This window comes from uncultured Lactobacillus sp., from assembly GCF_902491705.1.
Classification (GTDB): domain Bacteria; phylum Bacillota; class Bacilli; order Lactobacillales; family Lactobacillaceae; genus Lactobacillus.
In genome coordinates this window covers 1-42,048 of the sequence record NZ_CABUIW010000014.1, presented here as the reverse complement: position 1 = coordinate 42,048, position 42,048 = coordinate 1, and the positions used below count along the sequence as shown (strand labels likewise).

Below are 42,048 nucleotides of genomic sequence, written 5' to 3'. Positions count from 1 at the left end.
AAAATGCAGTTTTAAATCTTTTAGCTTTAGCAAAATAGAAAAGAAAAACGGGGTTAGCTAAACCCTTAAGCTGTAAGAGCTAGTCAATGCGATTACTCCTATATTGGAATATCGGAATACTAGTGTTGACAACAGTAAGTAAGACAAAGAAAGGAAAAATGTATCTTTCTGGTATGTAGAAAATACATAGATTCTACATATTTCCATGTTTTATATAGCAGAATTAGTATATGCAATTAGCTGCTTTAAAGCACCGAACTGAAAGTGAAGATAGTTTTGTAGTTGATCCTAAGCACGTTCGTGTTCGTTTTCACACTGCAAAAAATGACGTTGAAAAAGTAATCGTGCACTATTGTGACAACTATTTACCACTTGATCACGCTAAGACAATCGAAATGGAAAAAATTGGTGAAGGACAAGTTGAAGACCATTGGGGCATCACCCTTGAAGCACCATTTCATCGTTTAAAGTACACTTTTGAAGTTATTGGCAAGGATGGCACTAGCGTTGTCTACGGAGACCGTGCCATCAGTAGCGATGTTGAAAGTGCAATCAATGAAGATGGGGCATACTTCAAGATCCCATATTGTCACGAAATCGATATGGTTAAAACACCAGAATGGGTTAAGCATACCGTTTGGTACCAAATCTTCCCTGAACGTTTTGCTAACGGTGATAAGTCTAACGATCCCAAGAACGTTAAGCCATGGAATCCATCCGATCATCCCGGCCGAGAAGACTATTACGGCGGCGACTTGCAAGGCGTTTTAGATCACTTAGATTACCTTAAAAAGCTTGGTGTAAACGGCTTATACTTCTGCCCAATTTTTAAGGCAAGTTCTAACCACAAATATGACACTATCGACTACTTACAAGTTGACCCAGAATTTGGCGATAAAGATTTGTTTGCCAAGGTAGTTAATGAAGCTCATGCTCGCGGCATGAAGGTAATGCTTGACGCTGTTTTTAATCACTTAGGTGATCAATCAATGCAATGGCAAGACGTAGTTAAGAATGGTCCAAGCTCACGTTTTGCTAACTGGTTCCACATTAATGAATACCCAGTTGAACCATACCGTGATCCATTAAAGGGCGAAGGCAATCCTCAATTTGATACCTTTGCCTTTGAAAAGCACATGCCAAAATTGAACACCGCTAATCCAGAAGTACAAGATTTCTTACTTGAAATTGCTACTTATTGGGTAAAGTACTTTGACATTGATGCATGGCGTCTTGATGTAGCTAATGAAGTAGACCACCACTTCTGGAAGAAATTCCACAAGGCAGTTACTGACATTAAGCCTGACTTCTACATCGTGGGTGAAGTATGGCACTCAGCTCGTCCATGGCTTAATGGTGATGAATTCACTGGCGTAATGAATTATCCTTATACTTTGCAAATTGAAGATCACTTCTTCAAGAATAAATTGACTGCTTCACAAATGACTAAGAGATTAACTGATCAGTTAATGAAGTATAGGGATGAAACTAATGCAGCGATGATGAATATGCTTGATTCACACGATACTGCTAGAATTTTAACTGTGGCTAAAGGTGATCAAGACTTAGCATTGCAAGCTCTTACCTTTGAATTTATGCAAAAAGGTAGCCCATGTATTTATTATGGTACGGAAATGGGCATGTCTGGTGATAATGATCCAGATTGCCGTAAGCCAATGGATTGGTCAAAAGAAGACGGTCCTGTATGGCAAAGAGTTCATAGTTTAATTAAGTTCCGCTTGGAGCACGATAATACCTTTGGTCAAGGCAGAATTAAGTTACACGTAACAGAAGATGGTCTAATTGAAGTCGATCGAGAAGGTAAAGAAAGTATCCATGCATACTTTAATACCACAAAGAAGAATATAAAGATTGATTGCAAGGATTCATTTAGTCAAGGCTATGAAAATGGTGAACTTGCTCCAAAAGGCTTTGTAATCGATGTTCGTTAAAAGTTACTTTTTGTAAGTATTTAAAAGAAGACAGATTAAGTTCTGTCTTCTTTTTTTATAAATTAATTCTGATACCGGTAACAGCAGTTTTGATATTGTAAACCGCTTTCAATTCAAGGATAATGAAAGCGTAAACAAGAGAGCACCTCAATATTTGCGGGAGATATGTAATTTATGAAACGAATTTTTGAAATTGATCCTTGGAAAGTAATTACACATAACTTCGATCCAAAAGATAAAAGATTGCAAGAAAGTATGACTGCAATCGGTAACGACTACATGGGTATGAGAGGTAACTTCGAAGAAGGCTATTCTGGTGATAGCTTGCAAGGTACTTATTTAGCTGGTGTCTGGTTCCCAGACAAGACTGTAGTTGGTTGGTGGAAGAACGGTTATCCAAAATACTTTGGTAAGACTCCTAACGCACCAAGCTTTATCGGAATCGGAATTACAGTAAACGGTGAAAAGATCGACTTAGCTAAAGTAAAATTTGATGATTTTGAATTAGCACTCGACATGCACCAAGGTCTTCTTACAAGAAGCTTTGTTTATGAAGGCAAGGACGTCAAAGCTAAGTTTGAATTTGAACGTTTCCTTCATATTGTTCAAAAGGAAGCTGCTTTAATCAAAGTTAAGGCAACTGTGCTTGAAGGTCACGCTAAGATCGACTTTGATTCAACTTTAGACGGAACAGTTGTTAACGAAGATAGTAACTATGGTGATCGTTTCTGGATTCCACTTGGCGAAGACAAGAATGAAAGAACCATTCAAGTTAAGACTAAGGAAAATCCTTACGACGTTCCTCAATTTACTGTTTTACTTAAAGAAAACTTACGTCATAACGGCGAAGCTGTTCAAGGTGAAGTTTCAACTGAAGATGCTAAGTTAAGCGAAAAGTTATCAGTTGAATTAAATGAAAACGAAAGCTACGAGCTTGAAAAAGATGTCATCGTTGTAACTAGCCGTGACGTTGAAGATAAAGATCAAGCTGCTGTAGCTGACAACTTAATGAAGAAGCTTCAAGAAAAGAGCTTTGAAGAAAACTTAGCAGATCATACAGAAGCTTGGAAGAAACGTTGGGAAATGAGTGATGTTGTCATTGCTGGTGACGATGCTGCTCAACAAGGTATCCGCTTCAACATTTGTCAATTATTCATGACATACTACGGCGAAGACAAACGTTTGAATGTTGGTCCTAAAGGCTTTACCGGTGAAAAATACGGTGGTGCTACTTACTGGGACACTGAAGCATTTATCGTTCCAATGTACTTAGGAATTACTTCACCAAGCGTTACAAGAGCACTTCTTCAATATCGTCACGATCAATTGCCAGGTGCTTACCACAACGCTAAGGAACAAGGCTTGCCAGGTGCATTATTCCCAATGGTTACCTTCAACGGTATTGAATGCCACAACGAATGGGAAATCACCTTTGAAGAAATCCACAGAAATGCAGATATTCCTCACGCAATTGCTATGTACACTGACTACACTGGTGATGACAGCTACGTTAAGGATGAAGGTATGGACGTCTTAGTTGGTACCGCAAGATTCTGGGCAGCTAGAGTTCACTGGTCCAAGATGCGTAACAAGTACGTAATGCACGGTGTAACGGGTCCTAACGAATACGAAAACAACGTAAACAACAACTGGTTCACCAACACCATGGCAAGATGGCTTCTTAAATACACTTTGGAACGTTTGCCACTTGCTACTAAGGAAGCACAAGAGAGAGTTCACGTAACTGATGAAGAAAAGGCTAAATGGCAAGACATCGTAGACAAGATGTACTTACCAGAAGATAAAGATCTTGGCATTTTCGTTCAACAAGATGACTTCTTAGATAAGGATATTCGTCCAGTTAGTGAAATCGAAGATCAACGTCCAATTAACCAACACTGGTCATGGGACAAGATCTTAAGATCACCATTCATCAAGCAAGCTGATGTTCTACAAGGTATCTACTTCTTCGACGACCAATACACTATGGAACAAAAGGAAAAGAACTTCGACTTCTACGAACCTTTGACTGTTCACGAAAGTTCACTTTCACCAAGTATTCACTCAGTTTTGGCTGCTGAACTTGGCAAGCAAAAGAAGGCTGTTGAACTTTACCAAAGAACTGCTCGTCTTGACCTTGATAACTACAACAACGACACCGTTGATGGTTTGCACATTACTTCAATGAGTGGTTCATGGCTTGCAATCGTTCAAGGTTTCGCAGGCATGCGTTACGACCATGATCAATTGAAGTTCAACCCATTTGTTCCTGAAGGCTGGGATCACTACGGCTTCAAGATTAACTACCGTGGTCGTTTAATTGAAGTTTACGTTGATCATGATGCAACTAAGCTTACTTTGCTCAAGGGTGAAGACTTAGATGTATTAGTTCACGATAAGAAACTCACTCTTAAGGAAGGTGAAACTACAAATGCTTAAAGGATTACTTTTCGATTTAGATGGTGTTTTAACTAACTCAGCTAAGTTTCACCTTACAGCTTGGAACAACTTGGCTAAGGAATTAGGCATCACCTTAACAGATGCTCAACTTGATAGTTTACGTGGTATTTCAAGAATGGATTCACTTAACTTGATCTTGAAATACGGCGGTCAAGAAGACAAATACACTGAAGCAGAAAAAGAAAAGTTTGCTGCAGAAAAGAATGCTAAGTTTGTTGAACAAGTTGAAACAATGACACCAAAGGATATCTTGCCAGGTATTCCTGAATTGTTAGCAGATGCTAAGAAGCAAAACTTGAAGATGGTAATTGCTTCTGCTTCAAAGAACGCACCTAAGATTTTAACTAGATTAGGAATCATGGATGAATTTGATGGGATCGTTGATCCTGCTACTCTTCACCATGGTAAGCCAGATCCAGAAATCTATATCAAGGCGCAAGAAATTGCTGGCTTAAAGGCAAACGAAGTAATTAGTTTCGAAGATGCCAAAGCTGGTGTTGAAGCAATTAAGGCAGCTCATCAATTCGCAGTTGGTATTGGTGATAAAGAGCTTTTAAAGGAAGCTGATTACATTGTTCCAACAACCGCTGACCTTAAGCTTAGTGAAATTGAAAAAGTTTTTGAAGAAAAAGAATAAAAGTTAAAAGAGAGTAGGGGAAACAATGGTTGAGGTTGATTTAAACCATATTTACAAGAAATACGAAGGCAACGATCGATATTCTGTAAATGACTTTGACTTACATATTAAGGACAAGGAGTTCATCGTTTTCGTTGGACCTTCTGGTTGTGGTAAGTCAACAACGTTAAGAATGGTTGCCGGCTTGGAAGATATCAGTGAAGGTACCTTGGAAATTGATCACAAGGTAATGAACGATGTCGCTCCAAAGGATAGACACATTGCGATGGTTTTCCAGAACTACGCTTTGTATCCACACATGACTATTTATGACAATATTGCTTTCAGCCTTAAGTTACGTCACGTAGATAAAGCTGAAATTGATAAACGTGTTCACAAGGCCGCTAAAATGCTGGGCTTGGAAGAATACTTGGATAAAAAGCCAGGAGCTTTGTCCGGTGGTCAACGTCAGCGTGTTGCTCTAGGACGTGCAATTGTACGTAGCGCCCCTATTCTATTAATGGACGAACCTCTTTCCAACTTGGACGCTAAACTTCGTGTATCAATGCGTGCTAACATTGCCAAGCTGCACCAACAACTTGGCACAACCACTATTTACGTAACTCACGACCAGACTGAAGCCATGACTTTGGCTGACAGAATCGTAGTTATGTCAGTAGGTAAGGTTGAACAAATTGGTACACCACTTGAGGTTTACAACCACCCAGTTAACCAATTCGTTGCTGGATTTATCGGTTCACCTCAAATGAACTTCTTTAACGTCCATTACAAAGACCAAAGAATCTCTGATGGTAAGGGTCTTGATATCGAAATCCCTGAAGGTAAGGCAAAGATGCTTAACGAAAAGGGATACAACGATAAGGATGTTGTCTTCGGTATTCGTCCAGAAGACATCCACTCAGAAGAAGCCTTTATGGAAACTTGGCCAAACTCAGTTATTGAATCTAAGGTTGTTGTTTCAGAACTTTTAGGTTCAACTATCCAACTTTACCAAGAAGTTGATGGTACTGAATTTGTTGCCTTGGTAAACGCTCGTGATTATCACAAGCCAGGCGATAAGGTAAAGATGGGCTTCGATGTTAACAAAGCTCACTTCTTTGACAAAGATACCACAAAGGCTATCGTTAACTAATTTAATTAAAGCTTACAACCGTATGTAGCAAAGGCTACTGTTGTTAAGAATTGTTTATTGTTTTGATTTTTAGGAGGAAAAAGTCATGAAGTTTTGGAAGAAAATGGCTTTAGGTAGTACTGCTGTTTTAGCTGCTATGTCACTTGCAGCTTGTTCAAACGGCTCATCAAATTCATCAAGTAGTAGTAATGGAGGCTCAAGCAAGAGTGCAAATTTGACTCTTTGGGTAGATACTGAACAAGTTCCTTACTACAAGCAAATTGCTAAGGACTTCACTAAGAAGAACAAGAACATCAAGGTTCGTGTTGTTCAAAGTCCTAACGGTTCAGCTAACGCTAAGACTGACGTTGGTAAGGACCCATCAAAGGCTGCCGATGTATTTGAAGTTCCTAACGACCAATTAGGTCAAATGGCTGAAGCAGGTTACATTAACCCACTTTCACCAGCTGCAACTAAGGATATTAAGGCTAACTACATTGACGTTGCATCTAAGGGTGTAACTTGGAAGAACAAGATTTACGCATATCCATACGCACAACAAGCTCAAACTATTTACTACAACAAGTCTAAGCTTTCCGCAAACGATGTTAAGGACTGGAAGACTTTAACCTCTAAGGGTGTTGTAGCTACTGACTTCACCAACGCATACGTAATGTGGCCAGTAATGTTCTCAGCAGGTACAAAGCTTTACGGTGACAATGGTGAAGACCTTAAGGGCTCAACATTCAACTCAACTAACGGTGTAAACGCATTGAAGTGGTACGCAGCTCAAAAGAACAACAAGGGCGTAATGCAAACTTCAAACGCTTTGAACCAATTGAAGAAGGGTAACGCACAAGCTATCCTTGATGGTCCATGGAACGCAGCTAACATTAAGAAGATCTTAGGCAAGAACTTCGCAGTTGCTAAGTATCCTAAGATTGAAGTTGGTGGCAAGAGCGTACAAATGGAAGCATTCCTTGGTATCGAAGGCTTCGCAGTTAACTCACACACTAAGAACGCAAAGGCTGCTTCAGACTTAGCTGCATACATCACTAACAAGAAGGCTCAATTAATTGCCCACAAAGAAGCTGGTCAAATTCCTGTACTTAAGGCTGCTGTAAACTCAAGCGCTGTTAAGAGCGATCCAGTTGCTGAATCAGTAATTGAAATGGCTAAGCCAGGTAACTCAGTATTGCAACCAATGCTTCCACAAATGGCAACATTCTGGAACGAATCAGCTCCACTTATCAGTGGTACTTACGACGGCAAGATTAAGCCAAGTCAATACAAAGCAAAGCTTGCTAAATTGCAAAAAGACATTTCAAAGAAATAATTTAAAACAAATATTTCTTAAAGCATAAGCAAAGGTTGGCAACAGATCCAACCTTTTTGCCTAAGAAGGGGAGAAGTTATGTTTCTAAAGAAAAAGCATGTAGCTCCTAAAGCAACATATCGCGAAGTATGGTCTAAAGGCGATATTGCTACCAAATTATCATTCTTCATAATGGGTAGTAACGCCTTAGCCAACAAGCAATGGGTAAAGGGTCTTGCATTCTTAATCTCAGAGATCGTATTCATTGTTTGGTTCATCTTCAGTGGTATTCCTACTTTAAACTCATTAGCTACATTAGGTACTGATAAAACAAAAAAAGTTGTCTATGATGCCGCGCAAGGTGTTTATATTACCAAGCAACCTTCAAACTCAGTTTTGATTTTGCTGTTCGGTGTTTTGGCAGTTATCTTGTGTATTGCAATAATTGCTCTTTACATCGTTAACTTGAAATCAACTAAACACAACTATGTTTTGAAGCGTGATGGTGAACATATTCCAACTAATGTTGAAGAACTTAAGAGTTTGCTCGACACTCGTTTGCATGCAACCTTAATGTGTATTCCATTACTTGGTATCTTGTTCTTCACGATTTTGCCAACGGTCTTCATGATTTCGATGGCTTTTACCAACTATGATCGTCAACACCCAATTGCCTTCTCTTGGACCGGTTTCCAAGCTTTCGGCAACGTGCTTAGTGGTGACCTTGCTGGTACTTTCTTCCCAGTATTAGGCTGGACTTTGATTTGGGCTGTAGCAGCTACTGCTACTACCTTCTTCTTCGGAGTATTACTTGCTTTATTGATCGAATCAAAAGGTATTAAGTACAAGGCATTCTGGAGAACTGTATTCGTAATTATTTGGGCTGTCCCACAGTTCGTTTCACTTTTGATGATGGCTCAATTCTTAGACTACCAAGGTGCTTTGAACAACATCTTGATGAACTTGCACTGGATTAGTTCGCCAATTCACTTTATTGATAACCAAGCTTCTCCATTAGTTGCAAGATTAACCGTTATTATTGTTAACATGTGGATTGGTATCCCAGTTTCAATGTTAGTTTCAACTGCGATTATCCAAAACTTACCACAAGATCAAATTGAAGCTGCCAAAATCGATGGTGCTAACTCAGCACAAATTTTCAAGTCAATCACTTTCCCACAAATCTTATTCGTTATGGCACCTTCACTTATTCAACAATTCATTGGTAACATCAACAACTTCAACGTCATCTTCTTGCTGACGGGTGGTGCACCAATGAACAGTAAATATAACGGCGCCGGATCGACTGACTTGCTGGTAACGTGGCTATATAACTTGACGTTCGGTCAAGAGCAGCGTTACAACGCATCAGCGGTACTGGGTATCTTAATCTTCGTTATTAGTGCGGTCGTTTCGCTGATAGCCTACAGACACACTAATGCTTACAAGGAGGGCTAGACATGAAGTCATATACAAATCAAAGACGGCTCTCATTAATCTTTCGGTATGTCCTTTTAACAATTTTAGCTATTCTTTGGATTTTACCAATTGTGTGGATCGTCTTAGCAAGTTTTTCATACAACGATACAGGATTTGTTTCGACCTTCTGGCCAGAACAATTCACACTGCAGAACTATATTGGGATTTTTACAAACCCACAATATCCATTCGGTAACTGGATCATCAACACATTGATTGTTTCAATTGCATCAATGATCGTTTCCACATTCTTGACTATCTCAGTTGCTTACGTTCTGTCACGACTTCGTTTCAGATTTAGAAAACCATTCTTGCAAATTGCTTTGGTTCTTGGGATGTTCCCAGGCTTCATGTCAATGATCGCTTTGTACTACATCTTAAAGGGTCTTAACATGTTAAACCTCTTTGGTTTATTCTTGGTTTACGTTGGTGGTGCCGGCCTTGGCTTCTACGTTGCTAAGGGATTCTTCGATACTATTCCTAGATCAATCGACGAAGCTGCCGAAATTGACGGTGCTACTAAATGGCAAGTATTCTTACACATTGGTTTACCACTTTCAAAGCCAATGATCGTTTATACTGCTTTGACTGCCTTCATTGCTCCATGGACAGACTTCATTTTCTCAGGTATTATTCTTTCAACCTCAGGAAATGCTAAGACCTACACGGTTGCTTATGGTTTGTACAACATGGTGCACACAGCCAAAGGTAATGCGACTGCATACTTCGCACAATTCGTTGCAGGATGTGTAATCATCGCTATCCCTATCACTATCTTGTTTGTATTCATGCAGAAGTTCTACGTTAACGGAATTACTGCTGGTGCAGATAAGGGCTAATCAAAAATTTGCTTATGCTTAAAAAACGTCTTGCTTCGGCAAGACGTTTTTTGATTATTATGCTTCATAAAACTATTTGGTGTTAGAATGAGGGCGGATATAAATAGATTAGTTTCATAAGGGTATAAAAAATGAATAACATTAAAATAATTCAAGGCGATATTACTAAGATGAAAGCCGATGCGATTGTTAATGCTGCCAATAATTCACTTCTTGGTGGAGGCGGCGTTGATGGTGCGATTCACGCAGCAGCTGGTCCGCATTTGCTTGAAGAATGCATGACGCTGCATGGTTGTCATACGGGGGATGCTAAGATGACATTAGGCTATGACTTGCCCGCTAAACATGTCATCCATACAGTTGGCCCTGTATATTCTGGTGACCATAGCGACGACGAGATGTTGGAATCATGTTATCGTAGTTCTTTGAATGTAGCTAAGAATGCGGGATTGCATAGTATCATTTTCCCAGCAATCTCAACTGGTGCATTTGGCTTTCCAGCAAAAATGGCAGCTCAAATTGCCTATAAGACGATTACAGAATGGCAAAAGAAAAATAAAGCATACAATATTCAAATCACTCTTTGTGCGTACGATGATCAAACTTATCAATTGTATGAACAAATTGCGGCATAAGAAAAACTGTTTAGCTTGAAACTAAACAGCTTTTTTCTATGTCTAATTTTAATTATCACGATAGGAAATTCCCCAGGCAAAGATTAAGACCAAGATAAAGTTAATCAAAAGCGTAAATCCAGTTACCCAAAATACTGTTGCATAGTTTGATAAACCAGAGATCATTGAACCCATTAATGAACCAATTACGGCACCGATTGCTTGGAAGGACTGGTTGTAAGAAAAGATTCGTCCAAAACTTTCACTTGGTGTATTCAAAGTCAAAACGGTTTGAGCGGCTGGCAACATTCCTGCACTGGCAATTCCTAGTAAGAATCTAAGTCCAGCAAGAACCCAAGGATTATTGGTTAAAGCCATTGGAATGAATAGAACAAAGCCAACAACTAATCCAATTCGTAAAACTCTTAAAGGTCCAACTTCATCCATTTTGTGTCCAATCTTGGAAGCCGCAATCAAAGTACCAAGCCCTGGTGTTGCAGCAACGACGCCGGCAACCAAAGCTACATTTTTACCATTGGGCATCATTGATTTTACATAAAGCGAAACGATAGGATCGATTGACATAGTTGAAGATTGAACCAGCATCGTGGTAATGAACATAACGATGATCAATTTTACGCTAGGCAAGCTCTTCATAATCTCGCCCATTGGCTTCATCTTTTCACGAGAAATAGGAGTGAAGTCTTCGTGGACGAAGAATGTAGTACCTAAGAAAACTAAGAACATTAAAAATCCGGTGATAAAGAATGGGATTCGATATCCCCAAGCACCGCCAAGCCAATTGCCGAAAAAACTAGATAAGGCACCACCTAAAAGTGGACCGACCAAGTTACCAGCAGTTCCGGCGGTCATCATTTGACTCATTACCCAGCCACTTTTTTGGTGAGGAGTCTCACCAGCAATTAAGGCTGTGGCGTTGTTAATATAGCCAGAAAAAGATCCCTGGATAAAACGCATGATAACGATATAGATTGCGTTTGGTGCTAATCCGGTTAACGTAATGGTCAATGCCATAACGCCAGATGCACGCATACACATTAATTTTCTACCTTTACGGTCAGCTAAGTTTCCCCAATATGGTGAAACAATTGCCTGGGCAATAAATGTCATGGCAAATGCTAAACCTGAGTAAAGGTTAACTTGGAATTTTGAATAATTACCTAAATCAGAAATAAATAAGGAAACAAAGGGCATGGTCATTGAGTAGCCCATTCCTGTAATAAAGCAGCCTAACCATAAGGTGTAAAAGGCTTTATGCCATCCAGCAGGGAAGGCGCTTGTTTTCTCAGCAGTCAAAAAGTCATCTCTTTCCAAAAAAATAGAACGATAATTCCATTTTAGCACATGCAAAAAGCTAAATTTTCTTCAAAATCATTAATGAAAGCGGACTATTTTTGTAATATTGTGCTACGATAGTGATTCGAGAAGGGAGTTGTCATTATGGCACATATGTCACGGCGAGAATATCGCATGAAAAAAGAGCATGGCCAAGCCGGTGCTAATCAATCTCGGATTAATTATTCAAAAAGCAAAGTAAATAGCCGAGAAGAATTTAGAAGCAGAAAAATTAGCAATCCTCAACCTATTGACCATACTAAGGTTGCTCAAGCATCTAGAGAAAATTACACTCACGTTAAGCTAAACTTCTGGACGATTTTCTCAGACCGTCCTTATGTTTCTGTAGCGATAATCGTGCTAGCACTATTCTTCATTATGATTAAAATGTGGTGGGGATTAGTTGCATTACTTGTGTTAGTAATCATTGGGATTTTCATTATCGGACACAGTCACCATCCAAATCGTGTGTTGAGTCTAGAATTTCATATGAAGGCCTCAAGAAAATTGAGCATGTTACGTGCTTTTGAACTTGGTGGCTCAATGGTCATGTTTTTGGCAACTTATATGAAACAAGTAGTTACAGTTGATTTCTCATCAGCAGGTTCAACTGATAGTTTTCAAATTGTTCAAGGTGTACTTTCCAATAATGGTGGTTACTATGGCCAACAAGGATCATATTTCTTGAGTTTGCTCAATACTGTAACAGGTGGACAGCTTTGGAGTTCATATCGTTACGCAACTAACAGTGCTCAAATGATGAATAGTAGTTCAGGTCGCTGGATTATTATTTGGATCATGCTATTAATGATTGCGCCAGCTATTTGTGTTTTAGCTCAGTTTTTCAAAGAGCCATATTCAAGAAACGTTGCATTAGTTACGTCTTTGATTACAACAGTCAGCTTTGTTTTAACACCAATTGTGATGCGTAGATGGGTTGTTGGCTATGCCATGGAAAACCAAATGTCTAGAGCAGCAGCTGAAAATGCCGTGCACATCGGAACAATGGCTTATGTCGGTATGGCGTGTTCAATCATGGTTCTTATAATTGCAATCTATCGTTTTATTAAACAAGATAAATTTGAATAAGAACGACAAAAAAACAGCTTAGTCAAATGGACTAAACTGTTTTTTCTTTTCTGGGAATTAAGGAGTGAATAATAAAACTCTCTTTTTAATACCAGTTATGTGCTAACCAAAATCTCTTAGCATTTACCCATGAACCGTAACGGCCGTAAACGTAGTTATCAGCAGTACGTTCTTGGTTCTTTGGTGATAAGTCACCGCGTAAGTAGTTAATGTTTAATTGGTACTTACCGTAACATACGCCGTTTCTAGCGGTGTAGCTGCCGCCTGATTCGCGCATTGCGATCCAGTTCTTAGCAGCCTTTTCCTTCTTTGAAAGCTTTCTGGTAGCAGCTTGAACTGTTTGATTTGATGAAGTGGTAGAAAATGCTTGTGCAACTGCAACACATGCGAAAGCAAGTGCTAATGCTGCAAAAATTTTAACTAAAGTAGATTTAACGTGTTTATTCAATTTATTCATTCCTTATGTAATTTAAAAATTTATTTTAAAAAATTTATTTATTTCTTAATGACTATGATTATATAGTACATGGTCAATGTGACAGCAATGTTACAAAACGAAAACGTCACTCTTACAATCAAGAATAATGGACCTTTTTTAAACGTTTTCTTCTTTATTTTGGTAAAATTTAAGAGAAATATGTATTATTCAGGAGGGATATAATGGCTGTAAAACGTTTTTATGAAACTTTTCACCCAGAACATTATGATTTGCGTATTAATGTAAATCGTAAGAATAAAGAAATTAATGGTACTTCTACTATTACTGGTGATGTAATTGAAAACCCAGTATTCATTAATCAAAAGTTCATGACCATCGACAGCGTTAAGGTTGATGGTAAAGATGTTGATTTTGAAGTAGTTGAAAAAGACGAAGCAATCAAAATCAAGACTGGCGTAACTGGCAGAGCCGTAATCGAGATTGCTTATAGTGCTCCTTTGACAGACACAATGATGGGTATTTACCCTTCATACTACGAATTAAAGGGTAAGAAGAAGCAAATTATCGGTACGCAATTTGAAACTACTTTTGCTCGTCAAGCATTCCCATGTGTTGACGAACCAGAAGCTAAGGCTACTTTCACCCTTGCTCTTAAATGGGATGAAGAAGATGGCGAAGTTGCTATTGCTAACATGCCAGAAGTTGAAGTCGACAAAGATGGCTACCACCACTTTGAAGAAACTGTTCGTATGTCAAGTTACCTTGTTGCATTTGCCTTCGGTGAGTTGCAATCAAAGACTACCCATACTAAAGATGGCGTTTTAATCGGTGTTTACGCAACTAAGGCTCACAAGCCTAAAGAATTAGACTTCGCATTAGACATTGCTAAGCGTGCAATTGAATTCTACGAAGACTTCTACCAAACTAAGTACCCACTTCCACAATCATTGCAATTGGCTTTGCCAGACTTCAGTGCTGGTGCCATGGAAAACTGGGGCTTAGTAACTTACCGTGAAGCTTACCTCTTGCTTGATCCAGACAACACTAGTCTAGAAATGAAGAAGGTAGTAGCTACTGTTATTACCCACGAATTAGCTCACCAATGGTTCGGTGACTTAGTAACTATGAAGTGGTGGGATAACTTATGGCTTAACGAAAGTTTCGCTAACATGATGGAATACTTGTCAGTTGATGGCTTGGAACCTGACTGGCACATTTGGGAAATGTTCCAAACTAGCGAAGCTCCAGCTGCTTTGACTCGTGATGCTACAGACGGTGTTCAACCAATTCAAATGGAAATCAACGACCCAGCAGATATCGACTCTGTATTTGACAGTGCTATCGTTTACGCTAAGGGTTCAAGAATGCTTGTAATGGTTCGCTCACTCTTAGGTGACGATGCTTTGAGAAAGGGTCTTAAGTACTACTTCGACCACCACAAGTTTGGCAATGCTACTGGTGATGACCTTTGGGATGCACTTTCAACTGCAACTGACCTTAACATCGGTGAAATCATGCACTCATGGCTTAAACAACCTGGTTATCCTGTAGTTAATGCTTTTGTTGATGAAGATGGTCACTTGAAGCTTACTCAAAAACAATTCTTCATCGGTGAAGGTGAAGACAAGGGTAGAACTTGGCAAATTCCTTTGAACGCTAACTTCGATGCACCTAAGATTATGTCTGAAAAGGAATTAGACTTAGGTAACTACAAGGTTCTTCGTGAAGAAGCTGGTCACCCACTTAGAATTAACGTTGGCAACAACTCACACTTTATCGTTAAGTATGACAAGACTTTGCTTGATGATATTTTGTCAGATGTTAATGAACTTGACCCAATTGCTAAGTTGCAATTATTGCAAGACCTTAGACTTTTGTCAGAAGGTAAACAAATTTCATACGCTTCAATCGTGCCACTTCTTACTAAGTTTGCAGATTCTAAGTCAAGCTTGGTAATTAACGCTTTGTACACTACTGCTGCAAAACTCCGTCAATTCGTTGAACCAGAATCTTCAGAAGAAAAAGACTTGAAGAAGCTTTACGATCTCTTATCTAAGGACCAAGTTGCTCGCTTAGGCTGGAGCGTTAAGGCCGGCGAAAGCGATGAAGATGCTCAAATTCGTCCTTACGAATTAAGCGCAAGTCTTTACGCAGATAATGCTGATTCAATTAAGGCAGCTCACCAAGTCTTTACTGAAAATGAAGACAACTTAGAAGCAATGAACGCTGACGTTCGTCCATATGTTTTGATCAATGAAGTAAAGAACTTTGGTAGCCATAACTTGATTGCTAACTTAATCAAGGAATACCAAAGAACTGCTGATGCTTCTTACAAGGCTGACTTACGTGCTGCTGTAACCAGCACCATTGACCCAGCTGAAGTAAGCTCAATCGTTGACAAGTTCGAAGATGCTGACGTAATTAAGCCACAAGACTTACGTGGCTGGTACCGTGGCCTTCTTGCTAACCATCATGGTCAACAAGCTGCTTGGGACTGGATCAGAGAAGATTGGGACTGGCTTGATAAGACTGTTGGTGGCGACATGGAATTTGCTACATTTATTACAGTTACTACTGGCGTCTTCCATACTCCAGCTAGATTGAAGGAATTCAAGGAATTCTTTGAACCTAAAGAAAATGTGCCACTTCTTAGTCGTGAAATTAAGATGGACATTAAGGTCATCGAAAGCAAGGTTAACTTGATTAACGATGAAAAGGATGCTGTAAACAGTGCAATTGCTAAGGCAATTAACTAAAGAAATAAATAGCTAAAAGAAATAAGGATTCATTTCTCAAGAAGTGAATCCTTATTTTTCATGGTATAATTGTTTGGATTGCTTACCTTAGATAAGAAGGGAGTTTTTCTTTGGGTAAACGAGATTCAGATACAGCATTTTTTGGACAACCAAAGGGTTTGTCCACTTTATTCTTTACTGAAATGTGGGAGCGTTTCAGTTACTACGGCATGCGTGCCATTTTACTTTTCTACATGTATTATGCAGTTACCAAGGGTGGTCTTGGCATGGACCAAACTACTGCTGCATCAATCATGTCGATTTATGGTTCGCTAGTTTATTTATCTACTTTAGTTGGTGGATGGCTATCAGACAGAGTATGGGGTTCAAGAAAGACCGTCTTTTACGGCGGTGTCTTGATCATGCTTGGTCACATTGTATTAGCTTTGCCAGCTGGAGTAGGGGCATTATACAGCTCAATCGCTTTAATCGTTGTAGGTACTGGTTTACTTAAGCCTAACGTATCTTCAATGGTTGGTGGTCTTTACTCTGTAGAAGATCGCCGTCGGGATGCAGGTTTTAGTATTTTTGTTTTCGGTATTAATATCGGATCATTCCTTGCACCACTTCTTGTACCATGGGCTGCACAAGGCTTCGGTCTTAATTTATTTGGTAATGAAATGAACTTCCACGCCGGCTTCTCACTTGCCGCTGTTGGTATGTTCTTAGGATTAGTACAATATGTTCTTGGCGGTAAAAAGTATCTTTCAACTGAAAGCTTGACGCCAAACGATCCAATTGATAAGGGTGATTTGCTCAATGTAATTAAATGGGTAGTTATTGGTATTGTTGCAATTGCAATCGTCTTAGCTGCAATGGCTGGCTTTGGTCAATTAAACGTTGATAACGTAATTACTTTACTTACTGTTTTGGCTATTGCATTGCCAATCTACTACTTCGTTATGATGCTTCGCAGCTCAAAGGTTACTAAGATTGAACGCTCACGTGTTAAAGCATATATTCCTTTGTTCTTCGCTGCAGCTATTTTCTGGGGAATAGAAGAATCTGGTTCAGTTGTTTTGGCACTTTTTGCAGAACAAAGAACTATACTTCATATCGGGAATTGGCATTATTCTGCTGCTAACTTCCAGTCACTTAATCCATTGTTTATCATGATTTTGACGCCAGTATTTGTATGGCTTTGGGAACACTGGAAGAAGCAACCAACTGCACCAGGCAAATTTGCTGCAGGTCTTGTTTTTGCAGGACTTTCATATATGTGGATGGCATTGCCAGGGATGATCTTTGGTACAAGCGGCAGAGTTAGTCCATTATGGCTTGTTGGCTCATGGTTCTTAGTTGAAATCGCTGAAATGTTGATTTCACCAATTGGTTTGTCAATTACTACCAAGCTTGCTCCAAATGCTTTCCGTTCACAAATGATGAGTATGTGGTTTATGGCTGATGCAACAGGTCAGGCAATTAACGCGCAAATCGTTAAGTTCTATTCATCTGGTACTGAAGTACAATACTTCATTGCTGTTGGACTAGTTAGTGTTGTCTTCGGCTTAATTATGTTTGCTTTGGTTAAAAAGATTAATACCTTAATGGAAGGTGTCCATTAAGCCTAAAAAGGATTCTACTTAAATGGTAGAATCTTTTTTCATTTGTCAAAGTAGTTTTATTAATATAAAATGAAAAACCAAAGGGGATGGCTTAATGAAAAAGAAAATAAATTGGGCGAATATTGCCTATAAAACACTAGTATCGTTTATTGGTGTTGCCATTTTATCAATGGGGACCACATTCCTTCGTGGCGGTAATGTGGGTCTAGATCCGTTTACCGCGGTGAACACGGGTATTTCAAACAAATTAGGTATTGGACTAGGTGTCTATCAATTAGCGGTAAACGTAGTAATTTTCATCTTTATTTTGTGGCTTGATCGTAAGCAAATCGGGATTGGGACTATTTTGAACATGGTCTTAGTTGGATTTGAAATTCAATGGTTTACTACGATCTATCACCAATTATTTGGTTATCGCACGACTTTCTTAATCGTTGCAGCTGATACGCTGATTGGATTACTTTTGTTCACACTCGGCGCCTCACTTTACATGGCGCCAGACCTTGGTGCGGCACCTTATGATGCCATCGCGCCAATTATCACGCAGAGAACAAAGTTGTCTTACAGAACTGCTAGAATTACACAAGACGTTTTGTTCATGATCGCCGCAGTTATTGCTGGTGGTCCTGTAGGCTTTGGTACGATCATCGTAGCCTTCTTCACTGGTCCACTTATTTCATGGTGGAACGATCATGTATCTAATCCAATGGTTAAGACGATTGATGAAGCTACTAATAAGAAAGAGAATAAACAAAATTCAGCCGTTATGCTCTTGTCACATATTGGTAAGAGAACTTATCACACTATTTATAACGCGTTGCAAACGACTGAAACGATGCGTAATAATTTAGATGAGTATTCTACTGCTGACCTAAGAAGCCAGTTAAAGATTGTTCACCGCAACATGGCTAACTCAAAGGAGATGTATGATTCATTTGTTGAACAAGAGAAGCTCTTGCAAGATGAATTAAAGAAGAGAATAGCCAAAGCTAAAAATAAATAAGACTAAAAAAGCTCTACAAACGTAGAGCTTTTTTTTAAAACTTGTGTAAAGCAATAGCATAGATTACTAGGATAAGTCCCAAGACTAAGAAGATGATTGCAAGGCTACGTTGCCACTTTGCTTCGCCTTTACTGTCTTCTTTACTCTTATTAGTATTACCATTTTTTTCGCTTAAGTATCTAAAGTATGAAATTGCCGCTACAAGCAGACAAAGAATTCCGATTACTAACATAAAAATCCTCTCAAAAATATATATCTTTTTATATTAATTCTACGCAAAAAAATAAAGCTCTTCAAATCTGAAAAGCTTTATTTTTATTTTCTAGTAAACAATTACAGCTTCGTTAGTACGAACGTTATCCCAAACGCTCTTAACTTCTGCAGGGCGAATGTTTACACAGCCGTGTGAACCACCTTGCAAGTATGCTGTCTTACTCCAGTCAGTTCTCCAACTGGCATCGTGCAAACCACAACCACTCAAAGTAAATGGCATCCAGTATTGAACCTTAGATGCATACTTTGAACCATCGTCGTTAAGTCCACGTAAAACACTTGGTGATTGCTTGTACATGATGTACCAAACACCCTTAGGAGTTTGGTTGCCTTTGCCGCCTTCTAAAGTACCAGTAACAACATCGTTTAAATGAACTACAACACGGTTATTGCGAACAACCCATAATTCTTGGTTCTTAATAGATACAACAACGTAATTGTTGCCGATACCATTATTGCTCTTACCGTAGCCGTGAGCATAAGTACTGTAGCCATCACCATAGATGTATTTACTACCATCAACAGTTGTATCGCCATTCATAAAGGCCTTTTCTACAGCTGCTTTAGCTTTCTTTACATAAACGCCCCAGCCGTAACTTTCATTGGTAGTGGTAATTGGCTTACCGTTAACTTTATTACCAACTGGAACCGTGAACTTGTAAGTCTTCTTAAGCGTTTTAACTTCGTTATCGATGTCTTTTAACTTCTTAGTCAAAGCCTTAACATCATTGAATTGATACTTACCGTTTTTGTAAGTAACTTCACGAATGAGTTCGTCAGCTCTTAACTTATAGCTCTTGCCAGCAATATTGTAAGTGACAGAAGCTTTTTGCATCTTTTGCAAATTCTTCTTTGCTTCACTTAAGTCTTTGGAGTTGTAAGTGTACTTTTGATTATTAGGCAAATCTGTATGTTGCTTATCAAAGTAACTTTGAACAGTTTGACTATCAATTGTTTGCGTGTTGGCATCTCTTTCAGAAACTAATTTCTTGTTTCTTAAGAAAAATACGTTGTCGGCTTTTTCATTAATCTTATCTGTAGCTTTTTTAACGGTTAATTTGCCAACCTTAACCCCGTAAATAGTAACGTTGGGGTTAAAGTGAGTTGTCGCAAAAGCACGTTGCTTTTGTTCTGCTTGGACCCGTTTGTTGTGAAAGAATACACCACAAATAATTGCAATTATGATAATTACACCGATAATTATTAAATAGAGATTATTGCGGTTATTATGTTTTCTAAGTTCTCTTCTAGATTGCATATTATTATTACCCATCTCTTTGATTTTTCGAATAAGTGTTTGCTTTGACACAGTATAGCAAGTATTCTAGCTATAGTAAAGTTACTTAATTATTCTACTATATTGGCGCTAAACATTACAGTATTTGCCTTGAAAGGAAAGAAAAGTATGAATAATGATCCATTGGTTTTTCAGCTAAGTATTGCTAAAAATAAACCACAATCTTATCGCAAAAATAACAAAGATAAGAAAAATATTTGTCCTTTTTGTGATGTGGCAAGTTTAACTGATATTTATAAAAAAGAAGACGACATTATTTGGCTGCACAATAAGTTTCCGACTTTGCGTGACACTGTTCAAACCGTTTTAATCGAATCAAGCGACCATAACGGCGATATCAGTACTTATACTAAAGAGCATAATCGTAAATTGATGCGTTTTAGCCTAGATTGCTTTGAAAAAATGAATCAGGATTCTAAGTATCAATCAGTGGTTTGGTACAAAAATTACGGTCCACATTCTGGTGGTTCATTAATTCATCCGCACATGCAAATTGTTGGCTTTGAACATGAAGACGGCTATAAGTATATTCACCCTAATAATTTTGAAGGGGAAACCTTATTTGATGAAAATGGGGTAGAGGTCAATATAGCAGAACATCCGGTGCAAGGCTACACTGAATTGAATATCAATTTAATTGATCGAAATAGTATCGACTTATGGGCTGACTGGATTCAAAGCGGGGCAAAATATCTGCTTAACATTATGTATAACGGTAGATGCGACTCTTATAATTTATTCTTTTATCCGCGTAACGATGGCGGTATTTGTGCTAAATATATTACGCGTTTTGAAGCACCACCTTACTTTGTAGGCTATAAGTTGTCTCAAGTAAATGATGAAATTACGCTAGATAAAGAAGCACATCGTTTTAGAAAATTCTATGATGAAGGCTCAAAGATCGAATAAAAAAGCATTCTCAACTTGAGAATGCTTTTTCGTTAAAATTCAGTATTAATAATGTCGTCTTCAGGACGGTGAGCTTGAATGCGGAGTACATTCCATTTAAAGACATCGTCTGGCTTAACTAAATCAATAGTTAATTTGCCATCTTTCATGGTGAAGTTCAGTTCAGTTCTGTGTTCAATCCATTCAGCACGGTTAGGTTCTTGATCTAAGCCTTCAACGACGATTTTATCTGGAATGCTCTTTAAGAAGACATATTTTTGGTAATTGGCATGACGATTTTCTAAAATAAAGCCATCACTGACAGTTAAATCACTAGGTTTTCCTTCGTTAAAGGCATGACCAAACATGTGCATCCATGAGTTGATGGTATCAAGTGTTTTTGTAGTAGCTTCGTCAAATTCACCGTTATTAACAGGCACATTAATGATAGTAGCTTGACCGTTTTTTCTGTTTTCTACCATTGTGTCGATCACGTTATCGCTAGTTAAATCAGCGCCATCTTTGGCGTCAGCTAAGTAAATTGTGTACTTCTCGCATGCTGCTTTAAATGCATCAGGATCGTCGCTCATAACGGCACGAACGCCGATGTTGCGTGCAGTTTTTACTAAAAAGTCAGCATCAAAGTCCCCAGTTGTTTTAAAATTTAAGACAATTGCAAAATCAGGATTCATCATTTTTCCTCCTCTTATTAATCATCAATAGTTTACCTTAAAGGAGTCAAATTCAAAAATGAAAATTATTATCGCTCCAGCAAAAATTATGAAAATTGATCGAGATTCATTTCCCGTACAATCAAAGCCGAAATTTTTGGATAAAACTAGAATACTCGAGCATTTTTTGAAATCACGCACTAAAGAACAATTAGAAGCGTTGTGGCATGCTAGTCCAAAAATAACTGAACAAAGTATTCAACAGCTGAAAAATATGAACTTAGATGAGCATTTAACACCGGCTATCATGGCGTTTTCTGGTATTCAGTATCAATATATTGCTCCAGATATTTTCACTCAGGAAGCCTTAGATTACATTCAAGAGAACTTGCGGATTCTTTCTGGTTTTTACGGGATGCTCAAACCTTTTGATGGCGTTTGCCCATATCGTTTGGAATTAAACACAAAAATGATCGGCTTTCGCGACTACAGTCTTTATCACTTTTGGGGAGACGAAATAGCAAATAGTTTGTTTAAAGAAGATAAAGTAGTAATTAACCTAGCTTCTAAGCAATATGCGCGTTTAATTAAGCCGTATTTAAATAAAGACCGGCAAATGATTACAATCGATTTTCAAGAGCAGAAAAACGATAAATGGAAGACTGTCGGCGTTCATGCTAAGATGGCGCGCGGTGAAATGGTGCGTTTTATTGCAGAAAATCAAATAAAAAATCCCGCAGATTTGCGAGATTTTCATGATTTTGATTTTCAATTTGTACCTGAAGTTAGCTCAGATGACCATTATATTTTTAGAACCAACTTTGATTTTAAACGTCGTTAGAATAAAGGCTTTAAAAATTGTGCAGTTAAGTCGGCTGCCATATCTTTATATTGACCAGTAAAGCTATGATCTGCATTTTCAATCATATGTAATTCACTGTTTTCATAAGTGTCATCATATTTTTTAGCGTATTTTGGATCAACGACTTGGTCATTAGTACCAGCAATAACTGATGCAGGACCAGTAAAGTGGCTTGCTACTTCATAAATTGGCAAAACTTGTGCGGTTCTCAAGTAAAACCCACCTAATTTTTTATCTCCAAAAGGAATAGTAGCAGGAATATGATCAGGGTTATAAGTTACGCCTCGTGTACTGCCCTTTAATGCATCGTCTTTAAGTTGAGCTGCAGGAGCCAAAAGAACAACCTTTTTGATAATGTCAGGATAAAGTCCAGCAAGCATTGATGCAACGACGCCACCTTGTGAATGACCTACTAAAAAGATGTTACGTACATGTGGATCAGTGCGTACATACTCTAAAATTGCTTGTCCGTCAGCAATTTCGTTGCACACTGTCATGTCTTCAAATTTGCCGTCACTTTCGCCATGACCGTTGAAGTCAAAGCGGACACTAGCTACGTTTTCATCACGCAAGTCATCGGCAATTTGTCGCAATAAATCGGTATTTCTATTTGAAGTAAAGCCATGCATCAAGATGGCCATGTCATAAATTTCGCCAAAGGGCTCTTCACGATCTCCTACTAAAGTGAGACCGTCTCTTTCAATTGTAATACGGGACATAAGTTTTCCCCTTTCTGTTTGTATCTACAATTATTGTAAGCTTTTTAAGGTTAAAAACGCTAAAAAAGAGGTTAAGAAATTGGAAAGATTAGCGCAATGAGCGTAATATTTAGCTATTGAATATTGGGAGGAAACGCAATGGAAATTGTATTTATTCGTCATGGTCAAACAGACGTAAATAAAGATAACCGACTTCAAGGTGCAAAGGTTGATGCAGAATTAAACGATTACGGTCGTGAATATGCTAAAAAAGCTGCTAAAAATTTTGATGAAAGTGAATTTGATGTTGTTTACTCAAGTCCAATGAAAAGAGCAGTAGAGACAGCTAAGATTTTTACCAAGGGTAAGAAAAAGATTAACTTGGATGATCGCTTGCTTGAATTCGACTTCGGCGACTGGGATGGCATGAAGATGGAAGAAATTGGCGAAAAATATCCAGATGTCGTAGATCCTTGGGGTAAAGTAAATCGTCATTACGTTAAATATGCTAAGAATGGCGAAACTTATGAAGACTTTGACAAACGCTGCGGTGAATTCTTAGATGAAATGTACCGTAAATATCCTGATAAAAAAGTTTTAGTTGTAGCTCATGGTCGTTTAATTCGTATGATGGCTGCCCACTACTTAACTAATGGCGACATGGATAAGATCGATACAATGGCTAACAGCGCATTAACTAAGTTTAGTGTAAAAGATGGTCAAGCGCGTTTAGTATATTACAACCGCGTACTTGCTTAAGAGGAATGAAAAAATTCCTCTTTTTTTATGTGCATGTATTGACAACTCGTCACAATGCGCTATGATATTAAACCGGAAGTGACGAATTGTCGCTACTCATAGGGGAAAGAGGGATAACGATGGTTAAATCTACATTCATAAATTTACCGACTGCTAAAAAACAAAAAATTGAGGCAGTATTACTGGAAGAATTCAGTACTTACCCTTTAGCGGAAGCTAAAGTTTCACATATTGTTAAAAAGGCAGGCATTGCTCGAGGTGCTTTTTACAAGTATTTTGATGATCTAACTGATGCCTATCTTTACATGTATCATATTGCGATCGATACGATTCATATGAACATGACGCCTGATGAAAAATTCGATCCAGATCTTTTTTATGATCGAATAGTGAAATTTATTGATAAGACTCAATACAGCAAGTTTGAGCCAATGATGAAACTTCATATGGCACAAAATGAGTACTTAATTCCAGATAACTTCAAGATTTACTCTAAACAATTAATCAATTTAAACCCAGTTATCTGGAGTGCGATGGTTTTGAGTCACGAGGTAATCAACCTTTGTTTATCTGATCCAGAAAATAAAGAAAAGAATTTTGCCCGCTATAAAAAGAGCTTAGATATCATTGCGAAGGGGATGGACTAAGTGTTTTTAGCAACTAAGGAAATCAAGCATGACAAGCTGCGTTATGGCTTGATTATTTTGATGATCTTTTTAATTAGTTATTTGATTTTTATGTTGTCATCTTTGGCTGTGGGATTAGCTAGTGAAAACACGCAAGCAATTAACAGCTGGGGTGCTAAGCAAGTTGTATTGAATAAGAATTCAAATATCAGCATGAGTCAATCAATTTTGACTAAAAAAGATTTGAAAAATGCCAAATTAGGTAAGAATGAAGCTTATGTTGGTCAATTGGGCGTTGTGGTTAAAGCTAAGGACCACGATTCTGTTTCAGCACAATTTTTAGGAATTAAGAAAGACCAATTTATTTATAAAGATCAAAACCTTGTCTCAGGTAAAAAAGCTAAAAAGAGTAACGAAGTAACTGTTGATTCAAGCTTTAAAGACAAAGGATATAAATTAGGCGACAAGATTAGCTTAAACGGCTCAAAGAAAAAATATAAGATTGTCGGCTTTGTTAATAATGCCAAGATCAACATTGCACCAATTGTTTACGGTAATTTCGCAACTTGGAAGAAATTACGTATGGTAGCACCTAACGTTGTAGCTTCTGCCATTATGTCTAAAAAAGCTAATTACAAGTTTAATCATAAAGATGCCAAAACTTATCCAATTAACAAGTTCATCGATAAGTTGCCTGGTTACACTGCTCAAAATATGACCTTTGAATTAATGATTGGCTTCTTGTTTGTCATTTCACTCATCGTCATTGCAGTCTTCTTATACATCTTAACAATGCAAAAGATGCACAACTTTGCTGTTATGCGTGCACAAGGTATCCCAAGCAAGACACTAGTTGGTGCAACTATTAGTCAATCAATTATTTTGGTAGCTGTCGGCGTCATTATCGGTTTGATTTTAATGTGGATTACTAGTGTAGCATTACCTGCAGCAGTTCCAATGAGCTTTACTCCAGCCATTATGGTTAGCGGAACAGTCGGCATGCTTGTAATGGGCGTTATTGGTAGTTTGATCCCAATCAGATCTATTTTGAAAGTTGATCCAGCAAAGGCGATTGGTGAATAAAATGGCAGTAATTGAATTAAAGAATGTAAAGAAAGTTTATGGTAAAGGCGACGCACAAGTTGAAGCTTTAAAGGATATCAACTTTAAGGCAAATAAAGGCGAAGTTGTTTTAATTATGGGACCTTCTGGTGCTGGTAAAAGTACATTTTTAACTATTGCAGGGTCTCTTCAAAAGCCAACTTCAGGCGAAGTTTTGATTAATGACGAGGATATCAGTAATTTCTCTGCTAAAAAGCGCAATGAATTACGTTTAAACAAGATTGGCTTTGTTTTGCAAGCTTACAACTTGGTACCATTTTTAACAGTAGATGAGCAATTCACCTTGGTTGATAAGGTAAAAAAGCAAAATAATTTGTCACGAGATGATTTGCAAGATTTGCTTAAACAATTGGGGATTACGAATTTAGTTAATAAGTATCCAAACCAATTGTCAGGTGGTCAGCAGCAAAGAGCAGCAATTGCACGTGCGTTTTATGCAAATCCTGAAATATTGCTTGCTGATGAGCCTACTGCTTCGCTTGATACGAAGAATGTAGAAGAAGTAGGGCAATTGTTCAAGGATCTAGCTAAGAAGCGTGACAAGGCCGTTATGCTCGTTACACACGATCCTCGTCTTGAGAAGTATGCCGATCACATTTATGAAATGATGGATGGGCAAATGAGCCAAAAGAAATAATGAAAAAAGGATGAGCAAAATGCTCATCCTTTTTTGGTTAAAAATATATTTTAGTTAAAGTTACTTACCTTAACGTAACGCTTGTTAGTAGCAGTTGCGCCTTCAACTCTGTAGTAACGTTTACCATTCTTAAATTTGTAAGAACCACCATAAGTTGTAATCGATGTTCCTTTCTTAAGCAATGTGTAGTCAGCTCTTCTGGTGCTGGTTGCGTAGACATATGCGTTATGCTTAAGCATACGCTTAGTACCATCGACATTAGCTGCCTTGATGAATTGATCTGTGCCATTTACTTGATAGTATCTTGCTTTGCCAATGATGGTAACAGTTGATGAAAGATCTAATTGTTTGAATGTTGAATAAGTTACCTTAGTAGCACGACCTTTACTGTCATAAGCTCTAGCGGCGTGCATCAATGTTCTGGTATTAGAAGAATTAGTGCCGTTAGTTTGGAGTAAGTCGTAAGTCTTAATCCAGGCAGTATGTTGATAGCTTCCTTCGTCAGCTTGAGCCTGTGATTCTTGTGAGATTCTGCTGTAAGAAACACCGTCAATTATGGTCGTGTCATTCCCCACAAAAATAGTGTCTTTTTCATTAATTCTATCTGGAGTATCTAATACGACTGGATTAATTTCACTACTGTTTTGAGAAGAAACACCATAGATGTAGGTCCAATTAGTTGATTGCCAGCTTAGGTCTAATGTGCGGGCACCTTCAGGTTTTACCAAAACGGTGTATGAGATTTCAGTAGATTTATTACCGTTAGTAGCCTTTAAGGTTACTTCACCAGTTGAACCTGCTTTGCTTGTATCAACAGTGTTTGAAACAACAGTTAATTTAGCATTTCCTGCAGAGAACTTGAAGTTACTGCCGTTTGTTCCAACAAAGTCAGTTGGGTTAAATTTACTGTTAGCTTTAACTTGGAAAATTTGACCGTAAACTGGAGTAGTTACAGACTTATTGCCTTGAGTGTATGAAACGTTGATGACTGGTGCATCTTTTTCATCAGTAGCACTAGGGTTAAATGGAACCTTAACAGATGATGTAGCAGTTTGAACTTTACCGTCTGCTTGCGTAACGTTACTTTGAACTTCTAAGTTGATAATAATGCCGCGTTTGCCAACATCAGTAATTGTACTGCTGCCAGTGTAGCCGCTAACTTTAACCCCTTGGTTTCTAAGTTGCAAAGCAATGAATTGTGCAGTTGTTAAGATATTTGTTTGACCTTTCATCCCGTCAGGCAACTTAATAGTTACTGCCTTTTTTATGGCACCAAGTACTTGATCGATTGTTTCACCATTTTTAATTGACAAACCATTGCCAAGTGGTGCAATTTCGGTATTACCTACTTTTTGACCATTCACTTCAAAAACTGGTGCATAAGAGCTAGTCCATACACTTTGAGTAGTTGCCGCATTTACATTCTCAGCAATAGCTGCAACTGGTGCTACAGCCAGCAAAGCAGCTGCTGTAATACCAATAAATTTATTCTTTTTCATGAAATTACCTTCTTACTTATAAATATAAAAATCCGCTTTCATACGGTTAATTATAGCAAAATGGGGGGGTAAAGCTAGCCAGCTGCTTTTAAATGAAAAGGGCTCTGCTTTACAGCAGAGCTCTTTTTCTATAAATTAGGATCCATTTGGAATCTAAGTGGTGAGTCACCAGTTTGTTCCGTAATCAATTTTGCAGTTAATTCCTTATAAGCATCTGTTGCAGTTTTAGCTAACTTAGCATTTGCTTCGTTAACTAATTCAGTTTGCTTAGCTGGATCATTTTCCTTAGCTAATTTTTTATCATATTGGTGTCTAATTTGCAGTAATTTTTCGTTTGTAGCACTTTGCGTATTGCTTAATGCAGTACCGTACTTGCCCCAATCGCGGTCAACCAATACACCGGCTAATTTAAATACCCAGTATGCAGAGTTTGGAGAGTAAGTTTCCTTACCGTTCTTCCAAGTATTAGGCACCTTAGTTCCTTGTGGGTAGAATGGTACATAAACGCTTTGTGCGGCAACGCCCATTGCAAGCCAGTGAATCATATCTTCACCATTTAATTCAAGTAGGTGAGATTCTTGGGTGGTTGCTACAGAGATTGGACGGAATGTTGGTTGATTTTTGTTTTTCTTATTTGTTAAATCATAAACTGTATTGTTGAAGTGATCGCTTAATACACGTTGTGCATCTTGAGCTGAAATTGGAGCATCAGGCTTTCTAGTAAATGGTAAATTGAAGTCTTGTGGCTTTTGCTCAACAGATGGCGTAAGAAGACGTTGGCCGCTCCAAACACGAGGAGTGTTGTAGTGTAAGTCGCTATCATCATGTGTGCCAAAAATATCACGCCAAATAAATGGTTTGTCTTTTGGCCATAATTTGTTATCGTAAACAAATTCTTGTAAATGATCTGAATATAAGAAATTGTTATTATTAAAATCAATTTCTTGAATAGCTAATTGGTTTGCGACAACAGCGTATGAGTCGTCAGGGATGCGTTGAGCTACCCAGTGGTGACCAGAACCAATTTCCATATACCAGGCTTCATCGCGATCAGCAAATAAAATGCCGTCTGCTTCGGCTGCACCATGTTTTTCTACAATTTCACCAAGACGCTTTACACCTTCTTTAGCAGTCTTAACATATGGCAATACCACAGTAACCATGGCTTCTTCTAAGATGCCTTTTTCAGTATCAAATGGATCAACAGCCATTACTCGATCATTTGCATATGCACTCTCAGTAGCACTCATTGCAACGTGGTGTTCATTAATTCCGTCTTCTTCAAAAACGCCATACTTGTCAGTCCATTCTGGTGTTGAAGAATATGAAAGCCTTTCTTCAGGCAAATCTATTTCGAATTTGTTATCCTTAGATTTGAAGTGATTATTTTTTATTACTTTATGTACATTAAAAGCTAAATGTTTAGGCCAAGCAGTTTTGGCATCTTCATTACGGCCAATAATTACGCTGCCAGTTAAAGAGGCTTTTTTGCCAATTAAAATTGATGTACAAGATGAACGTCCAATAGTAGTATTCAATTTTTACACTCTTTCTAAATTAATTTGTAATATAATTATAATGTAAAACACTAGATTTTATATTATATTATTTTTGGGGAAATTGAGGTTTTAATATGAACGATAAGCCAGAGAACAAATCGATCGAATTAACCACAGATTATGATGCTCATACTATTAATATGAAATTCTCAGATAATCTAAAAGACGATCGTGAACGAGGCTATATTTTATCCGCTGCTTTCTTTGCTTTTTGTGCTTCACAAGGCTTGGATAAGCAAGCGGTTATTGAAATGGTATCTTCACATTATGATCAGTTTACCGGAGACAATGATTTATCGTTATTCAAGCGACTATAAAAAAGTAACAATTAAGACTTGCATTTGTTATTTTTTGGATATATGATGTTCATGAAAATAAAAATAACAGGCGTATTGAAAAGTGCGTTTGGGGAAAATGATTGAGGTGCATTAAAAATGGCAAGAAAGAAAGAAATCAGTAAAGACAAAATTTTAGATACAGCTTATAAGATGGCAATTAAGGACGGTATTGAAGGCTTAACTGCTCGTAGCATTGCTAAGGCAGGACACTTCTCAACACAACCTTTGTATCTTGAATTTGACAATATGGAAGATCTTCGCTCTCAAGTATTGAAGAGAATTTCTGACGATTTAAGAGCTCATATTTTACAACAAAAGTATACTGGTGAGCCTTTAATCGACCTTGATTTGTCATATATTGATTTTGCACAAAAGCATGTTAACTTATTCCGCGCAATGTTTGTTGACGGTAAATTTGGTAGCAAGATCATTGCTGACACTTTAATGGACTTAGGTGTTGAAAAGTTCAATGAACAATATCCTGATACCGATTATGATCAAGACAAGATCCGTGATATTGTAATTGCTAACTGGATTTCAACTACTGGTATGGCTGCACTTGTAGTTAACGAAATTGCAAGTTTCAACCAAAACCAAATTATCAATGTGTTAAACGCACAGATTCACGATGCTATGCTTAACGATCGTCTTAGCGAAACTCAAGAAAGTCCAATGTTTGCTGCAGACGACGAAGCTTCTCTTAAGGATAACTTAGCATAGGAATTCGTCAATCATTTGCGCTTTTCACCCTCGGAAAAAGACATTTTCAATATTGAAAATGCCTTTTTTCTTGCGTTATTAAAATCGATTTTCGTAATATTTATTAATCATTAAGTTATAATTATGATAAAGATGATTTCGAAAGGTGGTTTTTATGAAGGTACTAGCTTTATCTGGCTCTAATGCCGATAACTCATTTAACGAAAAGTTGCTTAGAGTTATTATGAATAATTTAGATTATAAATATGACTTTGAATTTGCAACAGTTAAGGGCTTACCAATGTTTAAAGAAGGCGTTGATGCACCTCAAAACGTGCTTGATTTAGGCAAGAAAATTGAGGATGCAGATATGGTTTTGATCGGTTCCCCAGAACAACAACACTCAGTAACTAGCGCATTAAAGAGCGCTCTTGAATGGCTTTCAAGTTCTGTCCATCCCTTCCACGATAAGCCAGTAGTAATTGTTTCAACCTCACCAATGCCTCAAGGTGCTTCTCGTTCACAAACTCGTTTAAAGAGTATCTTGGCTGCTCCAGGTTTCAGCGCACATGTATTTAATGGCGATGAATTTATGATGGGATTTGCACCAAAGCAATTCGACGAAGAAGGTCACTTAGTAGACGAAGGAACAATTAAGTTCTTGAATCACTTCTTCGATGAAGTTGATGATTGGTACGCACAACTTACTAAGTAGGGGGCTCATTAAATGAAATTATTAGCAATCGTTGGTACAAATGCTCCATTTTCATATAACCGTTTTTTAGCAAAGTTTATTGCTAAACGTTATGCTGAAAAAGCCGATATTGAAGTAAGAGAAATTGATGACATCAAGCCATTTTGTAGAACTGAAGAACCAGATGAAGCTACTAAGAAGTGGATTGAAGATATCAAAAATGCTGACGGCATTATCTTGACCACACCAGAATATGATCACTCTATTCCAGCAGCTCTTAAGAGTGCGCTTGAATGGTTAGGCTCACACGCTGGTCCTAACGTAATGAAGATGAAGCCAGCTGCAGTAGTTGGTACTTCATACGGTATTCAAGGCTCAAGCCGTGCTCAAGAAGATGCACGTGAAATTTTACTTTCACCAGATATGAGCGCAAATGTTTTGCCAGGTAATGAAATTTTAATTGGCGGCGCTGCTAGAAACTTTGATAAAGAAAGCGGCGACTTAACTGACGAAGCTTCTATCAAGCAATTAGATGTAATGATGGACAACTTTGTTAATTTTGTTGCACAAGCTAACAAATAATTTTGTCAGTTTGCTAACTCAATAGTAAAATTACCGAATAGGAATACTATTCGGTTTTTTAATCTAAAAAATAATTGTGAAGAGGTGAGAATAATGATAAAACCTGTTGTTTTGCCCTTAGAAAAGGTCCGCAATCCGCGAGACCTAGGTGGCTACATTGGCTATCAAGGGCGCAAAGTTAAAATGCACCGCTTGATTAGATCAGGTAAGATCAGCAATATCACTGCAAAAGATGAACAATTTTTGCTTGATTATGGTTTAACCAAAATCATTGATCTACGTTCACCACATGAATGTCGTAAAATGCCAGATAGTACACTTCCTGGCGTAGAACATTTGGATATTTCAATTGCTAAAGATGACAATACAAACGGTGGTAAAAAGGATTTAGCAAAGGTTTTTGAAACCTATCGCAAGGACCAATATGCTGGCTTTAGGATGATGTGTGATCGCTATCGTGCGCACGTTGTAAAGGAGCACGCTCAAACCAGTTTGCACCAAATTCTTGAAGTACTTGCTAATACTGAAGATGGCGCTATTTTATATCATTGTTCTGAAGGAAAAGATAGAACGGGCATTGTAACGGTAATGATCTTGTATATTTTAGGCGTTGATATGGAAACAATCCGCCAAGATTACTTGTATTCTAATTACATGCTTAACGATTATCGTGCAAAACGTGACCGTGCTATAGAAAAAGAAGGCGGCAATCTTTGTCTTCGTGCCAACATGCGTATTTTAGGCTCAGTTAGCGACGCATTTTTGGATACATCATTAATTGCAATTGAAAAAGAATTCGGCGGGATCGATAATTATCTAAAAGAAAAGATTGGTTTAACGCCACAATTGCGCGATAGATTGCGTGAATTATATTTGGAAGACTAGAAAAATGATTAAAGATTTAGCACTAGAACAAGTAGTCGGACATCATCATGCATTAGGTACCTCAATTACGTTGCAGATTTTTGGCACGCAAAAAAGAGACTTATTGCAAAAATCATTTGATTTGATTGATCATTATGAGGATTTATTAACTGTTAATAGGGATGAATCTGAAGTAATGGACATCAATCATGCATCTGGTGATCATCCAGTTCAAGTTTCAAGTCCAGTTTATAGCTTGGTTAAATTAGCAGTTGAAAAAAGCCGTGAGAACTTTGGTTTTAATGCTTTAATTGGCCCAGTTGTAAAATTGTGGCATATCGGCTTTAAAGGAGCACATGTGCCAAAAGATAGTGAAATTAAAGATCGCATGCTTTTAACCCATCCATTTAAAGTGGTTTTGAATGATCAAGATCAAAGCGTCTTTCTCAAGATGAAAGGAATGGAGCTTGATTTAGGTGGGATTGCTAAAGGTTGGATTGCTGACAGAATTCGCGATCTCTGGTTGGCTTATGGCGTAGAAGCAGGGATCATCAATTTAGGCGGCAATATTTTACTTGTGGGTGATTCTCCTAAAAGAGTTAATGGTCAATGGATGATTGGTGTTCAAGACCCAATAGAACCTCGAGGCGATAATATTACCTCGGTAATGGTGCCACAATGTTCTGCCGTTACAAGTGGTACGTATGAGCGATATTTAGTCGTTGATGGTCATAAGTACCATCACTTGATCGATCCAAGAACGGGTTATCCTGTTAAAACGGATTTAGCCGGTGTAACGACCTTTACTAAGACTTCAGTTGAAGCTGAAATTGAGTGTAAACGGCTATTTTTCGCAGGTTATCCAATGAAAAATTGGCATGATGATCCAGACCGAATTGGTGCAGTCTTTGTATATAACGACGAACACGTTGAATACGACAATTTTAATCAATAGAAAAAAGCTAAGCATTGCTTAGCTTTTTTGGTTATCCAACCGTTTTACTAATATTAAAGATATTATTGAAGACACCGTTAGAAAGACCTGGTGTGCTGTAAATAATAAAACGTAAAAATGATGAATCAATCGTTTGTTGCATGAACCATGGGTTTTGAAGTGCATTGAACATTGATAAAACCACGTAAACAACAAAGTAGCTGGCAATTAATGAAGCTAAAGCCCCTAAGACATTGTCCAAAATACTACCTAAGTTTGTAGCATGGGGATTCTTGGCTGGAATCCAGTTTTTGAATATTTTCATGATCATTTTTCCAACAAAGAAAACAATGAAGAAAGCCGCAAATCTTGCGATCATTAATTCCACATTGTTTGTGGCATTATTTCTGATCATTTCCCCGGTAAATTGTGTGTAAAGCCAATTACCTAGTGGGTTTTGCGCAAAAATCGCTATCATGAAGACAATTGCGGAACAAATCAATCCAATAATGTATCTCGTAAAGCCAGTTTTATAACCTGTATAAGTTTTATAAGCTAAATAAGCTAAAACTATTAAAGTAACAACCATTTTTCTCCTTCTCCATGCGCCTCATTATACTCTATTTTTCAGGCTGCAAAACTTTGACGATTGCAATAAAATACTTCATAATTAAAAAGACGATCTGTCTTTACTTATGAACGCATTTGGCGTTAAATTTAAAATGTGAAACAAGGTTCCACGGGTGAAAAAATAATGAATCCTGAAAAATTTTTCTTAGAACTATCAAAACATAATTTTGAATTAACTGATAAACAAAAGCAGCAATTTAAACTTTATTTTAAAATGTTGATCGAAGTCAATGAGCACGTTAACTTGACTAGAATCACAGAAGAAGACGAGGTATACCTTAAGCACTTTTATGATAGTATTACGCCTCTTCTTACTTTTGGCGAGATTTTTAAAGACGGAGCAACTCTGTGTGATGTTGGTGCCGGTGCCGGTTTTCCTTCGATTCCGATCAAGATTTTAAAACCAAGTATCAAAGTAACGATTGTTGATTCTCTTCAAAAGAGACTGAATTTCTTAAAAGATTTAATCAGTAAATTGGACTTAACTGACGTAGAGCTAGTTCATGGTCGTGCTGAAGACGTCGGTCAAAATAAGCTTTATCGTGAAAAATTCGATATCGTAACTGCTCGCGCTGTAGCTAGAATGTCAGTTTTAAGCGAATATTGCTTGCCTTTAGTTAAAAAAGGCGGCTACTTCGTTGCCTTTAGTTAAAAAAGGCGGCTACTTCGTTGCCTTAAAGGGTCCTAAAGCCGAGGATGAATTAGACGATGGTCAAAAAGCCCTTGAAGTTTTAGGTGGCAAGCTGATTGAAGATAAAGAACTTACTTTACCAGAAAGTGAAGAAGAGAGAACTTTAGTCTTAGTTCAAAAAGTTAAATCCACGCCGAAAAAGTATCCACGTCAAGCTGGTACACCACGGTGCAAACCAATACATTAATTTAGGAGGAAATATCAAATGTCATTATTTTCTTTTATGCGTCATGATGAAGAAATTCCTAAAAACAAACAAATCCAAGATCTTGAATTAGATAAGATTGTTCCTAACCGTTATCAACCACGTCGTGAATTCTCAGATGATTCAATTAAAGAATTAGCTGAAACTCTTGATAAAGATGGTTTGCTTCAACCAATCGTTGTGCGTGAAGATGGCGATCAATACGAAATTATTGCTGGTGAACGTCGTTATCGTGCAGCTAAGAGCTTGGGCTGGGAGACTATTCCAGCAATTGTCAAGAACATGGATGACGATCAAGCAGCATCTTTAGCTTTAATTGAAAATTTGCAACGTGAAGACTTAAACCCAATTGATGAAGCTAAGGCATACACTAACTTGATGAAGTTAAATGATTTGACTCAAACTGCTTTAGCTAAAGATATGGGTAAGTCCCAATCATACGTAGCTAACAAGTTGCGTTTATTAAAGCTTTGCGATGATGTGCAACAAGCATTAGTTGACGGCAAGATTACCGCTCGTCATGGTCGTGCTTTAATTAACTTGAGTGAAGACGATCAAAAGCGTGTTTTAAAGGAAATTGAAGAAAAGGGCTTAAACGTAAAGCAAACTGAAGAAATTGCCAAAGACGTAGATGCTTACTTTAACCCTAAGCCTAAGGAAACAAAGCGTGTTGTAAAACGTATTCCTAAGGATCTAAAAGTACAAATCAATACGATTAAAAAAGCCGTTAAGTTAGCTAAAGATTCAGGCATTAAAGTAAAGGTTAAAGAAGACAATAACCCTGATGACTACAAGATAACTATTGAATTGAAGAGAAAGTAGGGAAGGGATGGAAAATATGGTAAATGTAATTTCGGTTGCTAACCAAAAAGGTGGCGTAGGTAAAACTACTACTACCATCAATTTAGCAGCCTCAATTGCCGACCGTGGTTATCGCGTATTAATCGTGGACATCGACCCACAAGGTAACGCTACCTCTGGTTTAGGAATTGAAAAATCAGAGATTGACCAGGACATTTACAATGTTTTGATTGATGAAGTTCCTATCCAAGATACAATTCATCATACATCAACTCCTAAGTTGGACATGGTTCCAGCAACGATTAACTTGTCTGGTGCTGAAACTGAATTGATCAGTATGATGGCTCGTGAAACTCGCCTTAAATCTGCACTTGATGCAGTCAGCGACCAATACGATTTTGTATTTATTGACTGTCCACCATCTTTAGGTCAGCTCTCAATTAATGCCTTTACTGCATCAGATTCAATTTTGATTCCAGTTCAAAGTGAATACTACGCTATGGAAGGTTTGAGCCAGCTCTTAAACACTATCCGCTTAGTGCAAAAGCACTTTAATAAAGATCTTGGTGTTGAAGGCGTGCTTTTGACAATGCTTGACGCTAGAACCAACTTGGGTGCTGAAGTTGTTAAGGAAGTTCAATCGTACTTCAGCAAGAAAGTTTATAAGACAATTATCCCAAGAATTACTAAATTGGCAGAAGCTCCAAGTTACGGTCAACCAATTACGGAATATGCTCCAAAATCTCGTGGTGCGAAGGTTTATGATGATTTAGCAAAAGAGGTGTTAAAAGCTCATGGCAAGAGACTCAAGAAGTAAAGAGCCAAGAAAAAAAGGCGGCTTAGGTCGTGGTATTGAAGCCCTTTTTGAAGATGAACCACAAATCGAAGAGGTTGAAGAAGTTAAGGAACTTGATTTAGATGATATTCGTCCTAATCCATATCAACCAAGAAAAAGATTTGATGATAAGAGCTTAAAAGAATTATCTGATTCAATTAAAGAAAACGGCGTTTTCCAACCAATTATTGTTAGAAAGTCTGTTAACGGCTATGAAATTATTGCTGGTGAACGTCGCTACCGTGCTTCAAAGTTAGCTAAAAAGAAGACAATTCCAGCAATTGTACGCAAGTTTGATGAAAGTCAAATGATGGAAGTTGCAGTGCTGGAAAACTTGCAACGTGAAGATTTAACTCCACTTGAAGAAGCTCAAGCTTATGAGATGCTCCAAAAGAATTTGGGACTAACACAAGAAGAAGTTTCTAAGCGAATGGGCAAGTCTCGTCCATATATTGCCAACTACTTGCGTTTGCTTACTTTGCCAAGCAAAACTAAGCGTTTGCTCCAACATGGCGATTTATCAATGGGCCAAGCTAGAACTCTTTTAGGCTTAAAAGATAAGGATAAAATTGATGCCTTAGCTAAGCGCGTAGTTAAGGAAGGGATGCCTGTTCGTAAAGTTGAAGCTTTAGTAAGCAAGATGAATGCGAAGAAGCCACAAAAGAAGGCCGTTAAGAAATCCGCATTTATTCGTGCAAGTGAAAATCAACTTTCAAACAAGTTTGGCTCAAGTGTTAATATTTCTGAGACCAAAAAAGGTAAAGGACATCTTTCAATCGACTTTGCTTCTGCTGATGAATTGAATAGAATTCTTGATTTGTTAGGTGTTGATTTAGATGGCTAAAGAAGTTTCTTATAATTTGGCAGATACGGTTCAGATGAAAAAGCCCCATGCTTGTCAAATTAATGACTGGGAAATATTACGTATGGGTGCAGATATCAAGCTCAAATGCATGGGATGTGGCCACATGGTCATGATGCCTCGCAGCGAGTTTAACCGTAAACTAAAAAAGGTTTTAACTAAGGCTAATGATCCGGTTAACGCAAAAAAAGAACAATATGTGCCAAAAGATCGTATCGCTCGCCCAAATTTTAGATAAAATAGACAAGTAAGAAAAATATAAAATAATAGATTTTTAGAAAAAGAGGACAACAAATGTCATTAACTGCTGGTATTGTTGGTTTGCCAAACGTTGGTAAGTCAACTTTGTTTAACGCAATTACTAAGGCTGGTGCCGAAATGGCTAACTACCCATTTGCCACCATTGAACCAAACGTCGGAATGGTTGAAGTTCCTGATAAGCGTTTAGCTAGAATTCAAGAATTGATTCCTGCTAAGAAGATCGTGCACACTACTTTCGAATTTACTGATATTGCCGGTCTTGTTAAGGGTGCTTCAAAGGGTGAAGGTCTTGGTAACAAGTTCCTTGAAAACATTCGTCAAACTGATGCGATCGTTCACGTAGTACGTGCCTTTGACGATGACAACATTACTTCAGTTACTGGTAAAGTTGATCCAGAAGAAGATATCAACACTATCAACTTGGAACTTGCCATTGCTGACCTTGACGCTGTTAACCGTCGTATCGGCAAGGTAAAGAAGGTTGCTCAACAAGGCGATAAGGAAGCTAAGGCTGAGATGGCTGTACTTGAAAAGATTAAGCCAGTTTTGGAAAACGGGGATGCAGTTCGTTCAATCGACTTTAACAAGGATGAACAAAAGATTGTTAAGGGCTTGTTCTTATTGACTGCTAAGCCAGTTATTTACGTAGCTAACATTGCTGAAAGCTCAATGGCTGATCCAGAAAGCGACAAGTACTTCCAAATCGTTAAGAAGCATGCTGAAAAGGAACATGCTGAAGCTTTGGGTATTTCTGCTTCTGCTGAAGAACAAATTGCTGGTCTTGATGGCGATGAAAAGAAGGAAATGCTTGAAATGGAAGGCGTTAAGGAACCAGGCCTTGACCGTTTGATTCGTGCCGCTTACCATATTTTAGGCTTAAGAACATTCTTCACTGCTGGTGGTCCTGAAACCCGTGCTTGGACTTTCCACGAAGGTATGAAGGCTCCTCAAGTTGCCGGTGTTATTCACTCAGACTTTGAACGTGGCTTTATTCGTGCCGAAGTTGTTTCATTTGATGACTTAGATAAGCTTGAAACAATGCAAAAGGTTAAGGAAGCTGGTAAATTGCGTCTTGAAGGTAAGGATTACGTGGTTCAAGACGGCGATATTATTGAATTCAGATTTAATGTCTAGGAGTAAGAATGGCTGAAAAAGAGCAAGAAAAAAATAATCCAAATATTGATACTGAAAAACAAGAAAAATTAAAGAAGCAATCTGAAGTTGATGCTAAAGACGAAGAACTAAAGAATGAAGATCCTAAGGTTTTACGTCAAAAGTTAAGCAACAAGAATCAAGACTACGTTTTTCGTTTGGAAAAGGAATTGCAACGTCAAGGTTCACTTTCACGTGAAGAAGCAATGGCAATGACTGATGGCTTGTTGAGCGAAATTGTAATTGCTCAACGTCATGGTCAACCTGCTAATGGTCTTTACTTAGCTTCACCACAAATTAAGGCTGAACAAATGCTTCATCCAGAACAAAAGCCTGTTGAAACTCCATTTTGGCAACGTGCTGTTGATGGCGCACTTTTATACTTAGCAATTTTCGTTGGTATCTTCGGAATAATTGCTTTGTTTGAAACAAAGCAGCCTCAAAATTCACAGATGGGTATTTTGACTTTAGCCAGTGTTGGTATCTTAATGGGTGTCTTCATGGTTAAATACAATGACTGGGTAATGCCAAAGAATGGCAACCGTGTTGGTTTACCAAAATTGATTTTAAGTGGTTTAGGAATTGCCGTAGTATTATTCGTCTGGATCTGGATTTTATCATTGCCAGTAGTTCGCGTGATTAACCCAGTATTACCAGGTGCTGTTGATATTGTAATTGCTGCAATTGCATACGGTGCTCGCTACTTATTCAGAAAGCATTACCACATTGTGGGTTCATCATTTGCACCTAATCCACAACACAAATAACTTGCTTCTTTAAAAAAAGAAGTACATACTTAAGTTTTAGATAGTAGAAAAAAGATAAATGGGATAGCCCATTTATCTTTTTGTTTACGGGATGCATAGAAATAGAAGGGTGGTTTTATATGGTCAAAACATTGAGCAAATCGATTAGACAATACAAAAAGTTGTCTTTGCTCTCACCAGTATTTGTTATTGGTGAAGTTATCATCGAAATGCTGATTCCATATTTAGTTGGTATTTTGATCGATAACGGAATTATGAAAGGCAACATGGCCTATATTAGTAAATTAGGCTTGCTTTTATTTGTATTAACAATCGTTTCATTAGCATTAGGTGCAAGTGCCAGTTATGTTTCTGCACATGCAGCTGCTGGTTTTGCAGCTAACTTGCGTAAAGACATGTTCTATCACATGCAAGATTATTCATTCGAAAACATCGATCACTTTTCAAGTGCCAGTTTGGTTACGCGTTTGACGACTGACGTCAACAACGTGCAACTAGCTTACCAAATGTTGATCAGAATTGCGGTTAGAGCGCCAATGATGTTCATCGTTTCAATTATCATGTCTGTGATTATCAGTCCACGCTTGTCACTTATTTTCTTAGTATTAGGACCAATTTTTGCACTTGCTTTGGGCTTAATTATTAGAACGGCTTATCCATATTTCCCTAAAATCTTTAGAGGATATGACCGCATGAATCAAGTGGTTCGTGAAAACGTTCGCGGTATTCGTGAAGTTAAGACTTACGTTCAAGAAAAACCTCAAATCAAGGAATTCGAAAAGTCATCAGGCTTTATTTATAAATTGTTTGCAACTGCACAAAAGATTATGTCTTTGAACGCTTTAGTAGTTGCTGCAGTTTTGAACATTTCTACTTTAGCTATCTGCTGGTTTGGTGCTAGAGAAATCGTTGGCGGCAGTTTACAAACTGGTCAACTTATTTCAATGTTTACATACTCAAACTCAGTTTTGTTCAGTTTAAACATTTTGGCTATGATTACCACCCAGTTGGTTATTTCAGGTGCTAGTGGTCGTCGTATCGCTGCTGTAATCACTGAAGAACCAACTATTGAAAATCCTAAGAAGCCACTTAAGCGTTTAACTAACGGTGAAATTATTTTTGACCATGTTAACTTTAAGTATGAACCTGCTGATAAGACTGATGCACTTAACGATATTAATTTGCGCATTCACCCAGGTGAAACAATTGGGATTATCGGTGAAACTGGTTCATCTAAATCAACCTTGGTTTCTATGATTCCGCGTCTTTACGATGTAACTTCTGGTGCTGTTCGCGTTGCAGGGCATAACGTTAAGTCATACGACTTAAAGACGCTTCGTGATAACGTTGCGATGGTTCTTCAAAACAACGTTTTGTTCACAGGTACTGTTAAAGACAACTTGAAGTGGGGTAACGAAAATGCCACTGATGAGCAAGTTGTTGCGGCAGCTAAGATTGCGCATGCTGATGGATTTATTCGTGAAATGCCAGATGGTTATGACACCATGATTGAACAAGGTGGTAACAACGTTTCAGGTGGACAAAAGCAAAGAATCACTATTGCGAGAGCTTTGTTAAAGAATCCTAAGATTTTGATCTTGGATGATTCAACTTCAGCTGTTGATACTAGCACAGAGCGTGAAATTAGAACGTCTCTTGCTAAAGACATGCCAGATACAACCAAGATTATCATTTCACAAAGAATTGTTTCAATTAAAGATGCTGATCGAATCATCGTTATGAATCGCGGCAGAATCGAAGATATTGGAACACACGAAGAATTGATGAAGTCTAACGAACTTTACAGTTCAATCGCTAAATTCCAAGAAGCACAAGGAAAGTAGGTGAGCAATTTGGATAAAGCTTTAGAAAACAAAAATCAAGCTAAAGGCAGCAGAATGAAGACTTTGTCACGCCTGCTTAAGCTAATCGCAAGTACTAGTCCATGGATGCTCACTATTTCCATGATTACGATTGTTTTGGCAGCAGCCAGCAACGTTATCGGTTCATTGTTCATTGAGCGTTTGATCAATGATTACATTGTCCCATTGACTAAAGAAAAGGTGCCAAATTATGGCCCACTAGAAACAGCCATTGCAGTAATGTTTGGTATTTACGCAATTGGATTCCTTTCTCGTATTATATAAATCGAAATAAGTCATATTGTGATAATTAATCAAATTAGTAT

General features: G+C 37.9%; 40 protein-coding genes and 2 pseudogenes. 33 read left to right on the top strand and 9 right to left on the bottom strand.

The window, feature by feature from the left end; all coding sequences use genetic code 11:
• Nucleotides 1–230: 230 nt before the first annotated feature.
• The 8 genes from RDN22_RS04340 (at nt 231) to RDN22_RS04305 (ending at nt 10,428) form a co-directional block, all read left to right on the top strand.
• Complete coding sequence (locus RDN22_RS04340) at nt 231–1,952, top strand: glycoside hydrolase family 13 protein (RefSeq protein WP_308556270.1); 1,722 nt, start codon at nt 231–233, stop codon at nt 1,950–1,952.
• 174 nt (nt 1,953–2,126) lie between these two features.
• A complete protein-coding gene (locus tag RDN22_RS04335) occupies nt 2,127–4,391 on the top strand; it encodes a glycoside hydrolase family 65 protein (protein WP_308556268.1) in 2,265 nt (754 codons plus the stop codon).
• The gene (gene pgmB, locus RDN22_RS04330) at nt 4,384–5,049 is read left to right on the top strand and encodes a beta-phosphoglucomutase (RefSeq protein WP_013438717.1); all 666 of its coding nucleotides are present in this window, start codon (nt 4,384–4,386) and stop codon (nt 5,047–5,049) included. The genes RDN22_RS04335 and pgmB overlap by 8 nt, the downstream gene beginning before the upstream one ends.
• Nucleotides 5,050–5,074: 25 nt before the next feature.
• Nucleotides 5,075–6,181 carry an ABC transporter ATP-binding protein gene (locus tag RDN22_RS04325; RefSeq protein WP_308556265.1) on the top strand — a complete coding sequence of 369 codons (1,107 nt, stop codon included), beginning with the start codon at nt 5,075–5,077 and terminating at the stop codon, nt 6,179–6,181.
• An 85-nt stretch (nt 6,182–6,266) separates the two neighbouring features.
• Nucleotides 6,267–7,496: an extracellular solute-binding protein gene (locus RDN22_RS04320; RefSeq protein WP_308556263.1), complete on the top strand. Its 1,230-nt coding sequence runs from the start codon at nt 6,267–6,269 to the stop codon at nt 7,494–7,496.
• Nucleotides 7,497–7,574: 78 nt separating this feature from the next.
• The gene (locus RDN22_RS04315) at nt 7,575–8,933 is read left to right on the top strand and encodes a sugar ABC transporter permease (protein WP_308556261.1); all 1,359 of its coding nucleotides are present in this window, start codon (nt 7,575–7,577) and stop codon (nt 8,931–8,933) included.
• A gap of 2 nt (nt 8,934–8,935) precedes the next feature.
• Entirely contained in the window at nt 8,936–9,793 is an 858-nt protein-coding gene (locus RDN22_RS04310) for a sugar ABC transporter permease (protein ID WP_308556259.1), read from the top strand.
• Nucleotides 9,794–9,924: 131 nt separating this feature from the next.
• Entirely contained in the window at nt 9,925–10,428 is a 504-nt protein-coding gene (locus RDN22_RS04305; protein ID WP_308556257.1) for an O-acetyl-ADP-ribose deacetylase, read from the top strand.
• A 48-nt stretch (nt 10,429–10,476) separates the two neighbouring features.
• On the opposite strand, the gene RDN22_RS04300 is transcribed toward RDN22_RS04305, so the two are convergent.
• Nucleotides 10,477–11,724, bottom strand: coding sequence for an MFS transporter (locus tag RDN22_RS04300; protein WP_308556255.1), 1,248 nt, complete (start codon nt 11,722–11,724; stop codon nt 10,477–10,479).
• Nucleotides 11,725–11,868: 144 nt separating this feature from the next.
• Between RDN22_RS04300 and RDN22_RS04295 the strand changes: the two genes are divergently transcribed.
• A complete protein-coding gene (locus RDN22_RS04295; RefSeq protein ID WP_308556253.1) occupies nt 11,869–12,852 on the top strand; it encodes a cytochrome C5 in 984 nt (327 codons plus the stop codon).
• 85 nt (nt 12,853–12,937) lie between these two features.
• On the opposite strand, the gene RDN22_RS04290 is transcribed toward RDN22_RS04295, so the two are convergent.
• Nucleotides 12,938–13,300 carry an aggregation promoting factor surface protein gene (locus tag RDN22_RS04290; RefSeq protein ID WP_308556251.1) on the bottom strand — a complete coding sequence of 121 codons (363 nt, stop codon included), beginning with the start codon at nt 13,298–13,300 and terminating at the stop codon, nt 12,938–12,940.
• A 212-nt stretch (nt 13,301–13,512) separates the two neighbouring features.
• Here RDN22_RS04290 and RDN22_RS04285 point away from each other — a divergent pair, with 212 nt between their 5' ends.
• The 3 genes from RDN22_RS04285 (at nt 13,513) to RDN22_RS04275 (ending at nt 18,654) form a co-directional block, all read left to right on the top strand.
• Nucleotides 13,513–16,047: a M1 family metallopeptidase gene (locus RDN22_RS04285; RefSeq protein WP_308556249.1), complete on the top strand. Its 2,535-nt coding sequence runs from the start codon at nt 13,513–13,515 to the stop codon at nt 16,045–16,047.
• 110 nt (nt 16,048–16,157) lie between these two features.
• The gene (locus RDN22_RS04280; protein WP_308556247.1) at nt 16,158–17,651 is read left to right on the top strand and encodes a peptide MFS transporter; all 1,494 of its coding nucleotides are present in this window, start codon (nt 16,158–16,160) and stop codon (nt 17,649–17,651) included.
• 94 nt (nt 17,652–17,745) lie between these two features.
• Entirely contained in the window at nt 17,746–18,654 is a 909-nt protein-coding gene (locus RDN22_RS04275) for a membrane protein (protein ID WP_308556245.1), read from the top strand.
• Nucleotides 18,655–18,688: 34 nt separating this feature from the next.
• On the opposite strand, the gene RDN22_RS04270 is transcribed toward RDN22_RS04275, so the two are convergent.
• Nucleotides 18,689–18,886, bottom strand: coding sequence for a hypothetical protein (locus RDN22_RS04270; RefSeq protein ID WP_308556243.1), 198 nt, complete (start codon nt 18,884–18,886; stop codon nt 18,689–18,691).
• Nucleotides 18,887–18,976: 90 nt separating this feature from the next.
• Entirely contained in the window at nt 18,977–20,185 is a 1,209-nt protein-coding gene (locus tag RDN22_RS04265; RefSeq protein ID WP_308556241.1) for a L,D-transpeptidase, read from the bottom strand.
• A gap of 147 nt (nt 20,186–20,332) precedes the next feature.
• Here RDN22_RS04265 and RDN22_RS04260 point away from each other — a divergent pair, with 147 nt between their 5' ends.
• Nucleotides 20,333–21,133 (top strand): DUF4931 domain-containing protein, encoded by an 801-nt coding sequence (locus RDN22_RS04260; protein ID WP_308556239.1) that lies wholly within the window; start codon nt 20,333–20,335, stop codon nt 21,131–21,133.
• Between the two features lie 32 nt (nt 21,134–21,165).
• On the opposite strand, the gene RDN22_RS04255 is transcribed toward RDN22_RS04260, so the two are convergent.
• Nucleotides 21,166–21,804, bottom strand: a complete 639-nt coding sequence (locus tag RDN22_RS04255) for a hypothetical protein (RefSeq protein ID WP_308556272.1) — start codon at nt 21,802–21,804, stop codon at nt 21,166–21,168.
• Nucleotides 21,805–21,862: 58 nt separating this feature from the next.
• Between RDN22_RS04255 and yaaA the strand changes: the two genes are divergently transcribed.
• The gene (gene yaaA, locus RDN22_RS04250; RefSeq protein ID WP_308556237.1) at nt 21,863–22,624 is read left to right on the top strand and encodes a peroxide stress protein YaaA; all 762 of its coding nucleotides are present in this window, start codon (nt 21,863–21,865) and stop codon (nt 22,622–22,624) included.
• On the opposite strand, the gene RDN22_RS04245 is transcribed toward yaaA, so the two are convergent.
• The gene (locus RDN22_RS04245; RefSeq protein ID WP_308556235.1) at nt 22,621–23,364 is read right to left on the bottom strand and encodes an alpha/beta fold hydrolase; all 744 of its coding nucleotides are present in this window, start codon (nt 23,362–23,364) and stop codon (nt 22,621–22,623) included. The genes yaaA and RDN22_RS04245 overlap by 4 nt on opposite strands.
• A 138-nt stretch (nt 23,365–23,502) precedes the next feature.
• On the opposite strand from RDN22_RS04245, the gene RDN22_RS04240 reads away from it, so the two are divergent.
• The 4 genes from RDN22_RS04240 to RDN22_RS04225 all read left to right on the top strand — a co-directional run bounded on the left by RDN22_RS04240 (nt 23,503) and on the right by RDN22_RS04225 (nt 26,487).
• Nucleotides 23,503–24,102 (top strand): histidine phosphatase family protein, encoded by a 600-nt coding sequence (locus tag RDN22_RS04240; RefSeq protein ID WP_308556233.1) that lies wholly within the window; start codon nt 23,503–23,505, stop codon nt 24,100–24,102.
• A 119-nt stretch (nt 24,103–24,221) separates the two neighbouring features.
• Entirely contained in the window at nt 24,222–24,749 is a 528-nt protein-coding gene (locus tag RDN22_RS04235; RefSeq protein ID WP_308556231.1) for a TetR/AcrR family transcriptional regulator, read from the top strand.
• On the top strand, nt 24,750–25,811 hold the full coding sequence (locus RDN22_RS04230; protein ID WP_308556229.1) for an ABC transporter permease: 1,062 nt from the start codon (nt 24,750–24,752) through the stop codon (nt 25,809–25,811). It begins immediately after the preceding gene.
• A gap of 1 nt (nt 25,812) precedes the next feature.
• Entirely contained in the window at nt 25,813–26,487 is a 675-nt protein-coding gene (locus tag RDN22_RS04225; protein WP_308556227.1) for an ABC transporter ATP-binding protein, read from the top strand.
• A 50-nt stretch (nt 26,488–26,537) separates the two neighbouring features.
• On the opposite strand, the gene RDN22_RS04220 is transcribed toward RDN22_RS04225, so the two are convergent.
• A complete protein-coding gene (locus RDN22_RS04220) occupies nt 26,538–27,986 on the bottom strand; it encodes an SLAP domain-containing protein (protein WP_308556225.1) in 1,449 nt (482 codons plus the stop codon).
• A 128-nt stretch (nt 27,987–28,114) separates the two neighbouring features.
• The gene (locus tag RDN22_RS04215) at nt 28,115–29,524 is read right to left on the bottom strand and encodes a C69 family dipeptidase (RefSeq protein ID WP_308556223.1); all 1,410 of its coding nucleotides are present in this window, start codon (nt 29,522–29,524) and stop codon (nt 28,115–28,117) included.
• A 95-nt stretch (nt 29,525–29,619) separates the two neighbouring features.
• Between RDN22_RS04215 and RDN22_RS04210 the strand changes: the two genes are divergently transcribed.
• The 6 genes from RDN22_RS04210 to RDN22_RS04185 all read left to right on the top strand — a co-directional run bounded on the left by RDN22_RS04210 (nt 29,620) and on the right by RDN22_RS04185 (nt 33,677).
• On the top strand, nt 29,620–29,862 hold the full coding sequence (locus tag RDN22_RS04210) for a hypothetical protein (RefSeq protein ID WP_308556221.1): 243 nt from the start codon (nt 29,620–29,622) through the stop codon (nt 29,860–29,862).
• A 117-nt stretch (nt 29,863–29,979) separates the two neighbouring features.
• A complete protein-coding gene (locus tag RDN22_RS04205; protein WP_308556219.1) occupies nt 29,980–30,603 on the top strand; it encodes a TetR/AcrR family transcriptional regulator in 624 nt (207 codons plus the stop codon).
• Between the two features lie 154 nt (nt 30,604–30,757).
• The gene (locus tag RDN22_RS04200) at nt 30,758–31,297 is read left to right on the top strand and encodes an NAD(P)H-dependent oxidoreductase (RefSeq protein ID WP_308556217.1); all 540 of its coding nucleotides are present in this window, start codon (nt 30,758–30,760) and stop codon (nt 31,295–31,297) included.
• A gap of 12 nt (nt 31,298–31,309) precedes the next feature.
• Entirely contained in the window at nt 31,310–31,858 is a 549-nt protein-coding gene (locus tag RDN22_RS04195) for an NAD(P)H-dependent oxidoreductase (RefSeq protein ID WP_308556215.1), read from the top strand.
• Nucleotides 31,859–31,951: 93 nt separating this feature from the next.
• The gene (locus RDN22_RS04190; RefSeq protein WP_308556214.1) at nt 31,952–32,743 is read left to right on the top strand and encodes a tyrosine-protein phosphatase; all 792 of its coding nucleotides are present in this window, start codon (nt 31,952–31,954) and stop codon (nt 32,741–32,743) included.
• A gap of 4 nt (nt 32,744–32,747) precedes the next feature.
• Nucleotides 32,748–33,677 (top strand): FAD:protein FMN transferase, encoded by a 930-nt coding sequence (locus tag RDN22_RS04185; protein ID WP_308556212.1) that lies wholly within the window; start codon nt 32,748–32,750, stop codon nt 33,675–33,677.
• Nucleotides 33,678–33,708: 31 nt separating this feature from the next.
• Here RDN22_RS04185 and RDN22_RS04180 read toward each other — a convergent pair whose 3' ends face one another.
• Nucleotides 33,709–34,245, bottom strand: a complete 537-nt coding sequence (locus RDN22_RS04180; protein ID WP_308556210.1) for a CvpA family protein — start codon at nt 34,243–34,245, stop codon at nt 33,709–33,711.
• 165 nt (nt 34,246–34,410) lie between these two features.
• Between RDN22_RS04180 and rsmG the strand changes: the two are divergent.
• The 9 genes and pseudogenes from rsmG to RDN22_RS04135 form a co-directional block, all read left to right on the top strand.
• Nucleotides 34,411–35,164: pseudogene (rsmG, locus tag RDN22_RS04175) on the top strand (16S rRNA (guanine(527)-N(7))-methyltransferase RsmG).
• An 18-nt stretch (nt 35,165–35,182) separates the two neighbouring features.
• A complete protein-coding gene (gene noc / locus RDN22_RS04170; RefSeq protein ID WP_308556208.1) occupies nt 35,183–36,004 on the top strand; it encodes a nucleoid occlusion protein in 822 nt (273 codons plus the stop codon).
• Between the two features lie 16 nt (nt 36,005–36,020).
• A complete protein-coding gene (locus RDN22_RS04165; RefSeq protein ID WP_308556206.1) occupies nt 36,021–36,800 on the top strand; it encodes an AAA family ATPase in 780 nt (259 codons plus the stop codon).
• Nucleotides 36,778–37,662, top strand: a complete 885-nt coding sequence (locus RDN22_RS04160; protein ID WP_308556204.1) for a ParB/RepB/Spo0J family partition protein — start codon at nt 36,778–36,780, stop codon at nt 37,660–37,662. The genes RDN22_RS04165 and RDN22_RS04160 overlap by 23 nt, the downstream gene beginning before the upstream one ends.
• Nucleotides 37,655–37,918, top strand: a complete 264-nt coding sequence (locus tag RDN22_RS04155) for a DUF951 domain-containing protein (RefSeq protein ID WP_308556202.1) — start codon at nt 37,655–37,657, stop codon at nt 37,916–37,918. The genes RDN22_RS04160 and RDN22_RS04155 overlap by 8 nt, the downstream gene beginning before the upstream one ends.
• 56 nt (nt 37,919–37,974) lie before the next feature.
• A complete protein-coding gene (gene ychF / locus RDN22_RS04150) occupies nt 37,975–39,075 on the top strand; it encodes a redox-regulated ATPase YchF (protein ID WP_308556200.1) in 1,101 nt (366 codons plus the stop codon).
• Nucleotides 39,076–39,083: 8 nt separating this feature from the next.
• Entirely contained in the window at nt 39,084–39,860 is a 777-nt protein-coding gene (locus RDN22_RS04145; protein WP_308556198.1) for a DUF1129 domain-containing protein, read from the top strand.
• 119 nt (nt 39,861–39,979) lie between these two features.
• Nucleotides 39,980–41,704, top strand: coding sequence for an ABC transporter ATP-binding protein (locus RDN22_RS04140; protein WP_308556196.1), 1,725 nt, complete (start codon nt 39,980–39,982; stop codon nt 41,702–41,704).
• A gap of 9 nt (nt 41,705–41,713) precedes the next feature.
• Nucleotides 41,714–42,004: pseudogene (locus tag RDN22_RS04135) on the top strand (ABC transporter ATP-binding protein); the annotation flags it as partial.
• Nucleotides 42,005–42,048 lie beyond the last annotated feature (44 nt).

Excerpts from the sequence above, each read along its gene's own strand:
- RDN22_RS04340 (WP_308556270.1), top strand. The coding sequence starts at position 231 with ATGCAATTAGCTGCTTTAAAGCACCGAACTGAAAGTGAAGATAGTTTT.
- RDN22_RS04335 (WP_308556268.1), top strand. The coding sequence starts at position 2,127 with ATGAAACGAATTTTTGAAATTGATCCTTGGAAAGTAATTACACATAAC.
- pgmB (WP_013438717.1), top strand. The coding sequence starts at position 4,384 with ATGCTTAAAGGATTACTTTTCGATTTAGATGGTGTTTTAACTAACTCA.
- RDN22_RS04325 (WP_308556265.1), top strand. The coding sequence starts at position 5,075 with ATGGTTGAGGTTGATTTAAACCATATTTACAAGAAATACGAAGGCAAC.
- RDN22_RS04320 (WP_308556263.1), top strand. The coding sequence starts at position 6,267 with ATGAAGTTTTGGAAGAAAATGGCTTTAGGTAGTACTGCTGTTTTAGCT.
- RDN22_RS04315 (WP_308556261.1), top strand. The coding sequence starts at position 7,575 with ATGTTTCTAAAGAAAAAGCATGTAGCTCCTAAAGCAACATATCGCGAA.
- RDN22_RS04310 (WP_308556259.1), top strand. The coding sequence starts at position 8,936 with ATGAAGTCATATACAAATCAAAGACGGCTCTCATTAATCTTTCGGTAT.
- RDN22_RS04305 (WP_308556257.1), top strand. The coding sequence starts at position 9,925 with ATGAATAACATTAAAATAATTCAAGGCGATATTACTAAGATGAAAGCC.
- RDN22_RS04295 (WP_308556253.1), top strand. The coding sequence starts at position 11,869 with ATGGCACATATGTCACGGCGAGAATATCGCATGAAAAAAGAGCATGGC.
- RDN22_RS04285 (WP_308556249.1), top strand. The coding sequence starts at position 13,513 with ATGGCTGTAAAACGTTTTTATGAAACTTTTCACCCAGAACATTATGAT.
- RDN22_RS04275 (WP_308556245.1), top strand. The coding sequence starts at position 17,746 with ATGAAAAAGAAAATAAATTGGGCGAATATTGCCTATAAAACACTAGTA.
- RDN22_RS04270 (WP_308556243.1), bottom strand. The coding sequence starts at position 18,886 with ATGTTAGTAATCGGAATTCTTTGTCTGCTTGTAGCGGCAATTTCATAC.
- RDN22_RS04265 (WP_308556241.1), bottom strand. The coding sequence starts at position 20,185 with ATGCAATCTAGAAGAGAACTTAGAAAACATAATAACCGCAATAATCTC.
- RDN22_RS04260 (WP_308556239.1), top strand. The coding sequence starts at position 20,333 with ATGAATAATGATCCATTGGTTTTTCAGCTAAGTATTGCTAAAAATAAA.
- RDN22_RS04255 (WP_308556272.1), bottom strand. The coding sequence starts at position 21,804 with ATGAATCCTGATTTTGCAATTGTCTTAAATTTTAAAACAACTGGGGAC.
- yaaA (WP_308556237.1), top strand. The coding sequence starts at position 21,863 with ATGAAAATTATTATCGCTCCAGCAAAAATTATGAAAATTGATCGAGAT.
- RDN22_RS04245 (WP_308556235.1), bottom strand. The coding sequence starts at position 23,364 with ATGTCCCGTATTACAATTGAAAGAGACGGTCTCACTTTAGTAGGAGAT.
- RDN22_RS04240 (WP_308556233.1), top strand. The coding sequence starts at position 23,503 with ATGGAAATTGTATTTATTCGTCATGGTCAAACAGACGTAAATAAAGAT.
- RDN22_RS04235 (WP_308556231.1), top strand. The coding sequence starts at position 24,222 with ATGGTTAAATCTACATTCATAAATTTACCGACTGCTAAAAAACAAAAA.
- RDN22_RS04225 (WP_308556227.1), top strand. The coding sequence starts at position 25,813 with ATGGCAGTAATTGAATTAAAGAATGTAAAGAAAGTTTATGGTAAAGGC.
- RDN22_RS04220 (WP_308556225.1), bottom strand. The coding sequence starts at position 27,986 with ATGAAAAAGAATAAATTTATTGGTATTACAGCAGCTGCTTTGCTGGCT.
- RDN22_RS04210 (WP_308556221.1), top strand. The coding sequence starts at position 29,620 with ATGAACGATAAGCCAGAGAACAAATCGATCGAATTAACCACAGATTAT.
- RDN22_RS04205 (WP_308556219.1), top strand. The coding sequence starts at position 29,980 with ATGGCAAGAAAGAAAGAAATCAGTAAAGACAAAATTTTAGATACAGCT.
- RDN22_RS04200 (WP_308556217.1), top strand. The coding sequence starts at position 30,758 with ATGAAGGTACTAGCTTTATCTGGCTCTAATGCCGATAACTCATTTAAC.
- RDN22_RS04195 (WP_308556215.1), top strand. The coding sequence starts at position 31,310 with ATGAAATTATTAGCAATCGTTGGTACAAATGCTCCATTTTCATATAAC.
- RDN22_RS04190 (WP_308556214.1), top strand. The coding sequence starts at position 31,952 with ATGATAAAACCTGTTGTTTTGCCCTTAGAAAAGGTCCGCAATCCGCGA.
- RDN22_RS04185 (WP_308556212.1), top strand. The coding sequence starts at position 32,748 with ATGATTAAAGATTTAGCACTAGAACAAGTAGTCGGACATCATCATGCA.
- RDN22_RS04180 (WP_308556210.1), bottom strand. The coding sequence starts at position 34,245 with ATGGTTGTTACTTTAATAGTTTTAGCTTATTTAGCTTATAAAACTTAT.
- noc (WP_308556208.1), top strand. The coding sequence starts at position 35,183 with ATGTCATTATTTTCTTTTATGCGTCATGATGAAGAAATTCCTAAAAAC.
- RDN22_RS04165 (WP_308556206.1), top strand. The coding sequence starts at position 36,021 with ATGGTAAATGTAATTTCGGTTGCTAACCAAAAAGGTGGCGTAGGTAAA.
- RDN22_RS04160 (WP_308556204.1), top strand. The coding sequence starts at position 36,778 with ATGGCAAGAGACTCAAGAAGTAAAGAGCCAAGAAAAAAAGGCGGCTTA.
- RDN22_RS04155 (WP_308556202.1), top strand. The coding sequence starts at position 37,655 with ATGGCTAAAGAAGTTTCTTATAATTTGGCAGATACGGTTCAGATGAAA.
- ychF (WP_308556200.1), top strand. The coding sequence starts at position 37,975 with ATGTCATTAACTGCTGGTATTGTTGGTTTGCCAAACGTTGGTAAGTCA.
- RDN22_RS04145 (WP_308556198.1), top strand. The coding sequence starts at position 39,084 with ATGGCTGAAAAAGAGCAAGAAAAAAATAATCCAAATATTGATACTGAA.
- RDN22_RS04140 (WP_308556196.1), top strand. The coding sequence starts at position 39,980 with ATGGTCAAAACATTGAGCAAATCGATTAGACAATACAAAAAGTTGTCT.